General features: G+C 30.2%; 40 protein-coding genes (2 of these 40 running past the window's edge). 20 read left to right on the top strand and 20 right to left on the bottom strand.

Going from position 1 to position 57,671, the window contains the following annotated elements; genetic code table 11:
* The 3 genes in view from MC378_RS03060 to MC378_RS03050 are tightly spaced (at most 24 nt apart) and all read right to left on the bottom strand, a layout consistent with a single transcriptional unit that may run on beyond the window.
* A protein-coding gene (locus MC378_RS03060; RefSeq protein ID WP_242177243.1) for a sulfurtransferase crosses the window boundary here: on the bottom strand, positions 1-587 show its 5' portion. 247 nt of this gene lie to the left of the window's left edge; 587 of the gene's 834 nt are visible here — the first part of the coding sequence; its start codon is at positions 585-587; the stop codon falls past the left edge of the window.
* A gap of 3 nt (positions 588-590) precedes the next feature.
* The gene (gene gshB / locus MC378_RS03055) at positions 591-1,625 is read right to left on the bottom strand and encodes a glutathione synthase (RefSeq protein WP_242177242.1); all 1,035 of its coding nucleotides are present in this window, start codon (positions 1,623-1,625) and stop codon (positions 591-593) included.
* A gap of 24 nt (positions 1,626-1,649) precedes the next feature.
* Complete coding sequence (locus tag MC378_RS03050; protein ID WP_242177241.1) at positions 1,650-2,978, bottom strand: dicarboxylate/amino acid:cation symporter; 1,329 nt, start codon at positions 2,976-2,978, stop codon at positions 1,650-1,652.
* 125 nt (positions 2,979-3,103) lie between these two features.
* Between MC378_RS03050 and MC378_RS03045 the strand changes: the two genes are divergently transcribed.
* Entirely contained in the window at positions 3,104-3,745 is a 642-nt protein-coding gene (locus tag MC378_RS03045; RefSeq protein ID WP_242177240.1) for a DUF937 domain-containing protein, read from the top strand.
* A 90-nt stretch (positions 3,746-3,835) separates the two neighbouring features.
* Here the strand turns inward: MC378_RS03045 and MC378_RS03040 are convergent, their stop codons facing one another.
* The 5 genes from MC378_RS03040 to dnaB form a co-directional block, all read right to left on the bottom strand.
* A complete protein-coding gene (locus MC378_RS03040) occupies positions 3,836-4,762 on the bottom strand; it encodes a septum formation inhibitor Maf (RefSeq protein WP_242177239.1) in 927 nt (308 codons plus the stop codon).
* Positions 4,763-4,777: 15 nt separating this feature from the next.
* A complete protein-coding gene (gene bshA, locus MC378_RS03035; protein WP_242177238.1) occupies positions 4,778-5,911 on the bottom strand; it encodes an N-acetyl-alpha-D-glucosaminyl L-malate synthase BshA in 1,134 nt (377 codons plus the stop codon).
* Between the two features lie 161 nt (positions 5,912-6,072).
* On the bottom strand, positions 6,073-6,918 hold the full coding sequence (locus MC378_RS03030; protein WP_242177237.1) for a transketolase: 846 nt from the start codon (positions 6,916-6,918) through the stop codon (positions 6,073-6,075).
* Positions 6,919-7,108: 190 nt separating this feature from the next.
* Entirely contained in the window at positions 7,109-8,293 is a 1,185-nt protein-coding gene (locus MC378_RS03025; protein WP_242177291.1) for an asparagine synthetase B, read from the bottom strand.
* 364 nt (positions 8,294-8,657) lie between these two features.
* A complete protein-coding gene (dnaB, locus tag MC378_RS03020; protein WP_242177236.1) occupies positions 8,658-10,175 on the bottom strand; it encodes a replicative DNA helicase in 1,518 nt (505 codons plus the stop codon).
* A gap of 214 nt (positions 10,176-10,389) precedes the next feature.
* Between dnaB and MC378_RS03015 the strand changes: the two genes are divergently transcribed.
* The 3 genes from MC378_RS03015 (at position 10,390) to MC378_RS03005 (ending at position 15,806) form a co-directional block, all read left to right on the top strand.
* The gene (locus MC378_RS03015) at positions 10,390-11,466 is read left to right on the top strand and encodes a DUF3810 domain-containing protein (protein ID WP_338048436.1); all 1,077 of its coding nucleotides are present in this window, start codon (positions 10,390-10,392) and stop codon (positions 11,464-11,466) included.
* A gap of 90 nt (positions 11,467-11,556) precedes the next feature.
* A complete protein-coding gene (locus tag MC378_RS03010; protein WP_242177235.1) occupies positions 11,557-14,505 on the top strand; it encodes an amidohydrolase family protein in 2,949 nt (982 codons plus the stop codon).
* A 5-nt stretch (positions 14,506-14,510) separates the two neighbouring features.
* The gene (locus MC378_RS03005) at positions 14,511-15,806 is read left to right on the top strand and encodes an amidohydrolase family protein (protein ID WP_242177234.1); all 1,296 of its coding nucleotides are present in this window, start codon (positions 14,511-14,513) and stop codon (positions 15,804-15,806) included.
* Between the two features lie 100 nt (positions 15,807-15,906).
* On the opposite strand, the gene MC378_RS03000 is transcribed toward MC378_RS03005, so the two are convergent.
* Positions 15,907-16,389 carry a hypothetical protein gene (locus MC378_RS03000; RefSeq protein ID WP_242177233.1) on the bottom strand — a complete coding sequence of 161 codons (483 nt, stop codon included), beginning with the start codon at positions 16,387-16,389 and terminating at the stop codon, positions 15,907-15,909.
* Between the two features lie 83 nt (positions 16,390-16,472).
* Between MC378_RS03000 and MC378_RS02995 the strand changes: the two genes are divergently transcribed.
* The 7 genes from MC378_RS02995 to MC378_RS02965 all read left to right on the top strand — a co-directional run bounded on the left by MC378_RS02995 (position 16,473) and on the right by MC378_RS02965 (position 24,646).
* Positions 16,473-17,270, top strand: a complete 798-nt coding sequence (locus MC378_RS02995) for a TrmH family RNA methyltransferase (protein ID WP_242177289.1) — start codon at positions 16,473-16,475, stop codon at positions 17,268-17,270.
* Positions 17,271-17,273: 3 nt separating this feature from the next.
* Positions 17,274-18,020, top strand: a complete 747-nt coding sequence (gene ppgK, locus MC378_RS02990; protein WP_242177232.1) for a polyphosphate--glucose phosphotransferase — start codon at positions 17,274-17,276, stop codon at positions 18,018-18,020.
* A 156-nt stretch (positions 18,021-18,176) separates the two neighbouring features.
* A complete protein-coding gene (locus MC378_RS02985) occupies positions 18,177-19,172 on the top strand; it encodes a hypothetical protein (protein ID WP_242177231.1) in 996 nt (331 codons plus the stop codon).
* 118 nt (positions 19,173-19,290) lie between these two features.
* A complete protein-coding gene (locus tag MC378_RS02980; protein WP_242177230.1) occupies positions 19,291-20,523 on the top strand; it encodes a M48 family metallopeptidase in 1,233 nt (410 codons plus the stop codon).
* Between the two features lie 69 nt (positions 20,524-20,592).
* Positions 20,593-22,812 carry a RelA/SpoT family protein gene (locus tag MC378_RS02975; protein WP_242177229.1) on the top strand — a complete coding sequence of 740 codons (2,220 nt, stop codon included), beginning with the start codon at positions 20,593-20,595 and terminating at the stop codon, positions 22,810-22,812.
* 72 nt (positions 22,813-22,884) lie between these two features.
* A complete protein-coding gene (locus tag MC378_RS02970) occupies positions 22,885-23,334 on the top strand; it encodes a Fur family transcriptional regulator (protein WP_242177228.1) in 450 nt (149 codons plus the stop codon).
* 40 nt (positions 23,335-23,374) lie between these two features.
* Positions 23,375-24,646, top strand: coding sequence for an adenylosuccinate synthase (locus MC378_RS02965; RefSeq protein ID WP_242177227.1), 1,272 nt, complete (start codon positions 23,375-23,377; stop codon positions 24,644-24,646).
* 86 nt (positions 24,647-24,732) lie between these two features.
* Here the strand turns inward: MC378_RS02965 and MC378_RS02960 are convergent, their stop codons facing one another.
* From MC378_RS02960 to nirK, 5 genes are read right to left on the bottom strand one after another with little or no spacing between them, the layout of a single operon-like run.
* Entirely contained in the window at positions 24,733-25,986 is a 1,254-nt protein-coding gene (locus MC378_RS02960; RefSeq protein WP_242177226.1) for an alginate export family protein, read from the bottom strand.
* A 12-nt stretch (positions 25,987-25,998) separates the two neighbouring features.
* Entirely contained in the window at positions 25,999-26,721 is a 723-nt protein-coding gene (gene ric, locus MC378_RS02955) for an iron-sulfur cluster repair di-iron protein (RefSeq protein WP_242177225.1), read from the bottom strand.
* 4 nt (positions 26,722-26,725) lie between these two features.
* Positions 26,726-27,436, bottom strand: coding sequence for an SCO family protein (locus MC378_RS02950; RefSeq protein ID WP_242177224.1), 711 nt, complete (start codon positions 27,434-27,436; stop codon positions 26,726-26,728).
* Between the two features lie 11 nt (positions 27,437-27,447).
* On the bottom strand, positions 27,448-28,212 hold the full coding sequence (locus tag MC378_RS02945) for a formylglycine-generating enzyme family protein (protein ID WP_242177223.1): 765 nt from the start codon (positions 28,210-28,212) through the stop codon (positions 27,448-27,450).
* A 4-nt stretch (positions 28,213-28,216) separates the two neighbouring features.
* Positions 28,217-29,662: a copper-containing nitrite reductase gene (nirK, locus tag MC378_RS02940; protein ID WP_242177222.1), complete on the bottom strand. Its 1,446-nt coding sequence runs from the start codon at positions 29,660-29,662 to the stop codon at positions 28,217-28,219.
* A gap of 152 nt (positions 29,663-29,814) precedes the next feature.
* Between nirK and MC378_RS02935 the strand changes: the two genes are divergently transcribed.
* The 4 genes from MC378_RS02935 to MC378_RS02920 all read left to right on the top strand — a co-directional run bounded on the left by MC378_RS02935 (position 29,815) and on the right by MC378_RS02920 (position 34,392).
* The gene (locus MC378_RS02935; RefSeq protein ID WP_242177221.1) at positions 29,815-30,252 is read left to right on the top strand and encodes an RrF2 family transcriptional regulator; all 438 of its coding nucleotides are present in this window, start codon (positions 29,815-29,817) and stop codon (positions 30,250-30,252) included.
* Positions 30,253-30,256: 4 nt separating this feature from the next.
* The gene (locus tag MC378_RS02930) at positions 30,257-31,486 is read left to right on the top strand and encodes a hypothetical protein (protein WP_242177220.1); all 1,230 of its coding nucleotides are present in this window, start codon (positions 30,257-30,259) and stop codon (positions 31,484-31,486) included.
* A 67-nt stretch (positions 31,487-31,553) separates the two neighbouring features.
* On the top strand, positions 31,554-33,206 hold the full coding sequence (locus MC378_RS02925) for an OstA-like protein (protein ID WP_242177219.1): 1,653 nt from the start codon (positions 31,554-31,556) through the stop codon (positions 33,204-33,206).
* 1 nt (position 33,207) lies between these two features.
* On the top strand, positions 33,208-34,392 hold the full coding sequence (locus MC378_RS02920; RefSeq protein WP_242177218.1) for an aspartate aminotransferase family protein: 1,185 nt from the start codon (positions 33,208-33,210) through the stop codon (positions 34,390-34,392).
* Positions 34,393-34,544: 152 nt separating this feature from the next.
* Here MC378_RS02920 and guaB read toward each other — a convergent pair whose 3' ends face one another.
* The 3 genes from guaB to MC378_RS02905 form a co-directional block, all read right to left on the bottom strand.
* Entirely contained in the window at positions 34,545-36,020 is a 1,476-nt protein-coding gene (guaB, locus tag MC378_RS02915) for an IMP dehydrogenase (RefSeq protein ID WP_242177217.1), read from the bottom strand.
* Positions 36,021-36,115: 95 nt separating this feature from the next.
* Positions 36,116-37,645 (bottom strand): bifunctional metallophosphatase/5'-nucleotidase, encoded by a 1,530-nt coding sequence (locus tag MC378_RS02910; RefSeq protein WP_242177216.1) that lies wholly within the window; start codon positions 37,643-37,645, stop codon positions 36,116-36,118.
* Between the two features lie 22 nt (positions 37,646-37,667).
* Entirely contained in the window at positions 37,668-38,525 is an 858-nt protein-coding gene (locus tag MC378_RS02905) for a hydroxymethylglutaryl-CoA lyase (protein WP_242177215.1), read from the bottom strand.
* A 132-nt stretch (positions 38,526-38,657) separates the two neighbouring features.
* Between MC378_RS02905 and MC378_RS02900 the strand changes: the two genes are divergently transcribed.
* Positions 38,658-39,167: a DUF3124 domain-containing protein gene (locus MC378_RS02900; RefSeq protein ID WP_242177214.1), complete on the top strand. Its 510-nt coding sequence runs from the start codon at positions 38,658-38,660 to the stop codon at positions 39,165-39,167.
* 17 nt (positions 39,168-39,184) lie between these two features.
* On the opposite strand, the gene recG is transcribed toward MC378_RS02900, so the two are convergent.
* The 3 genes from recG to MC378_RS02885 all read right to left on the bottom strand — a co-directional run bounded on the left by recG (position 39,185) and on the right by MC378_RS02885 (position 51,104).
* Positions 39,185-41,281 carry an ATP-dependent DNA helicase RecG gene (gene recG / locus MC378_RS02895; RefSeq protein ID WP_242177213.1) on the bottom strand — a complete coding sequence of 699 codons (2,097 nt, stop codon included), beginning with the start codon at positions 41,279-41,281 and terminating at the stop codon, positions 39,185-39,187.
* A gap of 160 nt (positions 41,282-41,441) precedes the next feature.
* Positions 41,442-48,314 carry a GEVED domain-containing protein gene (locus MC378_RS02890; protein ID WP_242177212.1) on the bottom strand — a complete coding sequence of 2,291 codons (6,873 nt, stop codon included), beginning with the start codon at positions 48,312-48,314 and terminating at the stop codon, positions 41,442-41,444.
* A 111-nt stretch (positions 48,315-48,425) separates the two neighbouring features.
* Entirely contained in the window at positions 48,426-51,104 is a 2,679-nt protein-coding gene (locus MC378_RS02885) for a DUF11 domain-containing protein (RefSeq protein WP_242177211.1), read from the bottom strand.
* Between the two features lie 313 nt (positions 51,105-51,417).
* Between MC378_RS02885 and MC378_RS02880 the strand changes: the two genes are divergently transcribed.
* The 4 genes from MC378_RS02880 to purL form a co-directional block, all read left to right on the top strand.
* Entirely contained in the window at positions 51,418-52,629 is a 1,212-nt protein-coding gene (locus MC378_RS02880; RefSeq protein ID WP_242177210.1) for an RsmB/NOP family class I SAM-dependent RNA methyltransferase, read from the top strand.
* 82 nt (positions 52,630-52,711) lie between these two features.
* The gene (locus MC378_RS02875) at positions 52,712-54,847 is read left to right on the top strand and encodes an endonuclease (RefSeq protein WP_242177209.1); all 2,136 of its coding nucleotides are present in this window, start codon (positions 52,712-52,714) and stop codon (positions 54,845-54,847) included.
* A gap of 3 nt (positions 54,848-54,850) precedes the next feature.
* Entirely contained in the window at positions 54,851-56,920 is a 2,070-nt protein-coding gene (locus MC378_RS02870; protein ID WP_242177208.1) for an endonuclease, read from the top strand.
* A 155-nt stretch (positions 56,921-57,075) separates the two neighbouring features.
* Positions 57,076-57,671 carry the 5' end (the start) of a phosphoribosylformylglycinamidine synthase gene (gene purL, locus MC378_RS02865; RefSeq protein ID WP_242177207.1) on the top strand. Its footprint extends 3,097 nt past the window's final position, so 596 of the gene's 3,693 nt are visible here — the first part of the coding sequence; the start codon lies at positions 57,076-57,078; its stop codon lies beyond the right edge, outside the window.

Here is a 57,671-nt window from a genome sequence, read left to right as displayed (position 1 = left end):
GGAATATGTCCGCTCTTTACTTCTTTTCTTGGTTCTTCATCAATTCCTAAAAAACGTCCTTTAGAACGTGCATCTACAATTAAAATATTCTGATCTTCAATTGCAGTTAAAACATCTTGAGTGAATTTTAGTTTTTTTGGTTTATAATTTACTATAAAATTTCCTTTTTTTAGTTGCTTTTTACAAGGCACTTCTACAGGATATTTTTTTGAATTCCATTTTGGTAAGCCCCCGTCTAAAACCGCAATGTTTTGAAAGCCCATTAACTGAAACATCCACCAAACTCTTGGGGATGCATAAATACCTATATCATCATAACAAACAATAAAAGAATCTTTATTTATGCCTAAATCTTGAGCTTTTTCTTGAAATTCTTTTGGTGATAAAACCGTATTTGGTAAGCTTGTTTCTTTATCAGAAAAAACGTTTTTAATATCAAAAAAAACGGCACCTTTTATTTGTTTCTTTTCTTCTGAAATAGTTGATTTATCGGTAATTTTTGCAATTGTGCAATCTAAAATAATTAGATTTTCACTGTCTAAATTATGATACAAATCATCTACAGAAATAATCGATTTTGTTAACATCCTTTATGCTTCGTCTACAAGTTTTTTTAAACTAGATTTTCTTCTAAATGCGGCATCTTTTTCTAGCACTTTACTTTCCATAAAGTTTACTACTTTTTCTTGAATTCTTGTTTTATAAACCTTGTTCATATATGTAATTCCTCCAGGAGACATTACATTTACTTCTACTAATTTACCGCCAATTACATCAATACCAACAAAGTACAAACCGTCTTTTACTAGTTTAGGACCAATTTTTTCACAAAGTTTCTTTTCCTCTGCTGTTAACTTATGTTTTGCAATTGTACCTCCAGCAGAAACATTAGATCTATGGTCTTTATCTCCTGGAATTCTACGCATTGCTCCAATTGGAATTCCATTTAAAAGAAGTACTCTAACATCACCTTGATCTGCACCTTCTATATATTCTTGTAAAATTACATAATCAGAATTACCGTCTCCTTTATTAATATAAAAATCTAATAATGAATTTATATTTCCCATTGCCGATTTTTCTATTAAAATAACTCCAGAACCACCAAAACCATTCAACGGTTTTAAAATCATTTTATCAGAATTCGATTCTTCAATCATTCTAACCAAATAATCTTTATTTTTTGATACATGAGTAACTGGAATAATTTCATTGTTCGGATCTTCAAAAACTGCGGTGTACAACTTATTATTTGCTTCTCGCATTCCTTGTACCGAATTAATGATAAAAACATCATCTTTTACAGAGTCTAAAAAGTTTAACATTAAAGGATCCAATGGGGGTTCTGCTCTCATAAAAATGACGTCGAAACCAGCTAAAGGGAGCATTTCCTCTCTTGTTGTTGTTTTATTGTAAAAGGTTTTTATATTGCTTGGTATCTTTTCTGATCTATTTAAAATGGTACAAAAAGCATTTGTAACGCTATTTCTAATAGTTAAATTAGAGGGCGTACAAATTGCAACCCCATGACCTCTCTTTGCACATTCGTGAATTAAGGTAAGTGATGTATCATTTTCTGGAGATTTTATGCTTTCCCAAGGATACATTAAGAAACAAACATTCATATTTTTTTTAATTAAATTAGTACTTTATTTTACTTCATCGTAATGATCATCCCAGTTTTTTGGTTTCGGATGATCATGTAACTTACCTACCGATTTTGCTATAAGTGTGGCAACAGTAGCGTCTCCGGTTACGTTAATTACAGTTCTACACATATCTAGAGGTCTATCAACAGCAAAAATTAGTGCCAAACCAATGGCCAATTTATCTGCAGGAAAACCAACAGATTCTAAAACAATTACCAACATTACCATACCAGCACCCGGAACTGCAGCAGAACCTATAGAAGCTAATAAAGCTGTTAAAATAATGGTTAATTGATCTGCAAAAGTTAGATCAAAACCTAAAGCTTGAGCTATAAAAACAGCTGCCACTGCTTGATAAAGAGAGGTTCCGTCCATATTTATGGTTGCACCTACTGGTAAAACAAAACTAGAAACTTCTTTATCTACACCAATATGTTCTTCAACTCTTTCCATAGTTACAGGTAAAGTTGCTGCACTAGAACTTGTTGAAAATGCCAATAATTGTGCAGGACTTAATTGTTTTAAAAACCATAACGGATTCTTTTTCGTAAATACACTAATTAAAATCATATAGAAAACAACCATTATTAATAAACCTCCAACTACTGTAAATGCATATTTTAATAAAGCCAATAATAAATCTGGATCATTAGAAGAAACAACGACATTTGATAATAATGCAAATACAGCAAAAGGTGCAAAAAGCATAATTAAATCAACCATCTTAAGCACAACTTCATTTAAAGAATCAAAGAAATCTTTTAGAGGTTTTGATCTTTTCTCTCCAATCAATAACATAGAAATACCTAAGAAAATAGTAAAGAAAATTACTTGTAACATGGATTTATTGTCACTCATAGCTTTCATTGCATTATCCGGAACCATGTCTACCATAAACTGCAAAGGGCCACTATTTTTTTGTTTAGACGCTTCTGCTATTTTAGATTGCACTCCACCACTATTAGCATACGTTTCTGTAAGTTTTGTAATTGTATCTTCAGAAATACCCTCTCCAGGTTGAACAATATTTACTAACAACAACCCTATGGTAATAGCTATAACTGTTGTTCCAACATATATAGCTATGGTTTTTAAGCCAATATTTTTAAATTTAGAAATATCTTTTAAATCTGATATTCCTTTTACTAATGAAGCTATAATTAATGGAACTGCAATCAGTTTTAATAGTTTTACAAAAATATTTCCAAAAGGGTTTATCCAATTAGAAACAAAGGTTCCTCCTCCATCTACAGCTGTCATTGCCAATCCAAAAAGGATTCCAATAATCATTCCTATTAAAATCTTCCAATGTAATGCTAGTTTTTTCATTTATTAGTTTAAAAATTATTAAGATTTTGAAAGGTAAAAAAAATATTTAAAAATCAAGGTGACTTTATTTGTATATTGTGTCATATTTTTAGAAAAAGAGTATTTTAATTATTAAAAACATAAAAATGGCAGGAATTTTAGATTTATTAAATAGTGATTTAGGAAAACAGATTATTTCAGGAGTTTCTGGTTCAACAGGAAATGATGAGAGCAAAACAAGTAGCGTTTTAACAATGGCTTTGCCTGTCTTAATGAAGTCTATGGAAAGAAATGCTTCTACGGCAGAAGGTGCAGAAGGTTTAATGGGAGCTTTAAATGGTAAACATGATGGAAGTATTTTAGACAACCTAAGTGGATTATTTGGCGGTGGTGTAGATGACAGTGTGAAACAAGATGGGGCTGGAATTTTAAGTCATATTTTAGGAAACAAGCAACAAGGTGTAGAACAAGTTATTAGTCAAAAATCAGGTTTAGATGCTGGTTCTGTTGGTAATATTTTAAAAATTGCAGCACCTATATTAATGGGAGTTTTAGGAAAACAAAAAAAAGAACAAAACGTTAGTAATTCTGGAGATTTAACAGGACTTTTAGGTGGCTTATTAGGAGGAAATGACACTAAAAACGAGCAAAGCTTTTTAGAGAAAATCTTAGATGCAGACGGAGACGGAAGTATCATTGATGATGTTGCAGGAATGGTTTTAGGAGGAGATAAAAAATCTTCGAATGGTGGACTTGGAGGCTTACTAGGAGGACTTTTTGGAAAATAAAATAACACTTTCTTTGAATATAAAAAAAGCTCAAACAAATGTTTGAGCTTTTTTTATTAAACAATTTTTGTTAATCAAATTTATAGGTATTTATCGTAATAACTCTAATTCTTTTCTTTTAGCTTCATCTGTCAAACTTTTCTGACTCCAATACGGCTCATTTATACTTTTTTTCAAACGAGCTTCAGTTATCAATCCGTTGCCATTATCCTCTGTCCATGACAATATTTTATAAGGAAATTCATTTTGAACATCTATAGAAATTTTTCTATCATAATTTAAATATTCAATATTATATTTTATTATTGAGTCTGATGCTGTTTTACTTATTTTAGCTTTAGTTGTTTTTAGTTTCTGATAAGCAAAACGACTGTAAATAGTAGAAAAAATCATATCAACTTCACCTAAAGGAAGCTGTCCTTTTTGTAAACGAATACGTGTCATTAATTCCTCTTCAAGCAGTGCTTTAGGTATTATTATTTCAGTATCTCCATCTGTTTCAAAGTAAGAAAATTGTTTAATTTGATAACCTTTATCATTGAGGTTTAACTGCGTAAAGGTATGTCCACACCATTCTTGAATACTTGTATTAGATTTTAGTGTGTGAGGATAAATTTTAGAATCTATTGGTGTAAACGTAGAAGTTACAATAGAATAGTCATAAATTCCTGTTGTAAATTTTCTAATATTGTTCAACTTCATAACAGATATATGATCACTACCGGCCTTTTGTGGATGATCCAACTTTACTTGTTTGCTTAATGAAAATGGCTCAGTAACAAATACCAATACCACTTCTCCGTTACGGATTTCTCCATATCGAGATTGTTTCAATTCATAGCTATTTAATTCTGCTTTTCCTGAATACCAATAATCTTTAAATTGATGGGTTAGTAGCGATACTTTTCCTTTCTCTTCTTTTACTTTTATTTGATTTACAGTTAACTTCTTCTCTTGTTGACAACCAAAAAGTAAAAAGATTGTTAGAATATAAAATACTTTTAATAATGAATTCATCTATTTCTTAATTAGTTACAACTTACTTTTATAACAAGACTTATAAATATCTTCATAAACTGGTAAAATATTTTCTAAAGAGAACCTTTTGGCTTGTTCTTTCGCATTTTCTTTAAACTGTTCTAAGACTACATCATCTTTTAAAATTGAAATTGCATTTTTTGCCATATCCTTTACATCCCCTAAATTACTTAAATATCCTGTAACTCCATGAATATTTACTTCTGGAAGACCTCCAGTATTTGTAGATATTACTGCATTTTTTGCTGCCATCGCTTCTAGTGCTGCCAAACCAAAACTCTCTGTTTGTGATGGTAGTATAAACATATCAGAATAACATAATATTTTAGCTACTTCAGAACTATTACCTAAAAAAATAACATCCTCTGAAATGTTTAATTTGTTCGTTAAGTTTTCAGCTTTTATTCGGTCAGGACCTTCACCTATTAATAATAATTTCGAAGGGATTTCTTTTCGAACTTCATTAAAAATTTTAATAACATCTTCTACTCTTTTTACTGGTCTAAAATTACTGATATGTGTTAGAATTCTTTCATGCGGTTTTGCAATTGCAATTCTGTTACACTCTTCATTTTCAGCACTTGCATATTTTTCTACATCAATAAAATTATAAATGACTTTAATATCTTTAGTGATGTTAAATAATTTATTAGTGGTTTCCTTTAAATTATTGGAAACAGAGGTTACTACATCAGAATTATTAATACTAAATTCTACGGCTGTTTTGTATGTTGGATGACTTCCTACAAGTGTAATATCTGTTCCATGTAAAGTGGTTACTACTTTTACATAAATACCTTTTTCTTTCAACATTTGCTTTGCCATATAAGCAGCATAAGCGTGCGGAATCGCATAATGTACATGCAATACTTCTAGTTGATGCTTTTCTACAACTTCAACCATTTTACTAGATAAGGCTAATTCATAAGGCTGATATTGAAATAAAGGATATTCTTCTATAAGTACTTGATGAAAGTGTAAATTATGTGAAATAAAATCTAAACGAACAGGTTGATTGTAAGTAATAAAATGCACTTCATGTCCTTTATCGGCCAAAGCCATTCCTAATTCTGTAGCTACTACTCCACTTCCTCCAAATGTTGGGTAACAAACAATTCCAATTTTCATATACGATTAAAAGATTAAATATTTAAAATCCGTAAAACTTTAACTTCTTAGTTGTAAAGGTAAAGGTATTCTTACACTAGAAATCAAAATAAAAACATAAAAAAACCTACAATTTTCATTGTAGGTTGTAATATTCATAAAATACCAAAACAAGTTTAGTATTAATAATCTCCTAAAGTAGCAGGGTTTTGCGCCAATGCATTTTCTAACTGCTCATCACTTGGTGCTTTACCGTGCCATGCATGTGTATGCATCATAAAATCTACTCCATTCCCCATTTCTGTATGTAATAAAATACAAACTGGTTTTCCTTTTCCTGTTAATGATTTTGCAGTTGCTAATCCTGATAAAATAGCTTCAATATCATTTCCTTTTTCAATATCTAAAACATCCCAACCAAAAGCTTCAAATTTAGCTCTAATACTTCCCATAGCTAAAACTTCGTCGGTAGATCCATCAATTTGTTTTCCATTTAAATCGATTGTACAAATAATATTATCTACTTTTTTGGCAGAAGCATACATAATTGCCTCCCAGTTTTGACCTTCTTGCAATTCACCATCACCATGTAAAGTATAGATTATCTTATCATCACCGTTTAATTTTTTAGCTTGTGCAGCTCCTAAACCAACAGACATTCCTTGACCTAAAGAACCCGATGCAATTCTAACTCCAGGTAAACCTTCATGAGTTGTAGGATGTCCTTGTAAACGAGAATTTAACAATCTAAATGTTGATAATTCTTCAACAGGGAAAAATCCGCTGTGTGCCAAAACACTATAAAATACGGGAGAAATATGTCCATTTGAAAGAAAAAACAAATCTTCATTCTTTCCATCCATTGTAAAATCTGTAGAATAATCCATTACTTCTTGATATAAACAAGTAATAAATTCTGCACATCCTAACGATCCTCCAGGGTGACCAGAGTTTACTTTATGAACCATGCGTAATATATCTCTACGTACTTGTTGCGTAAAATCTTGTAATTGTTGTGTTGTTGGCATTTTGTTATTTTAATTTGTTGACAAAAGTAATTTTTTTAATAGCAATTAACAAGATTATTTATGAGCAAAAAAAAGCTTTATTAACAATTAAAATTAGATTTCTCATAAAAAGCTTTCTTTTTCACTTTCTTTTATTTTAGATTGGTAAGTACAATTAAAAGATAAAAACTTCTATTTGATGAATTCAAAATTATGTTTTTTGTTTCTTCTTTTTTGCTGCTGGAAACAACACATTGTTTAATATTAAGCGATAGCCTGGTGAAGTAGGATGTAGATCTAACTCTGTTTTAGGATCCCCTACTCTATGTGTATAATCTTCCGGATCATGACCACCATAAAAAGTAAACATTCCTTTTCCTTTGGTTCCATGAATATAACGTGCTTCTCTATTGGTTTTGTTTTCTGCTAAAACCAGTACATTGGATTTTATTGTATTTCTATCAAAAGAAGTAGTTTGTCCCATAAACCCTTTTACCAAAGTTGTATGATTTTGAGTTAACATTGTTGGCACAGGGTCCCATTTTGCAGAAAACTCTCCCAAAGAAAAATAATCTGAAGTTTTTGGAATTCTACGTTTTCTAGTCATATCAATAGAAGAAAATTCATATGTAGTTGGACTTCTTACTAGTTCAAAATCTTTAAAGGCAAAAGTTTTATTAAAATTTATTTTAGATTGATAATTAGGTTCTGAAGCATCACCATCAAACATTGCTTCGGCAATATCTATTCCTTCAGCAGACAGTGCAATATCAAAACTATCCGTTGCAGAACACATGGCAAACATAAATCCACCACCAATTACATAATCTCTTATTTTTTTTGCAACTGCCAATTTTTCTTCAGAAACCTTAGAAAAGCCAAGTACTGTAGCTAATTTTTCTGCTCTTTTTTTTCCTTCTATATACCATGGAGCTGTTCTAAATGCTCCATAAAACTTCCCATATTGCCCCGTAAAATCTTCGTGGTGTAAATGCAGCCACTCATATAAAAGAAGTTTATCTGCTAATACTTCTTTATCATAGATAACATCAAAAGGAATTTCTGCATAAGTTAAGACCATAGTAACGGCATCATCCCAAGGCATTTTATCTTTTGGAGAATACACAGCAATTTTTGGCGCTTTCTCTAAAGTAACCGCATCTTGATTTGACGAAGGTGATGCTATTTCTTGTAAAATAAGTTGAGCTTTCGCATCTGAAATTACTTGATAAGAAACTCCACGAATTTTACATTCATTTTCTACAATTTTATTGTTTTCAATAAGAAATGCACCTCCATCATAATTTAGTAACCATTTTGATTTTAAACCGACTTCTAAAGAATAATAAACTATTCCGTAAGCTTTTAAATGATTTTTCTGATTGTCATGATTCATTGGGACATAAATAAAAGATGCACAGATTGAATTTGTGAAAAATATAATTGAAATCAGTAAAAAAACTTTTCTAAACATTTTTTTTATTTTTTTTCGTCCATGTTTTTATCTTTTCATCTAAAAAACTAAAACCAAATACATTGCAAATAAAGCCAATTGGCATTCCTACAATCGTTTTTAGAAACACTTTAGGGTTTCTTTGATAATCCTTTTTATATCCAAAATAAAAAATAGATAGATATATCAACAAAACAAGTATACCAAAAAGAAATTCCATCTATTAATTATTTATTTCTAAAAAACTAAAATACACAATTACGATGAAGCAATTGTGTATTTCTGTGATTTTATAAATATTTTAATCTTAAAAAGGAACATCATCATCACCTCCAAAAGCATCTTTTGGATCTATTCCTCCTTGACCAGCAAAAGGATCTTCAGGGAAATCTGCATTCATAGAAGATTGGAACTCTGAACTAAAACCTTCTTCTAAATCAGAAAATTTTGCTAAATGCCCTGTAAATTTCAAACGAATATTATCCAATCCACCATTTCTATGTTTTGCAACAATAAATTCACCTTGGCCTTCACATGGTGTATGTTCATCATCATCCCATTCTGTCATTCCATAATATTCTGGACGGAAAATAAACGATACAATATCTGCATCTTGTTCAATGGCTCCAGATTCACGTAAATCAGATAATAAAGGTCTTTTAGATCCTCCACGAGTTTCTACGGCACGAGATAATTGTGAAAGTGCAATTACAGGAACTTCTAATTCTTTTGCTAATGCTTTTAAGTTTCGAGAAATCATAGAGATTTCTTGTTCTCGATTTCCACCAGCCTTACCACCTGCTGTCATCAATTGTAAATAATCAATTACAATAATTCTAACATTATGTTGAGAAACCAATCTTCTTGCTTTTGCTCGTAAATCGAAAATAGAAAGTGAAGGAGTGTCATCAATAAAAATAGGTGCATCAGATAATTTCTTAACTTTTACATTTAATTGTTCCCATTCATGGGGTTCTAAATTTCCTTTTCTTAATTTTTCTGAAGTTAATCCAGTTTCAGAAGAAATCATACGTGTAATTAGCTGAACGGAAGACATCTCTAATGAAAACACAGCAACACCATGATTAAAATCAATTGCCATATTTTTTGCCATAGAAATCACAAAGGCTGTTTTACCCATACCAGGACGTGCTGCAATAATCACTAAATCGGATGGCTGCCAACCAGAAGTTAAAGCATCTAATTTGGTAAAACCTGTTTGTAAACCAGACATTCCTTCTTGATTCCCAATTTCTTGTATCTTTTTTAAGGCTTGTTTTACCAAAGACCCAGCATCTTCTGAACTCTTCTTTAAATTCCCTTGAGTAACTTCAAAAAGTTTTGCCTCTGCATCGTCTAGTAAATCAAAAACGTCAGTACCCTCATCATAGGCATTTTCTATAATTTCTGATGAAATTGAAATCAACTTACGTTGGATATATTTTTGTAAAATAATTCTAGCATGAAACTCAATATGTGCAGAAGAAGCTACTTTTTGAGTCAAACGAATTAAAAAGAAATCTCCCCCTACAAATTCTAATTTTCCGTTCTTTTTTAACAAATTAGAAACCGTTAAAAGGTCAATTGGTTCTGAATTTTGAAATAATTCATAAATTGCTGCATAAATTTCTTGATGTTTTTGATCATAAAAAGCATCAGAACTTAAAATATCAATTACATCATCAATTCCTTTTTTATCAATCATCATTGCACCCAATACAGCTTCTTCTAATTCTACTGCTTGTGGTGGAATTTTCCCTTTTTCAAGACTAATTAATCTTGATTTATCTATCTTTTTACCTGCTAAAGTAGTCGTTTTTTCCATGAACACAAATGTACTTTTTTAGGTTGAAAGCTCTTTCTAAAATACAACTTTAATTTGTAAACATTTATTGTAAACAAAAATGTTATTATCTTGTTAATAACCAGTCAACTTCCAAAATGAAATGTTATTTTTACCATTAAATTACATTTTTAAAAATACAATTTCTTTTTTTTAAAGAGAAGAAAAAACACAAATTTTACACTAATTCTATTATTTGAAACTCAAAAAAAAACATATTATACTAGCTATTTTTTTGCCCATACAGATAATAGCAATACAAATATTAGCCAACAAGCCTGCATTTATTGAACAATATTATTCCAACGGTATCTACCCATACATTTCTTCTTTTTTTAGAATAATTTTGGGGTGGATTCCTTTTTCGGTTGGAGATCTTATCTTGGCTTTTCTTTTCTTTATTTTTTTTCGTTTTTTATTTAGGTTGATAAAAACCAAGTTCAAACATTTTATTTCTAAAATCATTCACTTTACAGCAGTTCTATCTATGCTCTATTTTTGTTTTTATTTTTTTTGGGGATTAAATTATTACAGAGAACCCTTGTCTAAAAATTTAAAGTATCAACAACAAAAATATACTACAGAACAACTATTAAAAGTTACCCAACACATTATTAAAAAACTCAATTATTATCAATTAAACATCACAAAAAATGACAGTTTAAAGGTTGAAAATCCATATTCACAAAAAGAAATGTACAAAATGGCGGTTTCTGGATATGATAATTTATCAAAAGACTTTCCACAATTAAAATACCAACATCCTTCTATTAAAAGTTCTTTAATGAGCCTATTACAAACCTATAATGGAACTGCTGGTTATTTAAATCCGTTAACAGGAGAAGCACAAGTAAACAAAAGGATTCCAAAAACAAATTACCCAACAACTACTTGTCATGAGATGGCACATCAAATTGGTTTTGCAGCAGAAAACGAAGCCAATTTTGTAGGTTTTTTAGCCGCGAATTATAATGATGACATCTATTTTAAATACGCTAGTTATAGAATGGCTTTTGGATATTGTATTTCAGAAATTAGAAAACGAGATAAAAATTTATCGCAAGAACTATGGAGAACAGTACATAAAGGAATTGCAAAAGATTTTAATGCGAGTTATCATTTTTGGCAACAATATAAAAATCCCTTTGAACCTGTTATAAAAAAAGGATATAACGTTTATTTAAAAGCGAATAAACAAGACAAGGGGGTACAGTCTTATAATTATGTTGTGGATCTACTTATTTCTTATTTCAACAATTTAGAAGCACTTTAATTTTCTTAAAATTATGTTAAAGTGATCTGATTTATCATTTTATAAAAAGGGTATCAATAAATTTATAGCTTATCAAATAATTCAAACTACATGAAAAAACTATTATTCTTACTCTTTTTCTTGTCGATTTCTGTCATACAGGCGCAAGATTATTTCCCAACAGATAGTGGAGTAAAAACAACACAAAACACAACTGTAGCCTTAATAAATGCTACAATTTACGTAACTCCTCAAAAAGTTATCAAAAAAGGAACTTTACTAATTAAAGATGGTAAAGTTATTAATGTTGGTAAATCTGTAAATATCCCTAAAGGCACAAAGATTGTAGACCTTTCTGGAAAAACAATTTACCCATCTTTTATTGATGTCTATTCTGATTTTGGTATTCAAAAACCCAAAAGACAATCGCGTGGTAGAGTGGCACAATACGAAGCAAGTCGTAAAGGATATTATTGGAATGATCATATTAGACCAGACACAGATCCTTTAAACGATTTTAAATTTGATCCTAGAAAAGCAAAAGATTTGTTAAGTGCTGGCTTTGGTGTTGTAAACACACATTTACACGACGGAATTATTCGAGGAAATGGTTTGTTAGTTACTTTAAATTCAACTTCTTCTGGAATTTTAGATACCAAGTCTGCTCAATATTTATCATTCTCTAAAAGCGCAAAATCTAGACAGGCTTACCCAAGCTCTAGAATGGGTGCTATGGCTTTATTACGTCAGGTTTACAATGATGCAGATTGGTACGCAAAGGGTAACATGAAAAATAAAGACTTGGCTTTAGAAGCACTAAATAAGAATAAAAATTTAGTACAAATTTTTGAAACAGGTAATTTATTAGATGCTTTAAGAGCAGATAAAGTTGGTGATGAATTTGGTATTCAATATACCATTGTAGGTAGTGGAGATGAATATGAAAGAATATCCGATATTAAAGCTACCAACGCAAATTTTATTATTCCTATTAATTTTAGCAATGCATATGATGTTTCAAATCCTCTTTTAGCACAAAACATAAGCTTAAGAGATATGCGAAAATGGAATCAAGAACCTTCTAATTTAAGTGTACTTGCTAAGAACAATATAAACTTTGCTCTGACTACTTATAAGTTGAAATCAGTGAAATCTTTTCATAAAAACTTACAAAAAGCTATAAAGTATGGATTTGACAAAGAAAAAGCTTTAGCGGCTTTAACAACAATTCCTGCAAATATTATAGGGAACAGTACTATTGGAAACTTAAATAATGGTAGTTACGCTAACTTTATTATTACTTCTGGAGATGTTTTTGATGCAAAAACAACAATACATGAAAATTGGGTTCAAGGAAACAGAAATGTCATTAATGATATGAATATTAAAGATATTACTGGTGATTATGTTTTATCTGTAAATGATAAAAATTACAACTTATCAATTACAGGAAAAGGAGCTAAACAAATTGGAACATTAAAATTAGGTGATAAAAAAATAAAATCTAAATTTTCTTTTAAAGATGACTGGGTTTCAATTATCATAAATGAAGAAAGTAATTATACTAGAATGTTAGGTAAAGCTTTAGCAACTTCAAACTTTATTAAAGGGACTGCTTTTGACACACAAGGAAATGAAACTTCTTGGACTGCAAGTAAAAAAGCAAAAAAAACTGCTAATAAGAAATCTAAAAAGAAATCAGCAGATAAAACTATTACTGTTTTACCTGTAAGTTATCCTAATATTGGTTTTGGAAACTATACACAACCAAAAACAGAAACAATCCTAATAAAAAATGCAACTGTTTGGACAAGTGAAAAAGAAGGTATATTAAAAAATACTGACGTTCTTTTAAAAAATGGGAAAATTTTTAAAATTGGTAAAAACCTTAAAGCAAGAGGAGCTAAAGAAATAGACGGAACCGGCAAACATTTAACTGCAGGAATTGTAGATGAACATTCACACATTGCAGCATCTGCCGTAAATGAAGGGGCTCAAAACTCATCTGCAGAAGTTACTATGGAAGATGTTATCGATCCAAATGATATTAATATTTATAGAAATATTTCTGGAGGAACAACAACATCTCAAATCTTACATGGTTCTGCAAATCCTATTGGAGGTCGTTCTGCCATCATCAAACTAAAATGGGGAGAAAATGCTGATGAAATGATTTATGACAATTCTCCTAAGTTTATCAAATTTGCTTTGGGTGAAAATGTAAAACAATCACGAAGCGCAAACGGAACACGTTTTCCACAAACAAGAATGGGGGTAGAACAAATGTTTACAGATTATTTTACAAGAGCACAAGAATATAAAGCCATAAAAAACAGTGGAAAACCCTATAGAGAAGACGCTGAAATGGAAACTTTAGTCGAAATTTTAAACGGAGAGCGTTTTATTTCTTGTCATTCTTACGTACAATCAGAAATTAACATGTTAATGAATGTTGCTGATAAAATGGGCTTTAAAATAAATACTTTTACACATATTTTAGAAGGCTATAAAGTGGCTGACAAAATGAAAGATCGAGGTATTGGAGGTTCAACTTTTTCAGATTGGTGGGCATACAAATACGAAGTAAATGATGCTATTCCATACAATGCTTCAATTATGCACAATGTAGGAATTACGGTTGCTATTAATTCTGATGATAGAGAAATGTCTAGACGTCTAAACCAAGAAGCTGCTAAGATTGTAAAATATGGTGGTGTTTCTGAATTAGAAGCTTGGAAAATGGTTACAATTAATCCTGCTAAACTATTACATATTGATGATAAAGTTGGAAGCATTAAAGAAGGTAAAGATGCAGATGTCGTTTTATGGAGTCATCATCCAATGTCTATTTATTCTAAGGTAGAAAAAACAATTATTGATGGAAAGATTTTCTTTGACAAAAACGAAGACAAGAAAAAACGTGAAGCTATCAAGCAAGAAAAAAGTAAACTAATTACCATGATGCTTAACGAAAAAATGGGCGGAGGAAAAACTCAAGTTCCTATGAAAAGAAAAGATAGAAACTTTCACTGTGATACTTTAGAAGAACTTAATAACTAATAATAATGAAAAAAATAATATATAGTTTGATGTTTTTCTTCATTGTAGGAAACATCGCAGCACAACAAACTCCAGCAGATAAACAAACAACAGATTTTACTATTGAAGGAGCAACGGCACATTTAGGAAACGGAAAAGTAATAGAAAATAGCCTTATTATGTTTAGTAAAGGTAAAATTACTTTTGTAGGTAGCGCAATGCTAAAAATTGCAAGACAAGGAACCATTATTAATGCTACAGGTAAACACGTATATCCAGGTTTTATTGCTGCAAATGCAACTTTAGGCTTGGTAGAAATAGATGCCGTTAAAGCAAGTGACGATGAGGATGAAATAGGAAGTATGAATCCGCACATAAGAAGTTTAATTGCTTATAATGCAGAAAGTAAAGTTATAGAATCTATGCGTCCTAATGGTGTATTAATGGCACAAATTACTCCAAGAGGAGGAACCATTTCTGGAACTTCATCTGTTATGCAATTAGATGCATGGAACTGGGAAGATGCTGTCATTAAAACAGATGATGCTATTCATTTAAATTGGCCAAGTAGTTTTACTCGCGGAAGATGGTGGTTAGGAGAAGATGCAGGATTAAAACCTGATAGTAAATATGCTGGAAAAATAGATGAAATTAAATCTTATTTTTTAAATGCTAAAAATTATTTGGAAGGAAATAAAACTATAAAAAACCTTCCATTTGAAGCAACCAAAGGTTTATTTAATGGTTCTCAAAAATTATTCCTTCATGTAAATGGGCAAAAAGAAATTACCGACGCTATTACAATTAGTAAAGAATTAGGTATTCAAAATCTTGTTGTTGTTCACGGTGAAGGTGCTGAAAAAATAGCAGATTTATTAGTAAAAAATAATGTTCCAGTTATTTTAGAAAGACCTCACAGAAATCCAAATAGCGAAGATGATGCTTATGACTATACATACACAATCGCAAAAGTTTTAACTGATAAAGGTATTTTAGTTAGTTTAGGAATGGAAGGTCAAATGGAAAGAATGAACACAAGAAATATACCTTTTTATGCAGGAACTTTTGCTGCATTTGGTTTAGATAAAGAGGTTGCTTTGCAATTAATCACCCTAAATACAGCAAAAATTTTAGGAGTAGATTCTTTTGTAGGCTCTTTAGAAGTTGGTAAAGATGCAACATTGTTTATTTCAGAAGGAGATGCTTTAGATATGCGAACTAATATTTTAACCCACGCCTTTATTCAAGGAAGAAAAATTAGTTTAGAATCACATCAAACAGAACTTTGGAAACGTTACTCTAATAAGTACAAATCTAAATAAATAGATTTTAAGTTATAAAAAAAAGGCTCGCAAATGCGAGCCTTTTTCAATCAAAAAATAATTAACAAGAATACTTTTTATTATTTATAGTTAGATATTGCTATTTATCACAATTATAATAATCGTAACCATAATCTTTAGCACCAATTCTAATTTTATTAATGTAAACGTAAACAGACGAATTAGAATTTACTAAATTGGAATAAGTTACTTTATAAGTACCTGAATTTCCATCAATGTGAACTCTATATTTCGCTTTATCAGACCTTTTAATTTCTTGTTTTCTGCTTGGTGAAACCATTACATAATTTAAATGTATCTTTTCTCTATACCTATTTCTAAACTCTATATTCCATTTATATTTTTTTGCATACTTGTTATAACCGTCATTTTTAACTCTAAAATCTAAACCTTTTAAACAATCTGTCGTATTCCAACTACCCCAACCTTGCTCATCAATATTTTCTATAGGAATTTTCATTTTAATAAACTCTAAATCAATATTTTTCTCTTTTTTTAAAGAAAAAGACATCATTAAAGTGACACAAAAAATTGTTCCTAAATAAAATTTAAAATTTTTCATAATTTATAGGTTTTATAATTCACCTTAAATATTAGTAAAAAAGTAAAGATGTACAATACCTATAATTAGGTATATTTGTAATGATGAAAGAAATTACAAGCGTTCAAAATTCGTATATAAAAAACTTACTAAAACTGCAAGAAAAAGCACGTGAACGAAAAAAACAAGGTCTTTTTATTATTGAAGGAAAACGTGAAATATCTTTAGCAATAGCTTCTAATTATGAATTTGAAGCCATATTGTATTTAGAAGGTTTTATTTCTGAAAATGAAGTTTTACATTTATTTAATAGCAATATTAATAGAATACAAATTTCTAAAGATGTATATCAAAAATTAGCATATAGAGATTCTACAGAAGGAATAATTGCTGTTACAAAATCAAAAGATTTTTCTTTAAAAAATATCAGTTTTAAAAATAAAAACCCTTTAATTTTAGTTGCAGAAAGTATTGAAAAACCCGGAAATATTGGTGCTTTATTAAGAACTGCCGATGCTGCAAATGTAGATGCAGTTTTTATTGCAGATCCTAAAAGTGATTTGTATAACTCTAACATTATCCGTTCTAGTGTTGGTTGTGTTTTTACAAATCAAATTGCGGTAGGAACTTCTGAAGAAATGATTTCTTTTTTACAAGAAAAACACATCCCAATTTTTACAGCAACTTTACAAAACTCAAACGAATATTACAAAGAAAACTATTGCAACTCTGCAGCCATTGTAGTTGGGACAGAAGCTACAGGGGTAACAAAAATATGGAGAGAGAAAGCTACACAAAATATAAATATACCTATGCAAGGTAAAATAGATTCTATGAATGTTTCTGTAGCGGCCGCAATTGTTATTTTTGAAGCAAAAAGACAACGAGAATTTAAAATATAAAAAATGAAAGTATTAGGAATAGATATTGGTGGTTCAGGAATAAAAGCAGCAATTGTAAATACAAAAACAGGAGAGCTCCTTTCTGAAAGACATCGAATAGACACACCAAAACCTGCTTCACCAAAAGCCGTAGCAAAAGTCATCAAACAAATGCTAAATTATTTTGAATGGACAGGTCCCGTTGGTTGTTGTTTTCCTACAATTATTGTTGATGGACAATGTAAACATCACGGAAATTTAAGTAAAGATTGGGTTGGTGTAAAAGTTGATAAACTTTTTAAAAAAGAATGTGAAGGAACTCCTTTTTATGTAAGTAATGATGCCGATCTAGCTGGGGTAGCAGAAATAAATTTAGGAGCAGGAAAAAACGTAAAAGGTAAAGTTTTTGTAATTACATTAGGGACAGGAATTGGCTCTGGACTTTTTTACAATGGTCAGTTAATTCCTAATGTAGAATTAGGACATATCTACCATACAAATGGAGAAATTATTGAAAAATTTGCTGCAGATTCTGCTAGAAAAAGAGAAAAACTATCATTAGCTGAATGGGCAAAAAGATTAGATGTTTTTCTAAATCATGTTAAAATACTGCACACACCAAGTATGTATATTTTAGGTGGAGGAATCAGTAAAAAATACGATCAGTTTAAAGAACACTTAACCGTAGATGTTCCCATAGAAGTTGCAAGGTTTAAAAATAATGCAGGTATAATTGGCGCTGCAATGTTTGCTCGTAAAAAAAGTAAATAATGTTTATCATTTATATCTAAAGTTAAATTAATAAGTGTCTTATTTGCTAATACTGAGTTTAATTCACTTAAAATGTGAGTATTAAAATTTATTTCTTTTAAAAATAATTAAACCTTTTTAGTGAGATATTGTCTAAATAATAAATAATTTAGACCTATGAACAAATTTTTATTTTATTTTATTCTCATTTTCAGCTCATCTTGCGTTTCCAATCAAAAAGATATATTATCAGAAAATAATGGCAATGTTATCAAACCAAAAGGTTTGTATGCAAGTTCTTTTGGAAATGAGTCTGCACTAGACCATACAGAAGCTAAAGGCTCTTTAATAAGAGTTAGATGGAAAGATATAGAGCCCACTAAAGGTGTTTATGATTTTTCTGCAATAGAAGAAAAATTATCTATAATAAAATCAAGAGAAAAAAAATGGAGTTTAGGAATTATAGCAGGTAGTGATAGTCCAGAATGGTTATTAACAGATATAAATGTAGGTTTCTTTGAAATCATTGATTTTAATAATAATGTTAAGAAAATTCCTAAAATTTGGGATTCAAAAGTTAATGAAAGATTTACTTATTTAGCACAAAAACTAGCTTCTAATTATAACAATGATGATGATCTAACTTTAGTTTATATTCCTCAAATGACCGCTAACGGAATTGAAGGACACTTTAATGGTGTTTCTACAACAGAACTAATACATGCTGGACTTACAGCAGATAAATGGATAAATTCAGTAAAAGAAACTGCAAGCATTTTTGCTAATGCTTTCTCTAATAAAGCCTTAGCTGTTGAAGTACATGATATAATGGGAGACACCTCAATTCCGAATCAAATTATGACTGATTTATGGAATGATACTTCATTAAATCAACGCGTTGGCGCTGCAATTTGGTGGATCTCAGGAAAAACAACTTATCAACCCTATCTGATCAATACTCTTACTAATTTTGAAGGAGATATCTATGCTCAAGCAATTGGTAGGTCTGATCAAACTGAAAGGTTTGAAAATAATGATTACACAACAATATTCAGTCAAGCTAAAATAATGGGAGTTAGATATATTGAGCTTTGGGAATATGAATTTGTTAACAACACTTATCCGCTGGCATTTGAAAGCTTTAACAATTATGCGGATATAAATTTTGAGTAATTAAAAAAAAATTACTTATATGAATAAGTGAATTTTCCAATGGTTCATTTACTTTTGTGTACTTTGTTATAAACAACAATTAACCCTATAATCACCTTATCAAAACTTACAAAATTAAATGCAACCCACTACTCTATTTTACATTCTAATTGCAATCATAATCATTAGTTTTATAATTGATCAAATTTTAGACAGTTTAAATGCCAAACATTTTGATGATAAAATTCCAGAAAAACTAGCGGATGTTTATGATGAAGAAGAATATAAAAAATCACAAGCTTACAAAAAAACAAATTCAAAGTTCTCTAATATAACTTCTTTATTTTCAATTACTTTAACACTCATTTTCTTTTTTGCTGATGGTTTTAAATACGTAGATAATTTTGCTAGAAATTATACAGAAAACCCTATTCTAATTGCTTTAATTTTCTTTGGAGTTATTATGTTAGGTTCAGATATTTTAACAACACCTTTTTCTTTTTATAAAACCTTTGTTATTGAAGAAAAATTTGGATTTAATAAATCTACAAAAAAAACATTTTGGTTCGATAAACTAAAAGGTTGGCTAATGAGTATTCTTTTAGGTGGGGGAATTTTATCCTTAATTATTTGGTTTTATCAATTTTCAGGAGAAAATTTCTGGATTTATGCTTGGGCTTTAGTAGCTGTTTTTTCTTTGTTTATGAATATGTTTTACGCAAAACTAATCGTTCCTTTGTTCAACAAACAAACTCCTTTGGAAGATGGAGTATTAAAATTTGCCATAGAAAAGTATGCAAAAAATGTAGGCTTTAAATTGAATAATATTTTTGTTATTGATGGTTCTAAACGCTCTACAAAAGCAAATGCCTATTTTTCTGGATTTGGTTCTCAAAAAAGAATCACACTTTTTGACACTTTAATAAACGATTTAGAAACAGACGAAATTGTAGCTGTTTTAGCACACGAAGTAGGCCATTATAAAAAAAAACACATCCTTTTTAATTTAGCTTTTTCTATCCTACTTACAGGTTTAACACTTTTTATTTTATCGCTATTTATTAATTCATCTATCTTATCAGAAGCTTTAGGAGTTTCAATTCCAAGTTTTCATATTGGTTTAATTGCATTCGGTATTTTATATTCGCCAATTTCAGAAATTACAGGTTTATTTATGAATTATATGTCTCGTAAATTCGAATACCAAGCAGATAATTTTGCAAAAGAAACTTTTGCTGCAAAGCCGCTAATTACATCACTAAAAAAATTATCAAAAAATAGTTTAAGTAATTTAACTCCACATCCTGCATATGTTTTTATGCATTATTCACATCCAACTTTGTTGGAAAGAATTAGAAATTTAGAATCTTAAATACTTGCTTGTTAAAAATCTTATTCCTAAATTCACTTTAGTTTTACAAAAAATCTTAGTTGGTAATTTATGGCATACACAGCAAGCATTGAAGAAGAAAATAAAGAAATAGCAAATAGGTATAAAGATTTACTAAAAGGAACTTATGAAGTTTTATCTACTGATGATAAAAAACTAATAAGAAAAGCTTTTGATATTGCTGTAGACGCACATTCTAAACAACGAAGAAAAACAGGCGAACCTTATATTTTTCATCCAATTGCAGTTGCCAAAATTGTTGCAATGGAAATTGGTTTAGGTGCTACTTCTATTGCTGCAGCATTATTACATGATGTTGTTGAAGATACAGAGTACACTATAGATGATATGGAGCAATTGTTTGGAGAAACCATTGCTAGAATTGTAAACGGTTTAACAAAAATATCACGTTTAAATAAAGAGCAAGACGCATCAATACAAGCAGAGAATTTTAGAAAAATGCTTTTAACATTACACGATGATGTTAGGGTTATTTTAATAAAAATTGCAGACAGATTGCACAATATGCAAACCATGGATGCAATGCCGCCACATAAACAAGTTAAAATTGCTTCCGAAACCTTATACATTTACGCTCCTTTAGCACACAGATTGGGCTTGTACAATATCAAAACAGAATTAGAAGATTTAGGGTTAAAATACACAGAACCTGAAGTTTATAACGATATTGAAACAAAAATAAAAGAAAGTAAAGAAGAACAACAAAAGTACTTAGAAACCTTTGCAGAAACATTAAAAAAAGGTTTAGACAAAGAAAATTTTACTTATGAAATAAAAGGACGCTTCAAATCCATTTATTCTATTCGTAGAAAAATGAAAAAGCAAAATGTTACTTTTGATGAAGTATATGATAAATATGCCATTAGAATTATTTATTCACCTACTTCTGATGATGATAAATTTGATGCTTGGAAAATTTACACCATTGTAACAGACTACTTTAAACCAAACCCTTCTCGTTTAAGAGATTGGATTTCTCAACCCAAAACTACAGGTTATGAAGCTCTACACATAACAGTAGTAGGTCCTGATGCAAAATGGGTAGAAGTTCAAATTCGTTCTAAAAGAATGAATGAAATTGCAGAAAAAGGTTATGCTGCACATTTTAAATACAAACAAGGTTCTGTAAAAGAATCTGGATTAGAAAATTGGTTAAATAAATTAAAAGAAACTTTAGAAAACCAAAACATCAACGCAGTAGATTTTGTTGAAGATTTTAAGTTAAATCTATATTCTAAAGAAATATATGTTTTTACGCCTAAAGGCGATTTAAAATCGCTTCCAAAAAATGCTTCTGCATTAGATTTTGCCTTTTCCATTCATACAGACGTTGGTTTAAAATGTAGAGGTGCAAAAGTAAACGGTAAACTTGTTCCACTTAGTCATACTTTAAAAAGTGGAGATCAAATAGAAGTCATCACAAGTTCTACAAATAAACCTAATGCAAGATGGTTAGATTTTGTTATCACCGCTAGAGCAAAAACTAAAATTAGAGCAGCCCTAAAAGAAGAAGAAAAGAAGATTGCAGAAGAAGGAAAAGCAATATTAATGCGTAAACTTCGTCATTTAAAGATCACATTTAATGAAAAATCTATAAATGAACTCGTAAACTTTTTTAAATTAAAAACTAGTTTCGATTTATTTTTTAGGTTTGGTAATGGGGCTATAGACAATACACAACTTAAAACATTTGTTGCACAAAGAAATAGCACCATTTTAAATTTCTTTAAAACAAAATTAAGAAGAAATACAACTACCAAAGAAACTATAGACGCAGAAGAAACCAGTAATAAATATGATGCTTTAGTTTTTGGTAAAGAAGAAGAAAAATTAGATTATAAGATTTCCAAATGCTGTAACCCTATTCCTGGAGATAAAGTTTTTGGTTTTATAACCATTAATGACGGTATCAAAGTTCATAAAATGAATTGTCCAAATGCGATATCTCTTCAATCTAATTATGCATACAGAATCATACAAGCAAAGTGGATAGATTCAACCAAACAAGATTTTAAAGCAATTCTACATATCAATGGTGTAGACAATAAAGGGATTGTAAACAATGTCACAAACATTATATCAAGTAATATGGGAGTATTTATCCACAGTATTAATATTGCTGGAGATGAAGGTGTTTTTGATGGTAAATTATCTTTAAGTGTTAAGAATATTTCACAATTAAATAAACTAATTAAAAGCATTCAAAAAGTAGAGGGAGTTAAAAAAGTAGAACGTGTTAACAGTTTGTAAATATCATTTTTAGAAAAAAGATTTTTTATTAATAAATAACTGTAAATTTGTCCTTTCGCAAAAATTAAAACCATGAGTAATTTACTTGAAAATCAAGAAATAGTTAGAAAAGTTTTTACTACTTATTTAGAACAAAATAAGCATAGAAAGACTCCTGAACGCTATGCAATACTTCAAGAAATATATACTGCAGACGAACATTTTGATATAGAATCTCTTTATATTAAAATGAAAAATAAAAACTATCGTGTTAGTAGAGCTACACTATACAATACTATTGACTTATTATTGGATTGTAATTTGGTAAGAAAACATCAATTTGACGGTCAATCTATGGCACGTTATGAAAAAAGTTACTTCGATAAAAACCATGATCATGTTATTTTTACAGATTCTGGAGAAGTAAAAGAATTTTGTGATCCAAGGATACAAATTATAAAAAAAACAATAGAAGAAGTTTTTGATATTAATATTCACAATCATTCACTTTATTTTTACGGAACAAAAAAGAAAGAATCTTAATTAACAATACAACAACACAAACAACAAATTAACACAACTAATGGCTGTAGATTTATTACTCGGATTACAATGGGGAGATGAAGGAAAAGGCAAGATTGTAGATGTTTTAACAGCAAACTACGATATTATTGCACGTTTTCAAGGAGGACCAAACGCTGGACATACCTTAATTTTTGACGGATTTAAACACGTTTTACATACAATTCCTTCAGGAATTTTTCACAAAACAGCATTAAATGTTGTTGGAAATGGTGTTGTTATAGACCCTGTTATTTTCCAAAAAGAATTAGAGAATCTTGATAAACACAATATCGATTACACTTCTAAATTATTAATTTCTAGAAAAGCACATTTAATTTTACCTACTCATAGGCTGTTAGATGCTGCTTCAGAAACTTCTAAAGGAAAAGCTAAGATTGGTTCTACATTAAAAGGTATTGGTCCAACTTACATGGATAAAACTGGTAGAAACGGAATGCGCGTTGGAGATTTAGAACTAGACAATTGGAAAGAAAAATACGATGCACTAACTGAAAAACACATCAAAATGTTAGAGTTTTTTGATGTTCAAATAGAATATGATTTAGTAGAATTAGAAACAGAGTTTTGTAAAGGGATTGAAAAATTAAGAACATTAGCATTTATTGATAGTGAAGAGTTCTTAAACCAAGTAATCAAAGATAAAAAAACAATTTTAGCAGAAGGTGCTCAAGGTTCTTTATTAGATATTGATTTTGGGACATATCCTTTTGTAACTTCTTCAAATACAACAGCAGCAGGAGCTTGTACAGGTTTAGGAGTTGCTCCTAATAGAATTGGTAATGTTTTTGGTATTTTTAAAGCATACACTACACGTGTAGGTTCTGGACCTTTCCCTACTGAATTATTTGATGAAGATGGAGAAAGAATGGCTAAAGTGGGGCACGAATTTGGTGCTACTACAGGAAGACCTAGAAGATGTGGTTGGTTAGATTTAGTGGCTTTAAAATACGCGGTTGATGTAAATGGAGTAACACAATTAATGATGATGAAAGGTGATGTTCTTTCTGGATTTGATACCTTAAAAGTTTGTACTTCTTATAATTATAAAGGAAAAGAGATTTCTCATTTCCCATATAATATTGAGCCAGAAAACGTTTCTGTAAACTATACAGAATTTAAAGGTTGGGAAGATGATTTAACTAAAATGACATCTGCAGATCAACTACCAAAAAACTTACTAGACTACGTTGCCTTTATTGAAAAAGAAACAGGTGTTCCTGTATCTATTGTTTCAGTGGGGCCAGATAGAAAGCAAACAATTAATAGATAAGGTATTCTTTTAATTTATAAACTTAAAAAGCATCTTTTAAATATTTTAAAAGATGCTTTTCCTATTAAAAAAAAACTAACTAAATACTAATTTGATGCAAATAATTTTGGTGTAAAGGTTATCATTAACCATGTCCAAGAATTATCAGTAGAACGATTCCCTCCTTTTAAAAATTCTAAAGATGAAGTACCAAACATTTTAGAAAAACCAGCATTTAAAGTTACATTTTTAGAAAACTTATACCCTAAAGCAATATCAACCTCTATACCTAGATTGTTGCTTAATTTTGAACTTCCATTGTAAATAGCTGCTGTAGAGGAAAATAAATGAGGAATTATTTTTGCCGAAAATCTATTTTTAGCATATGCTATAGTTGTATTTAAATCTAATAATCCAACCGAATTCATGTGATTTCCTACATAAAAATAATCCATGAAACCATTAAATTTATGATTGGTTCCAAAAATAGGATTAAACGATTTTACTTTGTTGCTCATATCGTTCATATCTTTTCCTGATAAATACTCTACTCCTATCCTCAATTGAAACTCATTAAATACTTTATACCCAATATTTCCACCAAAATAATTTGCAAAAACACTGTTATCTAAAATTTTACCAGTTTGAAAATAAATTGCACCGTCTAAAGAAAATTTTCCAACACTATAGGTTGCTCTAGAACCAAATGTTTGTGAATAATTCAACTCTTCTTCAAGATTAGAATTTAAAAATTCTACACCATTATTTAAGATCAAAAAGCTCAATCCAAATTTATTGATTTCTGTGTGATACCAAGCATATTGAAACGTTTTATAACCAGCTACATTTGTATATAAAGAATTGATTAGTTGCTCAGAATCGTTATTTAAAGAATATCCAATATCTAATTCTCCTTTTTCTGATGTTTTTATTTGTGCAACAACAGCATCAAAACTTCTCGCTTGTTGAGCCCAACCAACATTCCCAAAAATTCTACTGTCATCATAAACAATCTCTTGACGTCCAAACTTTAAAGAAAACTTATCGGTAAATTGATATTTTGCCCATGCTTGGTGAAAAGAATTGGCATTGTCATTAGAGGTCAAAGTACTTACATCTCCCCAAACTCTAATATTTTGTAGTGAAATACCTAGCATTAATTTTTCTTGTTGAAAATTAAAATTTAAACGAGTTCTTTGAGATATAAAACTAGCCCCTTCATCTCCAGAATACATCAATGTTTTATAACCATGTCTGTTTTCAAAACGAGGTCTAATCTCTGATGTCAATTGAAATGTTTGAGCTGTTATTAAAACAGTAAAAAAGAGTGTAAATACTGTAAAAAATAATCCTTTTTTCATGGTTTTAAGTAATTACTGATTGTTTATTTGCTCTAAAATAATTGCTTTGGGAAATAAAATATTATTTTCTAAATGAATGTGTTCATGCAAATCTTGTTCAAATTCATCTAATTTTGCATACAAAGCTTTAAACGTATTACATGCTCCATCTGGTGGAGTATAATTATTAGATAATTGTTTTATTTCTTTTAAAATATTTCCTGCACTTTCATGTTCTTCTTCCATCATTGTAATAGGATTGTTTACACTCCCAAAATGTGGCATCTTTACCTTTACACCTTCTCTGTCTGCTTTTACTAATCTTTTTATAAACGGAAATAATATTAATTCTTCTTTTTTCATATGAGCAGCCAACTCTTGTGCAACTGCTTTAAACAATTTATTTATTTTTATTACTTCTACATAATGATGTCCATGTACTTTTGCCACTTTCTCTGCATATTGTAATAATATAGGTGTATTTTCGGCAACGTAAGCATGATGTATTTGCTCTATATGATCCGCTAAAAAATCTAGTTTCCAACTATCATAATTATATGACTTTGAAGTAGAGTTATGAATATTTACTAATTCTTTTTCAAGTTTTTCTAATGAAATATTCTTTTTATCACAAGCTTTTTTTAGAGTGATGCCTCCGCCGCAACAAAAATCTATTCCATATTTTTTAAACACATCTGCTGTTTTTATATTTTTTATAACTATTTCTGCTACAGTATTATCTTCTGTAAGATTCATAATTCTATTTTTTAACTGTTTCTATAATTTTTAAAATTGTTTCTTTATTATCAACACCCAAACCTTCTTGTTGATGTACCAATTCCCCTTGAGGATTGAACACACTAATAATATTAGAATGCGAAAAATCTAAAGGTGAAATTTGTTTATATTTTACTGATAAAACATTCGAAAATTCTCTTACACCACTTTCTGTTCCTTGTAAAAAAGTCCATTGTTCTCCATCCATAAAATTCTCTATTGCAAATGTTTTAAGTTTTTGAGGTGTATCCGTTTTAGGATCTATGCTTATTAAAACATAATTAACATCTTCTTTATATTCTTTAGAAACCTTAGCTTCTATATTTCTCATGTCTGCTGCTAATCTTGGGCACGCTGCTTTACAAGTTGTATAAATCATCACCATAACCAAGGTTTTACCTTTTAAGTCTTTTAGCATAATGCTTTTTCCTTCTTCAGTATTCCATTTCGAAGTCAAATTAAATATTGATTCTTCCGAAATCTCATCACTAAGAACTTTTTTGACACTTTTTGAAATTGGTCTTAAATCCATTTTACAAACTGCACAAGTACCAGGTTTTGTATAAACTTTATCTCCTTCACATTTCATAGGACATTGATATTCTAGTTTGCTACTTACTTTATCATTATTCTTAGCACAAGCTCCTAACAATAAGCAGATTACTAAGGGTATAAAATATTTTATTGACTTCATTTTTAATTTATTTAATTATCTTTTACACATCTAAAACCAAGGTTTTTCATGGTGTATTTTGCTTTTAAACTCCCTCTAATTGCATAGCGCATAAAGGCAGCATAATTCATTAAGTCTGTAGCATTTATAGCTGCGCTTCCGCAGAATAAATTACTATCTGTGTCTACATCTTTTCTAGATTCTCCTGTAATTAAAACAGAATTGAAATCTGATGTCCATTCCCAAACCAGGCCATGTAAATCATACACATTCCAATAATTTTTAAATGTTGATCCTATTGTTTGATTATAGCTCTTTGGCTTTTCATACCAACTCAAAATAAACTTGTTATAACTTTTAAGTTTTCTTGCATCTGGCATTTTCTTATTTGCCATTGCCACATATTCCCACTCGTCTACAGTTGGTAATCTTTTTCCTTTACTCTCACAATAACTTTTAGCGGCAAACCAAGAAATATTTGTTATAGGTGAATTTAATTTCTGAGTAACATTTAAAACAGTATCAGATTTCCATTCTCTTAAATAACTTTCATCAACAAATAATTTTATTGCTTTACTTCTTTGCCAATTAGGATGTTTCTTTACAAATGCTAAAAACTCTTTATTTGTAACAGGATACACATCCATAGAAAAGTTCTTTATAGAAACTTTCATAGAATCTCTACCATATAAAGGGATATATTCTCCACCTCTAATTTTCGTCATTTTAGACTGACAGTTTGAATATGTTGCATTTAGCATCAACAAACAAACTGTCAATCTTAAAAGAATTTTCATATTTTTATTTTACTTTTTTAACCATTTCTATGGTTACATTGGTTTTATTATTTCCCCAAGAATTATATACATACGTCAATACATCAGAAATTTCTTCTTCAGTTAGTGTTTGTTTGGTCATAACACTATTGTATTTTTTTCCGTTTACGGTAATTTCACCTGTTTTTCCATTTAAAACAATACCTATAGCTCTTTTTACATCTGCATTTAAATAATCAGATTTTGCTAATGGAGGAAAAGCATTTGGTATTCCTTGTCCCTCTGCTTGATGACAAGCAAAACAAGTTTTCATATATACTTGTTTCCCATCTTTTATTTTTTGAGCTAATGATTTTTCTACAATTTTGGTTACAACTTCTTTCTTTTTAGTATCAGGCATTGTTTGAATTGTACCACCTTCAGGAAGATAAATTCCTTCTTGCTTTATTCCAGAATACAGTTTTTTGTTTTCTTTTCCTGAAACCTTTAACATTCCTAATGCACCTTTATTGAAAGCTCTAAAAATGGCATGATCTACTAAAATAAATGTTCCAGGAACATCTACTTTAAAATCTACAATTGCAGCACCTCCAGAAGGAATTGATGTAGTTTGTATATCTTTTAATATTGTAGTTCCTCCTTCTATATGAACATTATCAAAAATTTCACCAATAACATGAAAAGAAGAAGTCAAATTTGGTCCGCCATTTCCTACAAACAAACGCACGGTTTCACCAACATTTGCTGTAATTGCATTATCTCCCGTTAAAGCACCAACTTTACCATTAAAAACTACATAATCAGCATCTTCTTTTATTGCTTTTCCCATATCAAAAGATTGCAAACCTTTATCTCCATTTGCTCCTTTAGTATAAAAATCTCCTTGCATAATGTAATATTCTTTATCAACCTTTGGTAAACCTCCTTCTGGTTCAACTAAAATCAATCCATACATTCCATTTGCAATATGCATCCCAACAGGAGCAGTTGCACAATGATATACATACAAACCTGGGTTTACAGTTTTAAAAGAAAATGTTTTCTTATGACCAGGAGCAACAAAAGAAGATTCTGCTCCTCCACCTGGACCATTTACTGCATGCAAATCTATATTATGGGGTAATTTATTATCCGGGTGATTAGATAAAGTAAATTCTACTAAATCACCAACTCTAGTTCTAATAAAACTACCTGGTACAGAACCACCAAAAGTCCAATAAACATATTGTACTCCATCTGCCATGGTTCCTTCTTTTTCTAAGATTTCCATGTTTACTAGCAATTTTTTTGCTGTTCTATTTCCAACTGGTGCTGGCACAAAAGGCGGAGCGGTTAACTCTGCATCCATGGTTCCTTTAATATAGATATTTGCATTATCTACAACTGCTAATTCTTTTTTTTCTTCTTTTTTACAACTTGTTAGCAGCAAGCTTGCAATCAATAATAAACACACTGTTTTTAAAAGTTTCATTTTTTACGTTTTTTTAGTTAATTAGCTTTTTTTAAATAAAAGATGTTTTTGTCTTTTATTTAAACAAATTTATAGTAGATTTTAAAAGAAATACATGACATTTATCATAAAAAAAGATATTTTTGTCCTTTTATTTTGACAAAAAGAAATTTATGTTATCAAAAGCAAGTAAATATGCAATTACAGCAGTTTTATATCTCACAAATTCATCTAATAAACAACACAAATTAGGTTCCAAGCAAATAGCTAAAGCATTAGATATTCCTGCTCCTTTTTTAGCTAAAACACTACAAGAACTAACTAAAAAGAAGATTATCTCTTCCGTAAAAGGTCCCAATGGAGGATTTTATTTATCAAAAGAAAATGAAAACAATACACTTTTTGACATTATTGCATGTATAGATGATGTTGAAAAATTTAATGATTGTTATTTAGGTCAGTTTGAATGTAACGAGGACAAACCATGTGTTGTACATCATTTATACTTCCCATTTAAAAATGAATTGATAAATAAACTTAAAACTAAAACTATTTTAGAAATGTCAAATGAATATGCACATAATAATAATTTAACACAAATTCTTAAATGAAATCATGATAAAAGCTAACAAACAAAGTATTATAGCACTACTATATTTTTTTGTGGCAGCTTCATTAGGAATTATATTGCGCTTATTTCCAATTACAAATGTAAAAGCAACATATAAATACATAGTACATACACATTCTCATATAGCACTTTTAGGCTGGGTATATATTGCGTTAACAACCATAATTTATCACTTATTTATACCTAAAAAAGTTCAGAAAAAGAATGCTATTTTATTTTGGTGTACACAATTTACACTTTTGGGAATGCTTATAAGTTTTCCTATAACAGGATATGCATTATTTTCTATTATTTTTTCAACATTATTTTTGATTTCTACTTATTGGTTTTTTGTTTTATTTAAGAAACATCATCATTTAAATAAAGATTGCTATTCCTATAAATTTATTAATGCATCACTACTATTCTTAATAATATCTAGTATTGGTCCCTGGGCATTAGGAATTATTATGAACACTTTAGGAAATACTTCTCATTGGTATAAAAATGCTATTTATTTTTATTTACATTTTCAATATAATGGATGGTTTCTTTTTTGTCTTTTCGGCGTTTTTATTTTTATTTTAGAAAGAAAGAAAATTAAAATCCATGAAAAACTATTTTCATCGTTTTACAAATTGATGGTTTTAAGTTCTTGTCTTACTTTATTTTTATCTTTTCTTTGGACAAAACCCTCAACAATCATATATATTGTAGCTTTTTTAGGCGCTGCTTTACAACTAGTTGCTCTCTTTAAATTTCAACAAATATTAATTAAAATAAAATCTAATTTAGATGAAGTTTTATCAGCTTTTTCAATTCGTCTTTTAAAATTCATTTTTAGTCTATTTATTCTCAAGATTGTTTTACAATTGCTTAGCTCTATTCCCTATTTTGCAGAATTAGCCTCACAAATTGTAGATTTTGTGATTGGTTATTTGCATTTAACCTTTTTAGGAATTGTTAGTTTAAGTTTGTTTGTAATTTTACAAGAATTCAAACTTTTAAAACTCTCTAATTTTTGGGTAATAATATATCTAATAGGGTTTATACTTTCTGAAACACTTATCTTTTACAAAGGATTTTGCAATTGGCAACAAATATCTATCATTGGTAATTATTATTTTGTATTGGTAAGCATTAGTGCTTTAATTCCTTTTGGAATTTTAGGCATACTGATTGAAAATTTTTTACTTCTATTTATTATAAATAAAAAAAAGAAAATACAGAACTAAACTAACTTTCACTTTTCTTTAGTAAACAAAAGCTTTCTTTTCATTATTTTTGCTCAAAACAAACAATTTGAAAAGAATACTTTTTTTATTTCTAATATTGTCTACAGTGATTTCTTTTTCTCAAGAAAAAAGAAAAATTGAATATGAAGCTGAATATCAAGAAACTAATGAAGAAAAATTTCCAGGAGCAAGTATTCTTATTGGAAAGGTAAAAATGACTCATGAAGGTATTGTTTTAACTTGTCAGCAAGCTTTATACTATAAAAAAGAAAATTTCTTTAAAGCGATTGGGAAAGTACTCATCAAACAAGGAGATACTATTACTCAAACTAGTAATTATACAGATTACGATGCCAACTCTAAACAAGCTCTTTCTTGGGGAAATGTAGTGTTAAAAGATCCTACAATGACATTAACCACAGACACCTTACAGTTTGATCGATTAAATCAAAAATTATACTACACAAGCTTTGCTACAATTAAAGACGCAACAAATACCTTAAAAAGTAAAAATGGAAATTATTATTTAGAAAATAAAAAATTTACCGCTACAACAAGAGTGTCCGTAGTAAATCCAGAACACACCGTTATTTCTAATCATCTAGATTATTATACAAATTCTGGTCAAGCTTATTTGTATGGACCATCAACAATAACAAACACAAAAAACAGTAATAGAATTTATTGTGAAAGAGGGTTTTATAATACCAAAACAGACATTTCTCATTTTGTAAAAAATGCAAAACTATATTTAAAAGAAAGAACTATTGAAGGTGATAGCTTGTATTATGATAAAAATAGAGGTTTTGCTTCGGCAACTAATAATATTAAAGTAATAGATACTGTTCAGAACTTTATTACAAAAGGTAATTACGCAGAAATTTTCGAAAAAAAAGATTCTCTTTTTATCATAAAAAAAGCAGTCGCAATTTCTATCATAGAAAAAGATTCAATGTTTATTCATGGAGACACTCTTTTAATTACTGGTAAACCTAAAAAAAGAATTATTAGAACGTATCACAATGTAAAAATTTTCAAGTCTGATTTACAAGGTAAATGCGATTCTATACATACAAATCAAGAAACGGGTCTTACAAGAATGTTTAGCAATCCAGTTCTTTGGTCTGATAAAAATCAAATTACAGGAGATACCATTCATTTAATTTCAAATGTAAAAACAGAAAAATTAGACTCTTTAAAAGTACTTAATAATGCCTTTATCATTTCTAAAGATTCTTTATCAAAAGAAGATTATAGTCAAATAAAAGGAAGGAATATGTTTGGTAAATTTAAAGACAATAAACTAAACCTTTTATTAGTAAAAGGAAATGCAGAGTCTGTATATTTTAATAGAAATGAAGAAACCAATGTACTAGAAACAATTACCAAAGAAATATCAAGTAATATCGAATTCACACTAGACAAAGGAGTTATTCAATCTATAAAATATTTAAAAGCTTCTGAAGGAAAAACCTACCCTCCATCTATGTTACCAGACGACGTGAAACGTTTAAAAGGATTTATATGGAGAGAAGATGAACAACCAAAGAAAATGGAAGATATTTTTATAAATGATTCAAATAAAAAATCACCTTCCAAGAAAAAAGAAAAATTACTGCCAAAAACTTTTCTCAAAAAAGGAGGAATCTTAAAGGACAAAGGCAAAAAATTGACTTCTAAAAAAGGAACGAAACTACCTATTTCTGTTAAAAAACAATAGTATGAAATCCGATTTTCTAAAATACCAAGCACAAACATCACCCCATCCATTTGCTTTAGAAATTTCACATGCAAAAGGAAGTTATATATATGATATTAAAGGAAAAAAATATTTAGATTTTGTTGCAGGTGTTTCTGCAAATAGCTTAGGACATAATCATCCTAAAGTAACAAAGGCTATAAAAGAGCAATTAGATGCTTATACACATGTTATGGTTTATGGAGAATTTATCCAGAAGCCTCAAGTTGATATTTGCAAATTACTTGTATTTAATTCGCCTAAAAACTTAAATTCTGTTTACTTAACCAATTCTGGGACAGAAGCTACTGAAGCCGCATTAAAATTGGCCAAAAGAGTAACAGAAAGATTTGAAATTATTGCAGCCAAAAACTCATATCATGGTAATACACAAGGTTCTATGAGTGTTTCTGGTGTAGAAAAACAGAACCAAGTATTTAGACCATTAATCCCAGGAATTAAATTTATTGAATATAACAATCAACTTGAAATTAATAAAATTACAACAAAAACAGCGGCCGTTATTTTAGAAACAATACAAGGTGGCGCTGGTTTTATTGAACCCAAAAATGGTTACTTAGCAAAAGTAAAAGAACGTTGTAAAGAAGTTGGTGCTTTATTAATTTTGGATGAAATTCAAACAGGAATTGGTAGAACAGGTACTTTTTGGGGTTTTGAAAACTACAAGGTAATTCCAGATATAATTATAACAGGAAAAGGCTTGGGTGGAGGTATGCCAATTGGAGCTTTTATTGCTTCTTATGAATATATGAGTTTGTTAAAAGACAATCCTAAATTAGGACATATTTCTACTTTTGCTGGTCACCCTGTTATAGCTGCTGCTGCAAATGCAACGGTAAAAGAAATTCTTTCAAAAAATTTAGTTTCAGAAAGTTTACGAAAAGAAAAAATTATCAGAAAACATTTACAACACAAAGCTATTCAAGAAATTAGAGGAAGAGGCTTAATGCTAGCAGCCATAGTTGAAACTCCAGAATTAGCTGCAAAAATTGTACATAAATGTTTAGACAATGGATTGATTCTCTTCTTTTTATTGTTTGAAGGAAAAGCATTAAGAATTACACCTCCATTAACAATTTCTGATGATGATATTATTGTTGGGTGTAAAATTATTTTAGACACGATAGACGAAGTCTTGGATTTTTAACTGATAGATAGCTATTTCTTTTTATCACCGTCTAGTATACATAAAATAAATATTTTAGAAAGTCTACTTTCTAATGACTAAAAAGATTTAATTCGTTAAAAATAAAAAAGCTTGAGTAACCTCAAGCTTTTAATTTATATATAAACAATTACTTACCTTCTACTATAATTTGGAGCTTCTTTAGTAATTGCCACATCATGAGGATGGCTTTCATTAATTCCGCTTGCAGTAATTCTTACAAACTTTCCAGTTTCTTTTAAGGTTTCAATATCTTTTGCACCACAATATCCCATTCCAGCTCGTAAACCTCCAATAAATTGATGAATACTTTCAAATAAATCTCCTTTATAAGGAACTCTTCCTACAATTCCTTCAGGAACTAACTTTTTAATATCATCTTCTACATCTTGAAAATATCTGTCTTTAGAACCTTGTTTCATCGCTTCAACAGATCCCATACCTCTATAAGATTTAAATTTTCTTCCTTCATAAATAATTGTTTCTCCTGGAGATTCTTTAGTACCTGCTAATAAAGAACCAAGCATTACTAAATCTGCTCCAGCAGCTATTGCTTTAGGAATATCACCTGTATAACGAATTCCTCCATCTGCAATTACAGGAACTCCACTTCCTTTTATGGCTGCAGCAACTTCTAATACTGCAGAAAACTGAGGAAAACCAACACCCGCAACAACTCTTGTTGTACAAATTGAACCAGGACCAATACCTACTTTTACAGCATCTGCACCAGCTTCTACTAAATATTTGGCAGCTTCACCAGTAGCAATATTACCAACAACTACATCTAAATTTGGAAATTTTGCTTTTACCGCTTTTAAAACATTAACAACTCCTTTTGTATGTCCATGAGCAGTATCAATAATTACTGCATCTACACCTGCATTTACTAAAGCCTCTGCTCTTTCTACCGCATCTGCAGTTACACCTAAAGCAGCAGCAACACGCAATCTTCCAAAAGTATCTTTATTTGCTATTGGTTTCTGAGTAACTTTAGTAATATCTCTAAAAGTAATTAATCCTTTTAATTTATAATTATCATCAACAATTAATAGTTTTTCTATTTTATGATTTTGAAGAATTTTTTCTGCATCATTTAATGAAGTACCAACATCTGCAGTAACCAAGTTTTCACTGGTCATTACTTCAACAATAGGTCTTTGATTGTTGTGTTCAAAACGTAAATCTCTATTGGTTACAATTCCTTTCAATGTTCCGTCTTCATCAATTATTGGAATTCCACCAATACCATGCTCTTTCATATTAGCTTTTGCATCTAATACTACTGCAGTTAATGGTAAAGTAACAGGATCTATAATCATACCACTTTCTGCACGTTTTACTTTTCTTACTTTTTGAGCTTGTTGCTCAATTGTCATGTTTTTATGTAAAACCCCTATTCCTCCTTCTCTTGCCATAGCAATTGCCATAGCAGATTCTGTAACAGTATCCATTGCAGCAGATGCAATAGGAACGTTAATAGTTATGTTTCTAGTAAATTTTGTTTGAATATTAACTTCTCTAGGAAGTACTTCTGAAAAAGCTGGAACTAAGAGAACGTCGTCATAAGTTAAACCTTCTCCTAAAATTTTGTTGTTGTGTGCTGTCATGTTGCAATTAAGATATAATTGCGAACAAATTTACAATTTATTATTATATAATTACTATTATTAAATTGTTGATTTATGTTTAAAAATAAATATTTCTATTTTATAGAATTCTGCTCTTCTTTTAAGGATTTTAAATAACTCACAACTCCTTTTCTTATGTCGTAAGATAATTCTGATTCTTTTGGTTGATAAACAGATAAAACTTCTTTATTTTTTGATGATAAAAAAGGAATATCAAAACCTTTTAAGAGATAGTCTGAAAAAGCGACAGTGTAAGTTTTATTTACATCTAACACTTTGTTTTTAATTTTCCACTCACCCTCTATTTTTTCTGCATTAAATCGGTGTAAATACGCTCCTGTTCCTGCCGCTAAAACGCCATAATCTAATACTCTTTTTAATAATCTCCCTTTAATTTCTACTTTTAAAATTGCGCCTCCATAAGGTAAAACTCTAAAAATATCTACAGCTGTAATATTACCCGTTAATTGATCGTCAATTCTAATTGAACCACCATTAACTAAAGAACAATCTACTTTATCATTAAAAGCATAAGACATTGATTTTGTAATAATTTCTCCTAAATTTGTTTGTGTACTTCTAATGGGAGTATCTCTTCCGTCTAAAGGAATTTTAGCATCAAAGATTACTTCTTCTGGGTTGGGAATAATATTTTTTATTTTTGAAGTTAAAATATTTTGCCATTTATTTACAATAACTGCTACTTTTTCATCTGATTTTATAGAAGAATTTATTTCTTTTAATTCAGATTTTACAATTGTTTTCTTTGTTTTTTTATCAAAAGAAATTCGATGAATATAAGCCGTTTTTGCATTTGCATCCGCTTTAGCAATCATTACATTTCCTATTGTATCAAGTGAGTTTGTGTGTTCATGACCTCCCATGATTAAAGGCAAATCTGGAATTAATTTAGCGATTCTTTTATCATTAGTAATCTTAACATGTGTTAATCCAAAAACAACATCTACAGAATCTTTAATAGATGCGTAAGCAGCTCTAGCTTTTACAAACATATTTCCGTATTCTACGTATTCTTTTGGATTAGAAGGAATACAAACACTTATAAAACCAACTTTTACTTTTGTTCCATCTTTATCTGAAAATTCTTTAATAAAGGTTTCTCCAATGGGTACTTTCTTAGCATTTCTTTCTTTGTAAAAAGGAATTGATTCTTCTTTAGTTTTAAGTTTTACATTTGCTGATATCCAAGGAAATGTACTCTCATTTAAACGTTTTTGTAAATCTTTTTGAGAAACATCAAATTCATGATTCCCAAATGCTACCAAATCAAAGTTCATAGCATTCATCACTTCAACCATTTGTTTACCTCGAACTCGCTCTCCATTTACTTTTAATGTTCCTAATAAAGAAGGATTTAAAAAATCTCCTGCTAAAAAAAGCATGGTATTCGGATTTTCCTTTAATAAATCTTTATGTACCGTTTCTACTCTTGCCATTCCTCCAAATTCCCCCCCTTGAATTGGCGCAATTTCATAAACATCATTAAGTTGTAAAAAAGTAAATTCAATTTTTCCATCATCTTTTTTACAAGAAAATAAAACAGTTATAGATAAAATAAATAATAGCGATTTTGTAAATTTCATTTTAATCTTTTTTAATCTTTTTTTAAAACACTTCTAAAGCTTTGTTATAAGCACTTTCAAAACTCATTGGTTTGATATTTGTGTTTGCTTTTTGTTCTGTAAAATAACTCAATAATTTTTCTGTTGGCATATTTCCTGTTAATTCATCTTTTGCCATTGGGCAACCACCATAACCTTTTATAGCACCATCAAACCGATTACAACCTGCTTTATAAGCTGCATCTACTTTTTCGTGCCATTTATCTGGAGTGGTATGCAAATGTGCTCCAAATTCAATTTCTGGATATTTATCAATTAAATTTGAAAACAAATAATTAATTACATCTGGAGTAGAACTACCAACAGTATCTGAAAGTGACAAAATTTTAACTCCCATTTTAGATAATTTTTCTGTCCAATTTCCAACAATATCTACATTCCATGGATCTCCATACGGATTTCCAAATCCCATTGATAAGTATGCGACTACTTCTTTTTTAGATTTATCTGCAATTGATAAAATCTCGTCTAAAGTTTCTATAGATTCTGCAATAGTTTTATGAGTGTTTCGCATTTGAAAATTTTCTGAAATAGAAAAAGGATATCCTAAATAATCTATTTCTTCAAATTGAACTGCATCATTAGCTCCTCTAACATTGGCAATAATTGCTAATAACTTACTTTCTGTGGTAGACAAATCTAACTTTGCTAAAACAGCTGCTGTATCTCGCATTTGTGGAATTGCTTTTGGAGACACAAAACTTCCAAAATCAATAGTATCAAAACCAACTTTTAATAAAGAATTGATATATAATGCTTTTTTTTCTGTAGAAATAAAATGAGATTTTATTCCTTGCATTGCATCTCTTGGACATTCTATGATTTTAACATTGTTATTCATCGTTTCAAAGATAAACAAACAAAAGTATGTGCAAAATAAATTTAACTTGATTCTATGTTCCTTTTTTGTAAATTCGCTAACAGAATATATTCTGTAATTATTCAAGCATTTTATCTACTCTTAAAAATAAATATGAAAAAATACACGTTCCTTTTATTAATTAGCATTTTAGTTTTAAGCTGTACTAAAAAAAAAGAAATCAGTTCTATCAATTCTGAAAATTGGTCAGAAAGGTTTGTTGATATTAGCAAAAAAGATTCTCTAGAATATGGTAAATCTTACCTTTCTGTATATTCTCAAATATATAGTATCTCTGAGCATAAGACACATAATTTAACGGCAATGATTAGTTTACGAAACACTAGTGATTTGGATACTATATACTTACTTAAAGCAAAATATTATGACACTCATGGAAAACCTGTTCGTACTTATTTTAAACGTCCAATTTATTTGGCACCTATGGAAACTACAGAAATTATTATTGATGAAATAGACATTGAAGGAGGAACGGGTTCTAATTTTATTATAGAATGGAAAACGCCTAAAAACTGTCCAGAACCTTTGTTTGAAGGGATAATGAATTCTACTGTAGGACAACAAGGATTATCATTTTCTACACAATCTAAAAGAATAAAATAATATTTACAAGTACTATCTTAACTTATTTCACTCCATATTTTAGAGTTTTTAGACAATTCTAAATAGGTATTTTTAATATTTGTATTTTCGGGTTTAGACAAGTTGCCATCTTCTTGTAAAACAGCAATTGCTTTATTTCTTGCAGCCACTAAAATTTGAGTATCTTTTACTACATCCGCAATTTTAAGGTTTAAAACGCCACTTTGTTGCGTTCCCATTAAATTTCCTGGGCCACGTAATTTTAAATCTACTTCAGCAATTTTAAATCCGTCTGAAGTTTCTACCATGGTTTTTAAACGTGTTTTTCCTTCTTCAGAAAGCTTATAGCTAGAAAGTAAAATACAATAACTTTGATCTGCACCTCTACCTACTCTTCCTCTTAATTGATGTAATTGACTTAAACCAAAACGCTCTGCGCTTTCAATAATCATTACACTTGCATTAGGTACATTTACACCAACTTCTATTACGGTTGTAGCCACCATAATTTGGGTTTCTCCTTTTACAAAACGTTGCATTTCATATTCTTTGTCTGCTGGTTTCATTTGTCCATGTACAATACTTATTTGGTATTTGGGAGCTGGAAATTCTCTTGAAACACTTTCATAACCATCCATTAAATCTTTATAATCCATGGCTTCAGATTCTTGAATTAAAGGATACACAATATATACCTGTCTTCCTTTTTCAATTTCATCTTTCATAAATTTAAAAACAGATAATCTATTGCTATCAAATCTATGCACCGTTTTAACTTCTTTTCTTCCTGGAGGTAATTCATCAATTACCGAGATGTCTAAATCACCATACACAGACATTGCTAAAGTTCTAGGGATTGGTGTTGCTGTCATTACTAAAATATGTGGAGGAAGAGAATTTTTAGACCATAATTTTGCTCTTTGAGCCACTCCAAATCGGTGTTGCTCATCTATAATTGCAATACCAAGGTTTTTAAATCTTACTTTATCTTCTAACAAAGCATGTGTGCCAATTAAAATATGTAAAGTTCCATCTTCTAAATTAGCATGTATTTCTCTACGTTTTTTTATTCTAACCGATCCTGTTAATAGATCAACATTTAAATTCATGTCTTTCACCATTTCTGAAATTGCATGATAATGTTGCGTCGCTAAAATTTCTGTAGGTGCCATAATAGTTGCCTGGAAACCATTATCTATAGCCAAAAGCATACTTAATAAAGCTACAATTGTTTTACCAGAACCTACATCACCTTGCAAAAGACGATTCATATGTACGCCAGAAGCAACGTCTTTTCTTATTTCTTTAAGAACTCTTTTTTGAGCATTTGTTAAATTAAAAGGTAAGTGATTGCTATAAAAATCATTAAATTTTTTACCTACATTTTCAAAAACAAAACCTTTATTTTTGGTTTTATTGATGAGTTTTTTTCTTAATAATTGAAGTTGAATAAAAAATAATTCTTCAAACTTTAAACGAAATTGCGCTTTGGCTAAATTTTCTTGACTTTTAGGGAAATGTGCATTTAATAGAGCCTCTCGTTTCGACATCAATTTAAAATCGGCGATGATTTCTAGTGATAAACTTTCTTGAATCCCTTCATAAAATTGCTGTAATAAATTTTGTATATATGTTCTTAGCAACTTGTTAGAAATACCAGAATTCACTAACTTTTCTGTTGAAGGATAGACAGGTTGCATTTTGGTTTGCAACTTTTTCTTGTATTCTGTGACCAACTCTAATTCTGGATGCGGAATACTAAAATTACCATTATAATGATTCAATTTACCATAAACCACGTAAGGTTGGTTAATTTTTAGTGAATCTTTAATCCATTTTTGCCCTTTAAACCATACCAACTCCATCGTTCCAGTAGCATCCTGAAAGGTAGCTACTAGCCTACTTCCTCTTTTTTGAGCAACAGATTTAACGCGTGTAATTTTACCTACAATTTGCACTTCAGAAGAATTGGGTTGTAATTCTTTTATAGAATAAAAAGCCGTTTTATCGATATACCTAAAAGGGAAAAAATTAAGTAAATCGTTGCATGTTTTAATTCCTAATTCTGTGTACAAAAGGGTGGCTCTTTGTACACTAATACCTTTTATATATGTTATTGGATAATTTAAATTCAATTTAAAAAAATATTGATAAACGAAAGTACAGAAATCAATAGTAATATCTGATAAATTATTGAAAATAGAAAATTTGTATAAAAAAAAGTAGTTCTACCATTTTTATATAAAAATGATAGAACTACTTAATCTAAGTATTTACTAAAAAATACAGTTAAAATTACTCTATTATCAATTTTTTAGAAACTTTTCCTTTTGTTGTTTCTATATTAATAATATATATAGCCTTTGATAAATTTTTTATTTTTAATCTATTCTCTTTTGCTACTTGGTTTAAGTTTGTCCATTGATCAACTTGCTGGCCTAGTAAATTAAATAGTTTAGCTTTTTTAAGCTCTAAGTTACTCTCGTTGTTTATTACTATTTCTTGTGTATTCTTGTCTAAGAATACTGCAATATTATTGTTTTGAAGGACATCATCACTAACATTTAATGTTGTACTTTCTTTAAATGCTAGAACAAATCTATCTGTATACGTACCACTAGCAAGCGTAAAAGATATTGCTCCATTATTTAATAAATATGTTTGATTTGATAACTTATCTTTAATATAAACATTTCTATCAATAGCATCCCATTCATCAATTTCAATACTTATGTTGTCATTAATTCCTAAAACAATTTCTAAAGGAACTTCTAAATCTTCTGAAATTTCTTGTACACCAGCAATTGCATATTTATTTTCATCATCAACGAATTTCCAATAGAAATCACTATTACCTACATCAAACATTACAGCATCATAACCTGCTTCAAAATCAAAAGAATTCCCTTCTTTAAAAGAAATACCTATTTGCCTATGTAAACCTAATCCGTCGTTATTCTTATAATTCATTCCTAATTTAATAATAGGAAGTCCGCTTGATGTATTATTGTTTTCTGGGGTAGTATCTTCGTTGTTTCTAAAGAAAATAGATTCATTTCCTTCTTTTTTGTATTCTCTTTGACTATTATTAAAGACAATAGGTCCACCTGTTTCATTACCAGAAATAAAGAATCCTTGACCAATAGCAATATACGGTTTAGGTTCTTTATAGTTTCCTGTTCCCACAGCAGGAGCAGATTCATCTCTAATATGCCCTTTTAAAATAAATGAATCTATATATAGATCTGAAGTAGATGAATCTCTATAAATAATTTCTACTAAATCTCCCTTTTTTATGTTTGTACTATAAGAGTAATTTAAATATTGTCCATTTGTAGATACTAATTCAATTTCATTCAAAATTCCTTTTATTTGAATCCCTAAAGTTATAGTACTGCTAGATTTATAAGAAATAATTAAGGAATCTACAAGCATTTCGGTTGAGCTTGTAAACGAGATATTTTCACCATTAGCATTAAGAAGAACACTTGTTACACCTCCTCCATCAACAAAAGTTGTTGCTCCATTATTTAATGTCTCAGATTCAGCTTCTATTAAACTTGTTGCTATTGCTACTCCATTATTAGTTGTTACTTGATTCGCAGATATTCCAAGAGCAATGTTTCTAATTGCATAGCCACCAATATAACCTCCATAATTATGACCAGCTGTACCTGTTGCATTTTCTTCACTTGCATGTTCCCAGAAATATAAATTTCCTGTTATCGAATTACTATTATCTTCTATAAATTTTTTGGCACTAATTGCTGTAGCATAAGGATTCCCTACTAGATAGGATTCATTAGCTGCTATTGTTGTTTCTAAATCTCCATCTTTTGGAGTTCCAACAAATGTATAATTTTGCTTTCTATTGGGTCCTTTAAAAATAAAACCATCTGTTTGTGGAATTTCTCCATCTTTATATTGATGCTCCCAAATAGCATTACTTCCAAAAGTATATACCCAATAATCTGCTAAAGATATTGGAGCTGTAGGACTCCCGTCATACCCTTCTACAAAAGTAATGTCTTTTGCCAGGTCATCAGTTCCTTGACCAATTTTGCCTTCTGCAGTTAATGTATTTGTACCATCTTTAAAAACCTCTTCAATTGAATAAGTGTTTTTGCCAATTGTATTTACAGGAGAGCTCATATAATTATATCTGTACATACTAGGTACATAAGATTTTTGATCTATTAATAATTTACCCAAACCTGTAATTTTACCTGATCCTTCATGAGTTTGTACCATTTGTGCCAGATTAGTGCTATCTGTACTTACCAATCTAATTTCACCATCTAAGATAACTCTATCCGTTACCACCAATAAATGATCTGTTATACTAAAAACACTATTACTCTTCACCTCCAGTTTACGAGCACTTAATTTTTCTAAATCATTAAAATCTTCTGAAACAACAACTTCTCTAGATCTGTCTGGGTATCCATTAGACCAAATCGTATTATTTGCATCATTTGGGTCTGTAATTCTATCTGTTAGTTGAATTCTATGCAAACCTAGTCTAATATTTGCTTCTGCATTTGCATACTCAATTTCGGAGATTAAAGGTGCATGTGCATGTCGTTCTGAGGCAGGAGTATCAGCATCTACTTGGTTAGAATACGTAACAATAGCATCATCTATAAATACTACCCATTCACTTTCTGTATAAGTATTGTTTGGCACTTCTACTTCATCTATTCTTACTACTGAAGTTTTGTTTGCAATATTAGAAACAACATCATATCTATTTGCCCATGAAGTTCCATCTGTTGTAGTAGAAAGGGTAATGATATCATCTCCACCTGCAATATTTGCTAAAGAATTATTCTGTTCAATTGTTGCTGTACTTCTTGTATTAGCAATAACATTTGTCCCTCTTTTAAATAATACAGACTCTCCGGCTTCTAAAACCGTTGGAACAGTATAAGTAACATCGGGAACTACACCTGTTTGGTCTCCTGATTTATCTTTATACAATTGTACTTTAATAACATTTCCAGGAATATCCTTAGCACTAATATTAGTAACTTCTATCCATCTTTCTTGACCATTTTGATATACTTGCGTAATCATTGCTGATCCGTTTGCTGAGGCATCTGTAAGGTTAATTAAATAATCTTCAACTTCTCCACCTACAGCAGCACCTGTAGGGGTATTAGATTCTCCTTGATTTTGACTAAGTCGAACACGCGCATAACTTACGCCTACACTAGATAAAGCATCAGGTACAGTAAAAGTAACACTTGCCGTAGTTGCATTATTAGCTATCACTTTATCATTTGCTAGTTGTTCTCCAGCATCTGAAAAATCTCCATCTCTATTAAAATCAATCCATACACTTAAATATGCATCACCCCCTGTATTATTAGTTATGGAAATATCTTGAGTATATTCCGTACCAGCTTCTAAGGAAGCAGGCCAATTTACTCCATCATCATATGTATCTCCACTTCCCGATAGTATTGGACCAGTACCTGCTGAAATGTTAGTACCTAACATTAAATTAGAAACAAAAGAACTTGATGAATAACCTAAAACAGAATGACGAGGTCCATCATTTGATAAAAGTGTATTATAATTCCCTACTGATGTACCTGTACCTGTATCTGGCGCATCTCCATAATCTACATATACTTTACCATCTGTACAACGTGCCCCATCATTATTACCTGATGCAGTTGCTTGAGAGAAAAAAGTTGTTGTAGTTTCATCATAATCTGTGGCTGGCGGACTACTTAGATCTAATCGATAAATTTTACCGTCATTATTTTTAACAGCATAGAAAAAACCATCATGATCAAAGAAAACGGCTCCATAAGCTGTACCTCCTGGAACTCCAGAAGTACCTAAGTTAGTAGAAGTTCCATCACCCATATTTATTCGAATTAAATCATCAGTCGCGTTTTTTACAATAGTATATAAATCACCACTTACAGGATGAAATGCAAAATCAGATAAAATGCCTGGAATCGTAGTAAGAGTAATAGTCTCTATTACTTCTAGATAAGTTATTGAAGCAGGATCTAAATCAATTACTTTAATGTTATGAGTACCCGCATCAGACGCCCCTTGAACAATATAAAAATGTCCATTTTCATCTATATCCCCAACATTATAAATCTTATCATTTTCTAATCCGGTAATTGTAATAATTTGGGTTTTCCATTCTCCAGAATCATTTTTTGAGGTTACTGTTAAAGCTTGTGGATTACGAGAAACTCCCCATATCTTACCATCTTTTAGGTTGTAACCTATAGCATTTATATTTGCATTAGAATCATCATCTGCGGTAACCATGTCTCCGGTAATTAAATCTAGAGTTTGCCAAACAGAATTTACTTTGTTTCCATCACCTAATAAATCATAATTATTAGTTACTTGATACGCGTCTGTTGAACAACCTAAACTATTAAAACAAGCGTAATTAATAGCCGGATCTAGAAAATGTGGATTATTAACATTAGAACCTATCACATGATAATCTACCAAACCACTATTTACGCCACTTGTTGTTTGTACAGCATCTGGGACACCATCGGGACCTACTGCACCAGTGAATTGGTAATTTGTTGTTGTATCAGTTGTTGCTCCTGCTTCTAAGGCATCAGAACAGCCATCTCCGTCTGAATCTAAATCTAAATGATTTGGTGTACCATCTCCGTCTGTATCATACACATCTGGGATTCCATCATTATTTGAGTCTGTATAATCGGTTGTACTACCATCTCCAGAATCACCGTTATCTGTATTATCTAAGTAATTTAGTATTCCATCTCCATCTTCATCACCAAACGGCTCATAAGAACCATATTCATCTGTATCTAAAATACCGTCATTGTCATCATCTAAATCTACTTTATCTAAAATACCATCTAAATCGCTATCTGTATCTGCACAGTCATCAAAATCTCCTCCTATTGCCCCTCTTGTATCTACAAAGGCTCCGTAGACTTCTAGCTCTTCATCTAAAAGTGCATTTAGATCTACACCGGCCAATTTTTCTGCCGTTAATTTAATTCCGTAATAAGGTTGTGTCGTTTTAAAACCAAAATTTACAGACCCATCATGACCAATAAGATTAGCTGTTAATAAAGTCAAACCAACTAAATTATCTCCTTCTACAGTTTCTAAAATATTTCCATCAGCATCTAAAGTTGATATTGTTAAACTATTTTTTAAAATGTCTAAACTCACTAAAGAAGAACTAAACTTTACATTAAAACCCGCATAAGAACCTGTAGGATATTCGTTAGTTGCGTCTCTTACAGCAATACTAGCAGTTCCAGCAACACTTGCTAAAATATTGATAGATGCATAATCTTCTGTATCTGCGGTTAATACGTTATTTGCATTCGTAACACTACAATCTACACAAAGTAAGTCTGAAACACCCGTTTGTTGAAAATCTACATAAGTAGAAAATGCAGGAGAACTAATATTATAAGACGTATTACACTCTAAATCTGTTGGGCACATTTTTTGTATAAAACTATTGTATATTTTAATAGTTCCTAAATTAGCACCAACCGTTGAACTAAATTTAATTCGAACTTCATCAAAAGGTAAAGAACTTACAAAACCAATAGTTTGTTTATTGGCACCTTCTAATATAGGAGCACCTAATAACATAGCGGCTCCAGATTTAGTTTCTACTACGGTATTTGAACCATCTATATAGGTAGAAATGCTAATATTATTTAACAAATTTACATCTAAGATACTAGCGGTTTCTATATCAAAACCTACAAAATGAGAATCTGTATAATTATCTAACACATCATAAACCCCAATTTCTAAAGCTTCTCCTGCTGCTATATTTAACCCTAATTCTGCATAATCAGTTGTACTGCTATTTATAATATTATCTAAACCATCTATTGCCATACCTGCCCCTACCAAACCTAAATTTCCAGGAGTGTAGACTTCTACAGGAAAATCTGTGTTTGTCCAAGGTACCGTAGTATTACAGTCTAATGGATTTCCAGTTGCGGTATCATAACTACAATATTTTTTTATAATAGGATAATTTACCTGTACTTCTCCTAAAGATACCCCTACTGGTTTAGAAACTGTAATTCTTATTTCATCATAAGCTGTAGTGGTTACAAACCCTCTATTTTGGGTAGCAGCCCCTAAAACTGGCGCATCTATTAAATTAGTGGTACTCGCTGAAGATTCTTTCTCTACATCATTTAAATACGTAGTAATTATAATATTATCTAAAACCCCAACATCTGCTAAATTGGCTAAAGTGACATTAAAACCTGCATAAGTACCTGCTGAAAAAGGTTCTAGAATACCATCTGCATCATCATATGCTAATTGTTTTTTTACAGATAAATAAGAAGTAGCAAGAGCATTGACACCAATGGTACCTCCATTTAATGAAGCATGGTTTTCTTGGTTCGCATCAATAACATTTTCTGGATTAATTCCATTATTACCAAGAAGGTTTATATTAAGACCAGAAGCACCTACATCATCTATTTCTAAGGCATAATTAGGGCTTGTCATTATGGTAGGTGTATTACATGCTAAAGGAGTAATATTATCATCGTATATTTTTACAAATGCGTAATAAACTCTTAAACTAGAAGTAAGACCACCTATAAGCCCCGTATCATAAGTAATTCTTATTTTATTAAAGGCTTTTGTGGTTACAAAACCAACATTATAAGGGTCACTACTTGTAAAATCTAACAAACTTAAAGCACTGTCATTACTTACTATAAAATCCTCTTGTTTCGTGTTTCCATTATATGTTGTTATCTTTACTCCACTTAAAACACTTAATAAATTTGATATACTGGACAACAAAGAGTTTGTTCTTATTCTTGCTCCCGCATAACTACCCGCAGGCATTGTTATGGGCGAGGTAATTGTTAAGTAAGAATCACTGTTTGTAGAAGTATAAATAGTAAGATTACCATCTATGGCATTTCCTTTATTGCTCCATTCATCACATCTTCTACCAAGATTTCCTAGAGTAGGACAAGCATAAGTAGAACTACTCACAGTAACCCCACTAAAATTAGTATCATTTACAAGAGGTACAATTTGGTTTTTAGGTAAATCCGTAATAACATTTGCAGCAACAGTTGTCGTTTTATAAGTTTTATTTTTTTTTCCTTTATCCTTAATATTATATGCATAAATATTAACCATATTTAAAATTAGAAAAAAGGTGAACCAATTCTGACTTTTTATACCATTCATTTTAACAAGATACTTTTAGTAATGACCTAAAGCACAATTGTGCTTTTATTTTATTTATTTTTAATTATTAGAATTAGGGGTGGAATCTATATCTAACTGATATAGATTTGTTGAATATATTTCTGATTTATTTATTATAATTTCTCCAGGCTTTGTAATAGTTGCAGCTAATTTTAATGTATAAGATTCTCCTACATTAATTTCTAAATCTCCAAAATCCCAAATACCAGTAGCTTCATCATATGTTGTGTTATCTGGTATTACAGATGCTGCTTCATTAAAAGTTAATCCTTCTGGTAAAAGATCTTTTACTTTTACTTCATTAGCTGCTATACCACCAGTATTTTTAATGGTAATATTAAAAACAATTGTATTTCCTAATTTAAGTATCGATTTTTCGACTGTTTTTCCTATAGATAGATCTATTAAACAAGTATCAAAATTACCACCTGTTGCTCCTCTAGTATCTACAAAAGCACCATATACTTTAACCTCATTATTATTTAATAATGGGTTTAAATCTACTCCGACTAATTTAGAAACAGTTAGTTTAATTCCTTGATATGCTTGGGTTGTTTTAAATCCAATATTAGCATTACCAGTACCGGCAGTACCAATAAGATTGGTTAATAAGGACAAACCAATTAAGTTGCTTCCTGTTTGACTTTCTATTACATCACCATTAGCATCTAAAGTTTCAATTTTTATACTATTGTTAAATAAATCTAAACTCACTAAAGAAGAATCATAGTTTACAGCAAATCCCGCATATGAACCTGAAGGATATGTATTTGTGGCATCTCTAACGGTTAAACTAGCAGATCCAGCAACACTTGCTAAAACATTTATAGTAGCATAATCCGTATCAGAACTTGTTAATAAATTATTTGTGTCATTTAAACTACATCCTACACAGGCCAAATCTGAAACTCCAGTTTGTTGAAAATCTATATAGGTAGAAAATGTTGGAGCATTAAGAGCATATGATGTATTACATGCTAAATCTGTAACACACATTTTTTGAATAAAACTTTTGTAAATTTTTATAGTACCTACATTCGCATTCAGAGTTGAACTAAATTTAATTCGTACTTCATCAAATTCTTGGGTAGTCAAAAAACCTATCGTTTGTTTATTTGAGGCTGATAATAAAGGTACCCCTAATAACATAGACGAACCGGATGCTGTTTCTACTAACGTATTTGATCCATCTTTATAGGTAGAAATTGAAATATTATTTAATAAATTAACATCTGCAATACTTGCTACCTCAATATCGAAACCAACAAAGTTAGCACCTGTATAATTATCTAAAACATCATATACACCTATTTCTAAATCACTAGCAAGACTTACATTTAATCCTAATTCTGCATAATCTGTAGTACTTTCACTTATAATGTTTTCTAAATTCGTTATATCATTACCTACTCCTAAAAGTCCAGAAGTATTTGGTGTGTAAACTTCTACCGGATACGATGTATTTGTCCAAGGTTCTTGTATATTACAATTTGATGTATCTGTATTACTACAATATTTTTTTATAATAGGGTAATTTACTTGTACTTCTCCCAAAGTGATTCCAATAGGTTTAGAAACAGTAATTCTAATTTCATCATACTCTAAAGTAGTTATAAATCCTTTATTTTGAGTTGCTGCCCCTAAAAGAGGCACATCTATAAGATTAGAAGATGTATCACTAGATTCTTGTTTTGCATTTCCTAAATAAGTTGTGATGATAATATTATCTAAAACACCTACCTCTAATAAATTGGCTAGAGTTACATTAAATCCAGCATAAGTACCTGCTGCAAATGGTGTTATGAGTCCTGTAGCATAATCACTCTGTTTTTTTATTGACAAATAGGAAGTTGCAGCCACTCCAACTCCAATTGCCCCTGCATTTAAAGTAGCATGATTGGTTTGGTCTGAATCAATTGCATAATCTGCATTTTTAATAACATCACCAATAAGGCTAACATTAATTCCAGAAGTGCCAATTTCATCAATTTCTACTGGATATTGATTGTTTGTAATTTCTACAACATCATTACAAGGAAGTGCTGTTGCGTTTTCTTCATAAAGTTTGATAAATGCATAGTATACTTTTAAAGAAGATATATCTAATAAACCGCTTACTTTAATTTCTATTTTTCTAAAACTACTTGTTGTTACAAAACCAATATTGGTCGGTCCAGAAAAATCTAATGTCCCTGATAATAAATTAGTTGACGGACTATAGGTTTCTACAGTATCTCCATTACTATCTTGTGTTGTAATGGTGATATTCCCTAATAAACCAAGTATAGAAGAAGATTCTATTCTAAAACCTGCATAAGTACCGGCAGGTATGTCTTCTGTTGGATAAGTAATTGTCAACTTATCTATATCAGTCAATAAAATACTTGAAGTGGTAAAATTTGTTAAATTCCCATCTAAAACATTGGCAACACTTGTCCAATCCTCTGTACAAGAAGTACCAACAAAAGGAACAGTAATACAATTTTCTGATCCATTTACTGTAATTCCGTTAAAATTCGCATCATTAACTAAAGGTATAATTTCGTTTTTAGGTAAAGTGCCAAAGTCATTCGTAACAAATTCCTTTGATTTTGTGGTATGCTTAAATTCAAACTTATTAATTTTATTTAAACCAACATCTATAGAATAAATATTGTTTTTACATAAAAAAACAAACACAAACAAAATGAATATAGTACTCCCATTTTTTATTTTCATCTCGGGGGAGATTTAAGTTCTAATTAATAAAATTTTAATGCTATAATATATTCTTTATAAAAAAAATATTTTCCTTACGAAAAACGAAAGAAAAACTATATGTTTTTTTTTTTTACAAAAAATATAAATAGTTATTACAAAATAGTATCAATAAATAAATTATTAATACCTATATTAAATAGTTAGGGCTATAGTACAAAAGTACTATATCTTTTTAAATACTACAATACTTTTATTTTAAATAATAATAATTTTAATGAAATCTCTAAACAGAAAATAGATATTTGTAACTTTGCCAATTACAAAATAGAACATGAGATTACACAGAAACTTAACCTTTGCGGTTATAGACAGTATAAGAGATATATTTAATGAAGGAGTTTATGCAGATAAAGCTGTAGAAAAAGCCTTAAAAAGAGACAAACGCTGGGGAGCAAGAGACCGTAAATTTGTTGCAGAAACTATTTACGACATTGTTCGTTGGAATAGGTTGTACGCAGAAATAGCAGAAGTAAAAGTACCTTTTGATAGAGATAATATTTGGAGACTTTTCTCTGTTTGGTGTATTTTAAGAGGAATTGCCTTACCCGATTGGAATCAAATCGGGGATGTTCCAGCAAGAAAAATTAAAGGACGTTTTGCTGAATTATCTAGAACTAGAAAATTTAGAGAATCTATTCCAGATTGGATGGACGAATTGTGTGTTTCTGAATTAGGTGAAGAGATTTGGACCAAAGAAATTGCAGCTTTAAATGTACAAGCAAGTGTTATTTTAAGAACAAATACTTTAAACATTTCTAAAGAAATTCTTCAAAAGAAATTAAAAGCAGAAGGTGTAAATACCGAATTTGTACCCAATCATCCAGATGCTTTGATTTTACCAGAAAGAGCTAATGTTTTTAAAACAGAAGCATTCCATAATGGATTCTTTGAAGTTCAAGATGCCTCATCGCAACTTGTTGCTGCTTATTTAGACGTAAAACCGGGTATGAAAGTTATTGATACTTGTGCAGGTTCAGGAGGAAAAACCTTACACCTATCTGCTTTAATGGAAAACAAAGGGCAAATCATTGCCATGGATATTTATGAAAGTAAATTACGTAAACTAAAAGTTAGAGCAAAAAGAAACAAAGCACATAATATAGATATGCGCGTAATTGATTCTACAAAACCAATTAAAAAATTACACGGAAAAGCAGACAGAGTTTTAATTGACGCTCCTTGTTCTGGTTTAGGTGTTATCCGTAGAAACCCAGATTCGAAATGGAAATTACAACCAGAATTTATAGATAATATAAAAAAGGTGCAACAAGATGTCTTACAACAATATTCTAAAATGGTTAAACCAGGAGGGAAAATGGTGTATGCTACTTGTTCTATTTTACCTTCAGAAAATCAAAATCAAGTTAATACTTTCTTAACATCCGAAGCAGGAAAAGAGTTTACATTTGTCTCCGACAAAAAAGTTTTAGCACATATTTCTGGTTTCGACGGGTTTTATATGGCGCTTTTAGAAAGAAAATAGTTTTTACAATAGAATTGCTAGTTGTAAAAATTATAAGCATGAAAAAGAAACTGTTTTTAATTATTAATTTAGAAAACAATTTATGTTAAAAAAAATCATCAACTTATCAGCGCTATTATTTGTTGTTTTAAGTTACGGACAAGTACAACCTTATTATAATGATGTAAATTTAAACCTTACAGGAATTCAACTGAAAGAAGAGTTGGCTACTAAAGTTATTAGTACACATACTCGTTTTTTAACTTATGATGAAATTTGGGATGCTAGCAAAATCACTGATGTAAATCCTAACAACAATCAAGAAGTTGTATTGATTTATGGTTTCGAAGATGGTTCTGATTCAGATATCACCAATAATAGAGAACGAGATATAAATATTTATGGTGGTGGAGCTGGTAATTGGAACAGAGAACATGTATTTGCTAAATCTTTAGGTGATCCTAACTTAGGAACAACAGGTCCAGGTTCTGATGCGCATCATTTAAGACCGGCAGATTCACAAAGAAACTCATCAAGAAATAATGAGAAATTTGCAACTGGTTCTGGTAATGCATCCTTAAGAATAAATGGTGGCTGGTATCCAGGAGATGAATGGAAAGGCGACGTAGCAAGAATGATGATGTACATGTATATACGTTATGGTGATAGATGTTTACCAACAAATGTAGGTATCGGAGACAACTCCTCTACTCCTGATGAAATGATCGATTTATTTTTACAATGGAATGTAGAAGATCCTGTTTCTGACTTCGAAAAAACAAGAAATACTTATCACGAAGATGCAACTAACAACAGTTTTGCTCAAGGAAACAGAAACCCTTTTATAGACAATCCAATATTAGCAACAAGAATTTGGGGAGGAACAGCCGCAGCAGACCTTTGGGGAATATACTCAAGTTCAGATTCCGAAGCTCCAACTGTACCCACAAACCTAAGTGCAAGTAATATTACTACTTTTTCTGTAGACCTTTCTTGGGGTGCTTCTACAGATAATATTGAAGTAACAAGTTATGATATTTACCTTGATGGTGTTCTTGTAAAAAATACTACTAGTACTACTGCAAGTATTACAGGTTTAAATTCTAATACTAATTATTCTTTTACAGTTTTAGCAAAAGACATTGTAAACAATGCATCAAATCAAAGTATAGCTATCAATCAAACAACTTTAACCGATGTAGATGCTCCAACTATCCCTACAAATATTGTAATTACCAATCAAACAGGAGAATCTTTTAAAGTAACTTGGGATATCTCTACTGATAATACTGCTGTAACCGAATATGATGTTTATATTGATGGAAATTTAAACGCTTCAACGACAGAAACTACTTTTACTGTAACCGGTTTAGCAGTATCTACAACTTATGCAGTACAGGTATTAGCTAAAGATGCTGTGAATAATCAATCTATTTTAAGTACCTCTGTAAATGCAACAACAACCGATGGATCTACAACAACAGCCAATGAATTGTTCTTTTCTGAATATGTAGAAGGATCAGGTAGTAACAAAGCTTTAGAGATTGTTAATGTTACTTCTGCAAATATTGATTTAAGCGAATACTCTATAAAAAGACAATCTGCAGGAGGAAAAGATGGAGAAGATTGGGATAACACATTAATCCTTTCTGGAACAATTATACCTGGAGATGTTTATGTAATCATCAATGGTGCTTCAGAATTACAAAAACTAATTGATGAAGCAGATTTAATTACTCAAAATATCAGCCCAAACTGGGGTGCTCCAATTAACTTTAATGGAGATGATAATGTTGGTTTATTTAAAAACGATGTTTTAATTGATATCATTGGAACTTACAATAGTGGTGGTGGTAACTTTGCAAAGGACAAAACTTTACGTAGAAAAAGTGGCGTATCTCAACCAAATACAGCTTTCGACATCAGTAATGAATGGGACGTTTACCCTAAAGATACAGTAGATGATATCGGTCAGCATAATACAACCTTAAATGTTGGAAATTTTTTATTGGATGGTTTTAATATCTACCCAAACCCAGTAGAAGGTGTGTTAAACTTAAAAAACACCAACAATTCAACAATTCAAAACCTTAGTCTTTACAATTATCTAGGAAAAAAAATCTTCTCTATAAAAAATCCAAGTAACGTAATTAATGTCGACTTTTTGTCAAAAGGAATTTATATGCTTAAATTTGAGGCCGAAAATAAAATTTACAACTTAAAAATTATTAAACAATAAAACATGAATAAAACATTACTCCTATTAACCACATTATTATTAACATTTAGCATAAATGCACAACAAGCATATTATAACGATGTGGATTTAACAAAATCGGGGCTTGATTTAAAAGAGGAATTAGCTACAAAAACCATAAGCGAACACAGTAAAACACTATCTTATAGTCAAGTTTGGGATGCTTTAAAAGTAACCGATTTAAACCCTGAAAATAGTTCTGAAGTATTATTAATTTATGGTTATTCTGATACAACTGTTGGAACAACAGCTAGAAGAAGAGGCAAAGATCAAAATGGAGGTAATCAAGGAGATTGGAATAGAGAACATACGTATGCAAAATCTCTTGGTGATCCAAATTTAGGGACTTCTGGTCCGGGGGCAGATGCACATCATTTAAGACCTTCAGATGTAAGTTTTAATGGTCAAAGAGGACATTTAAAATTTGTTGATGGTAACGGAAATGCTGGTAGTGTTTCTGGTGGATGGTATCCTGGAGATGAATGGAAAGGAGACGTTGCCAGAATGATGATGTATATGTACATTCGATATGGAGACAGATGTAAACCAACCGGTGTAGGAATTGGTAGTTCTTCTTCTACTCCTGATGATATGATTGATTTATTTTTAGAATGGAATGCTGAAGATCCTGTTTCTAATTTTGAAAGACAAAGAAATACTTATCATGACTCTAATGCAAGCTATGCACAAGGAAATAGAAATCCATTTATTGACAATGCTTATCTAGCTACAAAAATATGGGGAGGACCTGCTGCTTTAGATAGCTGGGAATCAACACCTGCTGATGAAGAAGCTCCAACAGCACCAACAAATGTTGTACTAAGCAATATCACATATACTACAATAGATGTAGCTTGGACGGCTTCTACAGATAATGTTGCTGTAAGTGCTTATGAAATTTTTGTGAATGGTGTTTTTAATGGAGAAACTAGCAATACAACATATAATATTACAGACTTAATTCCTAGTACATCATATACAATTACGGTATTAGCTAAAGATAATGCCGAAAACGAATCTGCGCAATCAGCTGCTGTTAATACTGCAACTTTAACAGACAATACACCTCCATCAGTACCAACCAATATTACCATTTCAAACCAAACAGGTACAAGTTTTAAAGTAAATTGGTCAGCATCAACAGATGATATTAGTGTAGGTGGTTACGACATTTTTGTTGATAGTAATTTAATTGGAACAACTACAGAATTAAGTTTTGTTGTAACTGGCTTAACTGTTTCTACAACCTATAGTGTTACTCTTTTAGCAAAAGATACTGCTAATAATCAATCTGTACAATCTAATGCAGTAAGCGCTACAACTACAGACGGAAGTAATCATATTTTTGAATTATTTTTCTCTGAATATATCGAAGGTTCTAGTAGTAATAAAGCCATAGAAATTGCCAATTTTACAGGGCAGACAGTTTCATTAGCAGACTATTCTGTAAAACTAGCTTCAAATGGAAATAGCTTTGGTACCACTTTAACTTTTACAACCGAAAGCATTGAACATGGAGAAGTTTATATAATTGGTAACGCAGATATGAACATTTGTGAAGATGAAGTAGATGTAGAAAGTAGTGTTACTTACTTTAATGGGAATGATGTTATCGGACTATTTAAAAATGATGTTTTAATTGACATTATAGGAGAAGAAGGTGATGATAATGACTTTGCCGAAAATGTTACTTTAAAAAGAAAACCAACTATAATTTCTCCAAACACTGTTTTTAATGCAGAGGAATGGATAGAAACTTCTACTGATGATTGTTCAGATTTAGGATCACATAATGTAAGTACTGCAGGTCTTAATACAACAGATTTTGCTACTTTTAAAATGTACCCAAATCCAACCAACGGTAACAAAATCTATTTTAATATTACAAAAGATGTAGCCATAACAATTTACAATGTTTTAGGTAAAATAGTAAAAACCGAAAAAATAAGTACAACTAATAATAGTATAGATATCTCTAAACTATCACAAGGAATTTATTTAGTGAAAATAAAATCTCAAAATCAGTTTATTACCACAAAACTGATCAAAAAATAACTGTTTATTTTCAATAAATAAAAAAAGACGATCCAATATTTGGGTCGTCTTTTTTTGTTTTTATAACCAAGTAAATTTCGATTAAATTAATCTTAAATTTTAAATTGAAAAAAAGTAAATTTGCATTTTACAACAACACACTAACACAACGCTAAATGATTCATTTCTTTGGAAATAAAAACAGTAAAGTATTCGCTGTTCAATCAACAAAAAAATTAACTGCAAAAACAATTGCAAAATTGACTTGGCTTTTTGCTGATCAACCAAAAATAGAAGCAACATCTATAGATGCTTTTTTTGTTGGACCAAGAGCCGCAATGATTACGCCTTGGAGTACAAATGCTGTAGAGATCACTCAAAACATGGGTATTAAAGATATCGTTAGAATAGAAGAATTTACTTCTATTTCTGAAGATTTCACAGATTTCGACCCTATGATTTCTGAAAAATTTAATGGTTTACATCAAGATAGTTTTACCATAGAAATTCAACCAGAATCAATTTTAAATATTGATGATATTGCTGCTTATAACAATCAAGAAGGCTTATCTTTAAGTGATGAGGAAGTTGAATATTTAGAAAGTGTTGCTACGAAAATAGGAAGAAAATTAACAGATTCTGAAGTTTTTGGTTTTAGCCAAGTAAACTCAGAACACTGTAGACATAAAATATTTAACGGAACTTTTATTATTGACGGAGAAGAAATGCCTACCTCCCTATTCAAAATGATTAAAGAAACTTCTAAAAAATT

The sequence above is a fragment of the Polaribacter marinus genome, assembly GCF_022662535.1.
Lineage (GTDB): Bacteria > Bacteroidota > Bacteroidia > Flavobacteriales > Flavobacteriaceae > Polaribacter > Polaribacter marinus.
The sequence above is the reverse complement of the archived record's forward strand: the minus strand, read 5'-3'. Positions and strand labels throughout refer to the sequence as shown.

Bases quoted from the DNA above. Each gene is read 5' to 3' on its own strand.
- gshB (WP_242177242.1), bottom strand. From the start codon at position 1,625: ATGAATGTTTGTTTCTTAATGTATCCTTGGGAAAGCATAAAATCTCCA.
- MC378_RS03050 (WP_242177241.1), bottom strand. From the start codon at position 2,978: ATGAAAAAACTAGCATTACATTGGAAGATTTTAATAGGAATGATTATT.
- MC378_RS03045 (WP_242177240.1), top strand. From the start codon at position 3,104: ATGGCAGGAATTTTAGATTTATTAAATAGTGATTTAGGAAAACAGATT.
- MC378_RS03040 (WP_242177239.1), bottom strand. From the start codon at position 4,762: ATGAATTCATTATTAAAAGTATTTTATATTCTAACAATCTTTTTACTT.
- bshA (WP_242177238.1), bottom strand. From the start codon at position 5,911: ATGAAAATTGGAATTGTTTGTTACCCAACATTTGGAGGAAGTGGAGTA.
- MC378_RS03030 (WP_242177237.1), bottom strand. From the start codon at position 6,918: ATGCCAACAACACAACAATTACAAGATTTTACGCAACAAGTACGTAGA.
- MC378_RS03025 (WP_242177291.1), bottom strand. From the start codon at position 8,293: ATGAATCATGACAATCAGAAAAATCATTTAAAAGCTTACGGAATAGTT.
- dnaB (WP_242177236.1), bottom strand. From the start codon at position 10,175: ATGGAAAAAACGACTACTTTAGCAGGTAAAAAGATAGATAAATCAAGA.
- MC378_RS03010 (WP_242177235.1), top strand. From the start codon at position 11,557: ATGAAAAAACTATTATTCTTACTCTTTTTCTTGTCGATTTCTGTCATA.
- MC378_RS03005 (WP_242177234.1), top strand. From the start codon at position 14,511: ATGAAAAAAATAATATATAGTTTGATGTTTTTCTTCATTGTAGGAAAC.
- MC378_RS03000 (WP_242177233.1), bottom strand. From the start codon at position 16,389: ATGAAAAATTTTAAATTTTATTTAGGAACAATTTTTTGTGTCACTTTA.
- MC378_RS02995 (WP_242177289.1), top strand. From the start codon at position 16,473: ATGAAAGAAATTACAAGCGTTCAAAATTCGTATATAAAAAACTTACTA.
- ppgK (WP_242177232.1), top strand. From the start codon at position 17,274: ATGAAAGTATTAGGAATAGATATTGGTGGTTCAGGAATAAAAGCAGCA.
- MC378_RS02985 (WP_242177231.1), top strand. From the start codon at position 18,177: ATGAACAAATTTTTATTTTATTTTATTCTCATTTTCAGCTCATCTTGC.
- MC378_RS02980 (WP_242177230.1), top strand. From the start codon at position 19,291: ATGCAACCCACTACTCTATTTTACATTCTAATTGCAATCATAATCATT.
- MC378_RS02975 (WP_242177229.1), top strand. From the start codon at position 20,593: ATGGCATACACAGCAAGCATTGAAGAAGAAAATAAAGAAATAGCAAAT.
- MC378_RS02970 (WP_242177228.1), top strand. From the start codon at position 22,885: ATGAGTAATTTACTTGAAAATCAAGAAATAGTTAGAAAAGTTTTTACT.
- MC378_RS02965 (WP_242177227.1), top strand. From the start codon at position 23,375: ATGGCTGTAGATTTATTACTCGGATTACAATGGGGAGATGAAGGAAAA.
- MC378_RS02960 (WP_242177226.1), bottom strand. From the start codon at position 25,986: ATGAAAAAAGGATTATTTTTTACAGTATTTACACTCTTTTTTACTGTT.
- ric (WP_242177225.1), bottom strand. From the start codon at position 26,721: ATGAATCTTACAGAAGATAATACTGTAGCAGAAATAGTTATAAAAAAT.
- MC378_RS02950 (WP_242177224.1), bottom strand. From the start codon at position 27,436: ATGAAGTCAATAAAATATTTTATACCCTTAGTAATCTGCTTATTGTTA.
- MC378_RS02945 (WP_242177223.1), bottom strand. From the start codon at position 28,212: ATGAAAATTCTTTTAAGATTGACAGTTTGTTTGTTGATGCTAAATGCA.
- nirK (WP_242177222.1), bottom strand. From the start codon at position 29,662: ATGAAACTTTTAAAAACAGTGTGTTTATTATTGATTGCAAGCTTGCTG.
- MC378_RS02935 (WP_242177221.1), top strand. From the start codon at position 29,815: ATGTTATCAAAAGCAAGTAAATATGCAATTACAGCAGTTTTATATCTC.
- MC378_RS02930 (WP_242177220.1), top strand. From the start codon at position 30,257: ATGATAAAAGCTAACAAACAAAGTATTATAGCACTACTATATTTTTTT.
- MC378_RS02920 (WP_242177218.1), top strand. From the start codon at position 33,208: ATGAAATCCGATTTTCTAAAATACCAAGCACAAACATCACCCCATCCA.
- guaB (WP_242177217.1), bottom strand. From the start codon at position 36,020: ATGACAGCACACAACAACAAAATTTTAGGAGAAGGTTTAACTTATGAC.
- MC378_RS02910 (WP_242177216.1), bottom strand. From the start codon at position 37,645: ATGAAATTTACAAAATCGCTATTATTTATTTTATCTATAACTGTTTTA.
- MC378_RS02905 (WP_242177215.1), bottom strand. From the start codon at position 38,525: ATGAATAACAATGTTAAAATCATAGAATGTCCAAGAGATGCAATGCAA.
- MC378_RS02900 (WP_242177214.1), top strand. From the start codon at position 38,658: ATGAAAAAATACACGTTCCTTTTATTAATTAGCATTTTAGTTTTAAGC.
- MC378_RS02890 (WP_242177212.1), bottom strand. From the start codon at position 48,314: ATGGTTAATATTTATGCATATAATATTAAGGATAAAGGAAAAAAAAAT.
- MC378_RS02885 (WP_242177211.1), bottom strand. From the start codon at position 51,104: ATGAAAATAAAAAATGGGAGTACTATATTCATTTTGTTTGTGTTTGTT.
- MC378_RS02880 (WP_242177210.1), top strand. From the start codon at position 51,418: ATGAGATTACACAGAAACTTAACCTTTGCGGTTATAGACAGTATAAGA.
- MC378_RS02875 (WP_242177209.1), top strand. From the start codon at position 52,712: ATGTTAAAAAAAATCATCAACTTATCAGCGCTATTATTTGTTGTTTTA.
- MC378_RS02870 (WP_242177208.1), top strand. From the start codon at position 54,851: ATGAATAAAACATTACTCCTATTAACCACATTATTATTAACATTTAGC.